52 protein-coding genes and 3 pseudogenes (2 of these 55 cut by a window edge) are annotated in these 57,671 nt (G+C 58.7%); 20 read left to right on the top strand and 35 right to left on the bottom strand.

Features of this window, described 5'->3' with window-relative positions; all coding sequences use genetic code 11:
• The 4 genes from CAF87_RS05440 to CAF87_RS05425 form a co-directional block, all read left to right on the top strand.
• On the top strand, window positions 1–422 hold the 3' end of the coding sequence (locus CAF87_RS05440) for an FAD-binding oxidoreductase (protein WP_085730911.1). Its footprint begins 733 nt before the window's first position; only the last 422 of its 1,155 coding nucleotides appear in the window; the start codon falls outside the window, past its left edge; the stop codon is at window positions 420–422.
• On the top strand, window positions 419–1,576 hold the full coding sequence (gene argE, locus CAF87_RS05435; protein WP_085730912.1) for an acetylornithine deacetylase: 1,158 nt from the start codon (window positions 419–421) through the stop codon (window positions 1,574–1,576). Before CAF87_RS05440 ends, argE begins: the two co-directional genes overlap by 4 nt.
• Window positions 1,577–1,699: 123 nt before the next feature.
• Window positions 1,700–3,157: an NAD-dependent succinate-semialdehyde dehydrogenase gene (locus CAF87_RS05430; protein ID WP_085730913.1), complete on the top strand. Its 1,458-nt coding sequence runs from the start codon at window positions 1,700–1,702 to the stop codon at window positions 3,155–3,157.
• Window positions 3,158–3,184: 27 nt separating this feature from the next.
• Window positions 3,185–4,264, top strand: a complete 1,080-nt coding sequence (locus tag CAF87_RS05425; RefSeq protein WP_085730914.1) for a tartrate dehydrogenase — start codon at window positions 3,185–3,187, stop codon at window positions 4,262–4,264.
• Window positions 4,265–4,318: 54 nt separating this feature from the next.
• On the opposite strand, the gene CAF87_RS05420 is transcribed toward CAF87_RS05425, so the two are convergent.
• Complete coding sequence (locus CAF87_RS05420) at window positions 4,319–5,245, bottom strand: glyoxylate/hydroxypyruvate reductase A (RefSeq protein ID WP_085730915.1); 927 nt, start codon at window positions 5,243–5,245, stop codon at window positions 4,319–4,321.
• Window positions 5,246–5,531: 286 nt separating this feature from the next.
• On the opposite strand from CAF87_RS05420, the gene gabT reads away from it, so the two are divergent.
• The 3 genes from gabT (at window position 5,532) to CAF87_RS05405 (ending at window position 8,111) form a co-directional block, all read left to right on the top strand.
• A complete protein-coding gene (gabT, locus tag CAF87_RS05415) occupies window positions 5,532–6,824 on the top strand; it encodes a 4-aminobutyrate--2-oxoglutarate transaminase (RefSeq protein WP_085730916.1) in 1,293 nt (430 codons plus the stop codon).
• A 96-nt stretch (window positions 6,825–6,920) separates the two neighbouring features.
• A complete protein-coding gene (locus CAF87_RS05410; protein ID WP_085730917.1) occupies window positions 6,921–7,577 on the top strand; it encodes a 2-haloalkanoic acid dehalogenase in 657 nt (218 codons plus the stop codon).
• A gap of 45 nt (window positions 7,578–7,622) precedes the next feature.
• Window positions 7,623–8,111, top strand: a complete 489-nt coding sequence (locus CAF87_RS05405; RefSeq protein WP_027616181.1) for an Lrp/AsnC family transcriptional regulator — start codon at window positions 7,623–7,625, stop codon at window positions 8,109–8,111.
• A gap of 58 nt (window positions 8,112–8,169) precedes the next feature.
• On the opposite strand, the gene CAF87_RS05400 is transcribed toward CAF87_RS05405, so the two are convergent.
• From CAF87_RS05400 to CAF87_RS05380, 5 genes are all read right to left on the bottom strand, one after another.
• The gene (locus CAF87_RS05400) at window positions 8,170–9,633 is read right to left on the bottom strand and encodes an aldehyde dehydrogenase family protein (protein ID WP_085730918.1); all 1,464 of its coding nucleotides are present in this window, start codon (window positions 9,631–9,633) and stop codon (window positions 8,170–8,172) included.
• 435 nt (window positions 9,634–10,068) lie between these two features.
• Window positions 10,069–11,367, bottom strand: a complete 1,299-nt coding sequence (locus tag CAF87_RS05395) for an MFS transporter (protein WP_085730919.1) — start codon at window positions 11,365–11,367, stop codon at window positions 10,069–10,071.
• A 47-nt stretch (window positions 11,368–11,414) separates the two neighbouring features.
• Entirely contained in the window at window positions 11,415–12,572 is a 1,158-nt protein-coding gene (gene tcuB / locus CAF87_RS05390) for a tricarballylate utilization 4Fe-4S protein TcuB (protein ID WP_085730920.1), read from the bottom strand.
• A complete protein-coding gene (tcuA, locus tag CAF87_RS05385; RefSeq protein WP_085730921.1) occupies window positions 12,559–14,010 on the bottom strand; it encodes an FAD-dependent tricarballylate dehydrogenase TcuA in 1,452 nt (483 codons plus the stop codon). The genes tcuB and tcuA overlap by 14 nt, the downstream gene beginning before the upstream one ends.
• Window positions 14,011–14,184: 174 nt before the next feature.
• The gene (locus tag CAF87_RS05380) at window positions 14,185–15,120 is read right to left on the bottom strand and encodes a LysR substrate-binding domain-containing protein (RefSeq protein ID WP_085730922.1); all 936 of its coding nucleotides are present in this window, start codon (window positions 15,118–15,120) and stop codon (window positions 14,185–14,187) included.
• A 474-nt stretch (window positions 15,121–15,594) separates the two neighbouring features.
• Between CAF87_RS05380 and CAF87_RS05375 the strand changes: the two genes are divergently transcribed.
• From CAF87_RS05375 to CAF87_RS05345, 7 genes are all read left to right on the top strand, one after another.
• On the top strand, window positions 15,595–16,263 hold the full coding sequence (locus CAF87_RS05375) for a GntR family transcriptional regulator (protein ID WP_085730923.1): 669 nt from the start codon (window positions 15,595–15,597) through the stop codon (window positions 16,261–16,263).
• A 79-nt stretch (window positions 16,264–16,342) separates the two neighbouring features.
• Window positions 16,343–17,149 (top strand): ABC transporter substrate-binding protein, encoded by an 807-nt coding sequence (locus tag CAF87_RS05370; protein ID WP_085730924.1) that lies wholly within the window; start codon window positions 16,343–16,345, stop codon window positions 17,147–17,149.
• 11 nt (window positions 17,150–17,160) lie between these two features.
• Window positions 17,161–17,937 (top strand): amino acid ABC transporter permease, encoded by a 777-nt coding sequence (locus CAF87_RS05365; RefSeq protein WP_085730925.1) that lies wholly within the window; start codon window positions 17,161–17,163, stop codon window positions 17,935–17,937.
• A gap of 2 nt (window positions 17,938–17,939) precedes the next feature.
• On the top strand, window positions 17,940–18,719 hold the full coding sequence (locus CAF87_RS05360) for an amino acid ABC transporter ATP-binding protein (protein WP_085730926.1): 780 nt from the start codon (window positions 17,940–17,942) through the stop codon (window positions 18,717–18,719).
• Between the two features lie 20 nt (window positions 18,720–18,739).
• Entirely contained in the window at window positions 18,740–19,831 is a 1,092-nt protein-coding gene (locus CAF87_RS05355; RefSeq protein WP_085730927.1) for a polyamine ABC transporter substrate-binding protein, read from the top strand.
• A 25-nt stretch (window positions 19,832–19,856) separates the two neighbouring features.
• Window positions 19,857–21,467 carry a gamma-glutamyltransferase family protein gene (locus CAF87_RS05350; RefSeq protein WP_085730928.1) on the top strand — a complete coding sequence of 537 codons (1,611 nt, stop codon included), beginning with the start codon at window positions 19,857–19,859 and terminating at the stop codon, window positions 21,465–21,467.
• 124 nt (window positions 21,468–21,591) lie between these two features.
• A complete protein-coding gene (locus CAF87_RS05345; RefSeq protein ID WP_085730929.1) occupies window positions 21,592–22,092 on the top strand; it encodes a cupin domain-containing protein in 501 nt (166 codons plus the stop codon).
• Window positions 22,093–22,790: 698 nt separating this feature from the next.
• Here the strand turns inward: CAF87_RS05345 and CAF87_RS05335 are convergent.
• The 14 genes and pseudogenes from CAF87_RS05335 to CAF87_RS05270 form a co-directional block, all read right to left on the bottom strand.
• A pseudogene (locus CAF87_RS05335) lies at window positions 22,791–23,099 on the bottom strand (peptide-methionine (S)-S-oxide reductase MsrA); the annotation flags it as partial.
• Window positions 23,092–24,018 (bottom strand): homocysteine S-methyltransferase family protein, encoded by a 927-nt coding sequence (locus tag CAF87_RS05330; protein ID WP_085730930.1) that lies wholly within the window; start codon window positions 24,016–24,018, stop codon window positions 23,092–23,094. The gene CAF87_RS05330 and the pseudogene CAF87_RS05335, both read right to left, overlap by 8 nt.
• Complete coding sequence (locus CAF87_RS05325; protein ID WP_256575998.1) at window positions 24,015–24,992, bottom strand: glycine betaine ABC transporter substrate-binding protein; 978 nt, start codon at window positions 24,990–24,992, stop codon at window positions 24,015–24,017. Before CAF87_RS05325 ends, CAF87_RS05330 begins: the two co-directional genes overlap by 4 nt.
• 87 nt (window positions 24,993–25,079) lie before the next feature.
• Window positions 25,080–27,134, bottom strand: coding sequence for an ATP-binding cassette domain-containing protein (locus tag CAF87_RS05320; RefSeq protein WP_085731261.1), 2,055 nt, complete (start codon window positions 27,132–27,134; stop codon window positions 25,080–25,082).
• Window positions 27,135–27,610: 476 nt separating this feature from the next.
• Complete coding sequence (gene metC, locus CAF87_RS05315; RefSeq protein ID WP_085730932.1) at window positions 27,611–30,379, bottom strand: cystathionine beta-lyase; 2,769 nt, start codon at window positions 30,377–30,379, stop codon at window positions 27,611–27,613.
• A gap of 21 nt (window positions 30,380–30,400) precedes the next feature.
• Window positions 30,401–31,057, bottom strand: a complete 657-nt coding sequence (locus CAF87_RS05310; protein ID WP_085730933.1) for a glutathione S-transferase family protein — start codon at window positions 31,055–31,057, stop codon at window positions 30,401–30,403.
• The gene (locus CAF87_RS05305) at window positions 31,054–31,650 is read right to left on the bottom strand and encodes a cysteine dioxygenase family protein (protein ID WP_085730934.1); all 597 of its coding nucleotides are present in this window, start codon (window positions 31,648–31,650) and stop codon (window positions 31,054–31,056) included. Before CAF87_RS05305 ends, CAF87_RS05310 begins: the two co-directional genes overlap by 4 nt.
• Window positions 31,651–31,666: 16 nt before the next feature.
• On the bottom strand, window positions 31,667–32,503 hold the full coding sequence (locus tag CAF87_RS05300) for an amino acid ABC transporter ATP-binding protein (RefSeq protein ID WP_085730935.1): 837 nt from the start codon (window positions 32,501–32,503) through the stop codon (window positions 31,667–31,669).
• A complete protein-coding gene (locus CAF87_RS05295; RefSeq protein WP_085730936.1) occupies window positions 32,490–33,278 on the bottom strand; it encodes an amino acid ABC transporter permease in 789 nt (262 codons plus the stop codon). Before CAF87_RS05295 ends, CAF87_RS05300 begins: the two co-directional genes overlap by 14 nt.
• Window positions 33,268–34,002, bottom strand: coding sequence for an amino acid ABC transporter permease (locus tag CAF87_RS05290; protein WP_085730937.1), 735 nt, complete (start codon window positions 34,000–34,002; stop codon window positions 33,268–33,270). The genes CAF87_RS05295 and CAF87_RS05290 overlap by 11 nt, the downstream gene beginning before the upstream one ends.
• Window positions 33,999–35,210, bottom strand: coding sequence for an aminotransferase class I/II-fold pyridoxal phosphate-dependent enzyme (locus CAF87_RS05285; RefSeq protein ID WP_085730938.1), 1,212 nt, complete (start codon window positions 35,208–35,210; stop codon window positions 33,999–34,001). The genes CAF87_RS05290 and CAF87_RS05285 overlap by 4 nt, the downstream gene beginning before the upstream one ends.
• Window positions 35,207–36,631 carry an FAD-binding oxidoreductase gene (locus tag CAF87_RS05280; protein ID WP_085730939.1) on the bottom strand — a complete coding sequence of 475 codons (1,425 nt, stop codon included), beginning with the start codon at window positions 36,629–36,631 and terminating at the stop codon, window positions 35,207–35,209. The genes CAF87_RS05285 and CAF87_RS05280 overlap by 4 nt, the downstream gene beginning before the upstream one ends.
• Window positions 36,628–37,479: a transporter substrate-binding domain-containing protein gene (locus tag CAF87_RS05275; RefSeq protein WP_085730940.1), complete on the bottom strand. Its 852-nt coding sequence runs from the start codon at window positions 37,477–37,479 to the stop codon at window positions 36,628–36,630. The genes CAF87_RS05280 and CAF87_RS05275 overlap by 4 nt, the downstream gene beginning before the upstream one ends.
• A 65-nt stretch (window positions 37,480–37,544) precedes the next feature.
• The gene (locus tag CAF87_RS05270) at window positions 37,545–38,387 is read right to left on the bottom strand and encodes a transporter substrate-binding domain-containing protein (protein ID WP_085731262.1); all 843 of its coding nucleotides are present in this window, start codon (window positions 38,385–38,387) and stop codon (window positions 37,545–37,547) included.
• Window positions 38,388–38,630: 243 nt separating this feature from the next.
• Here CAF87_RS05270 and CAF87_RS05265 point away from each other — a divergent pair, with 243 nt between their 5' ends.
• Window positions 38,631–39,482: a LysR substrate-binding domain-containing protein gene (locus CAF87_RS05265; RefSeq protein ID WP_085730941.1), complete on the top strand. Its 852-nt coding sequence runs from the start codon at window positions 38,631–38,633 to the stop codon at window positions 39,480–39,482.
• A 45-nt stretch (window positions 39,483–39,527) separates the two neighbouring features.
• On the opposite strand, the gene CAF87_RS05260 is transcribed toward CAF87_RS05265, so the two are convergent.
• The 3 genes from CAF87_RS05260 to CAF87_RS05250 are packed head-to-tail and all read right to left on the bottom strand — an operon-like array spanning window position 39,528 to window position 42,611.
• A complete protein-coding gene (locus CAF87_RS05260) occupies window positions 39,528–40,910 on the bottom strand; it encodes an LLM class flavin-dependent oxidoreductase (RefSeq protein ID WP_085730942.1) in 1,383 nt (460 codons plus the stop codon).
• A gap of 37 nt (window positions 40,911–40,947) precedes the next feature.
• Entirely contained in the window at window positions 40,948–41,793 is an 846-nt protein-coding gene (locus tag CAF87_RS05255) for an amino acid ABC transporter permease (protein WP_085730943.1), read from the bottom strand.
• Window positions 41,790–42,611, bottom strand: a complete 822-nt coding sequence (locus CAF87_RS05250; protein WP_085730944.1) for an ABC transporter substrate-binding protein — start codon at window positions 42,609–42,611, stop codon at window positions 41,790–41,792. The genes CAF87_RS05255 and CAF87_RS05250 overlap by 4 nt, the downstream gene beginning before the upstream one ends.
• Window positions 42,612–42,853: 242 nt before the next feature.
• On the opposite strand from CAF87_RS05250, the gene CAF87_RS05245 reads away from it, so the two are divergent.
• The 5 genes and pseudogenes from CAF87_RS05245 (at window position 42,854) to CAF87_RS05225 (ending at window position 46,574) form a co-directional block, all read left to right on the top strand.
• Complete coding sequence (locus tag CAF87_RS05245) at window positions 42,854–43,798, top strand: chromate resistance protein ChrB domain-containing protein (RefSeq protein ID WP_085730945.1); 945 nt, start codon at window positions 42,854–42,856, stop codon at window positions 43,796–43,798.
• Between the two features lie 4 nt (window positions 43,799–43,802).
• Window positions 43,803–45,149: a chromate efflux transporter gene (gene chrA / locus CAF87_RS05240; RefSeq protein ID WP_139831704.1), complete on the top strand. Its 1,347-nt coding sequence runs from the start codon at window positions 43,803–43,805 to the stop codon at window positions 45,147–45,149.
• A gap of 33 nt (window positions 45,150–45,182) precedes the next feature.
• Window positions 45,183–45,476 (top strand): annotated as a pseudogene (locus CAF87_RS05235) (winged helix-turn-helix transcriptional regulator); the annotation flags it as partial.
• 181 nt (window positions 45,477–45,657) lie between these two features.
• Window positions 45,658–46,149, top strand: coding sequence for a phosphate-starvation-inducible PsiE family protein (locus CAF87_RS05230; protein WP_085731263.1), 492 nt, complete (start codon window positions 45,658–45,660; stop codon window positions 46,147–46,149).
• 122 nt (window positions 46,150–46,271) lie between these two features.
• Window positions 46,272–46,574: a putative quinol monooxygenase gene (locus CAF87_RS05225; RefSeq protein WP_085730948.1), complete on the top strand. Its 303-nt coding sequence runs from the start codon at window positions 46,272–46,274 to the stop codon at window positions 46,572–46,574.
• A gap of 167 nt (window positions 46,575–46,741) precedes the next feature.
• Here CAF87_RS05225 and CAF87_RS05220 read toward each other — a convergent pair whose 3' ends face one another.
• The 12 genes and pseudogenes from CAF87_RS05220 to CAF87_RS05165 all read right to left on the bottom strand — a co-directional run.
• On the bottom strand, window positions 46,742–47,278 hold the full coding sequence (locus tag CAF87_RS05220) for a hypothetical protein (protein ID WP_085731264.1): 537 nt from the start codon (window positions 47,276–47,278) through the stop codon (window positions 46,742–46,744).
• Between the two features lie 202 nt (window positions 47,279–47,480).
• Window positions 47,481–47,708 (bottom strand): PLD nuclease N-terminal domain-containing protein, encoded by a 228-nt coding sequence (locus tag CAF87_RS05215; RefSeq protein ID WP_085731265.1) that lies wholly within the window; start codon window positions 47,706–47,708, stop codon window positions 47,481–47,483.
• 303 nt (window positions 47,709–48,011) lie between these two features.
• Entirely contained in the window at window positions 48,012–48,233 is a 222-nt protein-coding gene (locus CAF87_RS05210) for a hypothetical protein (protein WP_085730949.1), read from the bottom strand.
• 126 nt (window positions 48,234–48,359) lie between these two features.
• On the bottom strand, window positions 48,360–48,560 hold the full coding sequence (locus tag CAF87_RS05205; RefSeq protein ID WP_085730950.1) for a hypothetical protein: 201 nt from the start codon (window positions 48,558–48,560) through the stop codon (window positions 48,360–48,362).
• Window positions 48,561–48,683: 123 nt separating this feature from the next.
• Window positions 48,684–49,145 (bottom strand): cytochrome d ubiquinol oxidase subunit II, encoded by a 462-nt coding sequence (locus CAF87_RS05200; RefSeq protein WP_256575979.1) that lies wholly within the window; start codon window positions 49,143–49,145, stop codon window positions 48,684–48,686.
• Window positions 49,123–50,273 (bottom strand): annotated as a pseudogene (locus CAF87_RS05195) (cytochrome ubiquinol oxidase subunit I). The gene CAF87_RS05200 and the pseudogene CAF87_RS05195 overlap by 23 nt, the downstream one beginning before the upstream one ends.
• Before the next feature lie 42 nt (window positions 50,274–50,315).
• Window positions 50,316–52,106, bottom strand: coding sequence for a thiamine pyrophosphate-requiring protein (locus tag CAF87_RS05190; RefSeq protein WP_085730952.1), 1,791 nt, complete (start codon window positions 52,104–52,106; stop codon window positions 50,316–50,318).
• Window positions 52,107–52,214: 108 nt separating this feature from the next.
• The gene (locus CAF87_RS05185; protein ID WP_085730953.1) at window positions 52,215–53,153 is read right to left on the bottom strand and encodes a class I SAM-dependent methyltransferase; all 939 of its coding nucleotides are present in this window, start codon (window positions 53,151–53,153) and stop codon (window positions 52,215–52,217) included.
• A gap of 16 nt (window positions 53,154–53,169) precedes the next feature.
• A complete protein-coding gene (locus tag CAF87_RS05180; RefSeq protein WP_085730955.1) occupies window positions 53,170–54,540 on the bottom strand; it encodes an iron-containing redox enzyme family protein in 1,371 nt (456 codons plus the stop codon).
• Between the two features lie 170 nt (window positions 54,541–54,710).
• Window positions 54,711–55,187, bottom strand: a complete 477-nt coding sequence (locus CAF87_RS05175; protein ID WP_085730956.1) for a hemerythrin domain-containing protein — start codon at window positions 55,185–55,187, stop codon at window positions 54,711–54,713.
• A 193-nt stretch (window positions 55,188–55,380) separates the two neighbouring features.
• On the bottom strand, window positions 55,381–56,703 hold the full coding sequence (gene fahA, locus CAF87_RS05170) for a fumarylacetoacetase (RefSeq protein ID WP_139831705.1): 1,323 nt from the start codon (window positions 56,701–56,703) through the stop codon (window positions 55,381–55,383).
• Window positions 56,704–56,760: 57 nt separating this feature from the next.
• On the bottom strand, window positions 56,761–57,671 hold the 3' portion of the coding sequence (locus CAF87_RS05165) for an MFS transporter (RefSeq protein WP_085730958.1). Its footprint extends 331 nt past the window's final position; 911 of the gene's 1,242 nt are visible here — the last part of the coding sequence; its start codon lies beyond the right edge, outside the window; its stop codon occupies window positions 56,761–56,763.

Here is a 57,671-nt window from a genome sequence, read left to right as displayed (position 1 = left end):
AAATCCCTGAAGAAGTGATTTATTTTCGACAGATTCCGCGCGGCAACATCATCATTGGCGGCGGCTATCGCAGCAAACCGGACATGCTCAATCGCCGCGCTCATGTCGAGCCGCGCAGCATCCTCAACCAGATCCGGCAAATGCGCCGACTGCTGCCAGGTGTCGACAATCTGAATATCATTCGGGTCTGGAGCGGCATCGAAAGTTATCTGCCGGATTCGCTGCCGATCATGGGGCCGAGCGGTACGGTCGATGGCCTGTATTACGCGTTCGGCTTCTGTGGCCATGGCTTCCAGTTGGGGCCGGGCGTCGGTGACGTCATGGCTGAGTTGATCAGCACCGGCAGCACCTCCACGTTGATTGAACCCTTTTCCATACGCCGGTTCGCCCCTTTGGCCGAACAACGGAGCAAAGCCTCATGAAACCCCGTGTACTGGAGATTCTCAAACGATTGATTGCGTTCGATACCGTGTCGTCGGAATCGAATATGGCGTTGATCGAGTACGTTCGCGACTTGCTGCTGAGCAAGGGCATCGAGTCGCTGATCGTCAAGGACGAAAGCGGCAAGAAGGCCAATCTGTTTGCCAGCACCGGCCCGAAAGACCAGCCGGGCATTCTGCTGTCCGGCCACACCGACGTGGTGCCAGCAGCGGGGCAAGCGTGGACTGTTCCACCGTTTCAGGTGACGGAGCAGAACGGGCGGATTTACGGGCGCGGCAGTTGCGACATGAAAGGCTTTATCGCGCTGGCCATCGACGCAATGCTTGACGCTGCTGAACATTCCCTCAGCCGTCCGCTGCAACTGGCGCTGTCACACGACGAGGAAATCGGCTGCGTTGGCGTGCGCCGTTTGCTCGATGTGCTGCATCTGGCGCCGGTGCGGCCGTTCCTGTGCCTGATCGGCGAACCGACCAACATGCAGTTTGTGCTGGGACACAAGGGCAAGGGCTCGTACCGCACCTATTGTCGAGGGCTGGAGGCGCATTCTTCGCTGGCACCGCGCTCGGTCAACGCGATCCACGTGGCCTGCGATTTTATTGCAGCGTTGCGTGAAGCCCAGCGCCAATTGCAGGAGCAGGGCGCCCGGGATGCCGATTACGACGTGCCTTACACCACCGTGCACGTTGGCCAGATCGGCGGAGGCCGGGCGTTGAATATTGTGCCGAATCTGTGCACGGTGGATTTTGAAGTGCGCAATTTGCCGGCGGATGATCTGGAACAGATTCTCGCGCAGATGCAGGAGCGTGCCGAGGTGATTGTGCGCGAGGCACAGAAGCTCTCGAGCGTGGCGGCCATCGAGATTGAAACGGTCAACGTCTATCCTGGACTGGACACCCACCCGAGCGTCGAAGCGGTACGGTTCCTGAAAAATTTCGCGGCGCCGGATACCACGACGTCCAAGGTTTCGTTCGGTACGGAAGGCGGATTGTTCAAGCAGCGTCTGGATGTGCCGGTGGTTGTCTGCGGACCAGGTTCGATCGAGCAGGCGCACAAGCCCGACGAGTTTATCGAGATCAGCCAGATGGAGGCGGGGGAGCGCTTTCTGGAGGGCTTGCTCGGTTCGCTGAAACGATAGAAAGCAGCAGTTCTGCTGTTCCACCGCCAATTTCAGCAGCCGACACTGTCCGTCAAGCGCTTTCAGCATCCTCATCCGCCGAGTCTCCCTAGACTGGAATCTGTCTCGGATCAGGACTCGACCATGCTCAAGAATCGTTTGAAAGACCCCGGTCTTCTCGCAGAACTCGCTTATGTGAACGGCCAGTGGATTGGCGCCGATGACCGCGCGACCCTGGATGTCGTCGACCCGGCCAGCGGCGAATTGATCGGCCGTGTACCCGCCATGCAAGGCGTGGAAACCCGTCGCGCCATCGACGCCGCCGAACAGGCCTGGCCTGCCTGGCGGGCACGACCGGCTGCCGAACGGGCGGCTCTGCTGGAGCGTTGGTATCAGGCGATGATCGACAACCTCGACGATCTGGCGCTGATCATGACCTGCGAACAGGGCAAGCCGCTGAATGAAGCCAAAGGTGAAATCCGCTACGGCGCGGGTTTCGTCAAATGGTTTGCCGAAGAGGCACGGCGGATTTACGGCGAAACCATGCCGGCGCCCAGCGGCGACCGCCGACTGTTGACCCTCAAGCAACCGGTGGGTGTCTGTGCGGCGATCACGCCCTGGAATTTCCCCAACGCAATGATTACCCGCAAGTGTGCACCTGCCCTGGCGGCGGGTTGCCCGATCATCGTCAAACCGTCGGATCTGACGCCGCTGTCGGCGCTCGCGTTAGCCGTGTTGGCTGAGCGCGTCGGCATTCCGGCCGGGGTGTTCAATGTGCTGACCGGTATGCCCGCCGGGATTGGCGAAGAGCTGACTGGCAACCCGACGGTACGCAAGATTTCCTTCACCGGTTCCACTGCCGTGGGCCGCTTGCTGATGCGCCAGAGTGCCGAACACATCAAGCGATTGAGCCTGGAGCTCGGCGGCAACGCACCGTTCATTGTGTTTGATGATGCTGATCTTGAGCAGGCGGTCACCGGGATCATGCTGAGCAAGTTTCGCAACGCCGGGCAGACCTGCGTCTGCGCCAACCGGATTCTGGTGCAGGACGGCATTTACCAGCGTTTTGCCCAGCGTCTGGTCGAGGAGGTCGGCAAACTGAAGGTCGGCAATGGCCTGCAGGACAACGTGACCATCGGCCCGCTGATCAACAAGGCAGCTGTAAACAAGGTGGCCCGTCACATCGATGATGCCTTGAGCCAGGGCGCGCAGCTGCTCTGCGGCGGCGTTCCGCAGGGCGACAGTCAATTTGTGCAACCGACGGTGCTTGGCGATGCCCATGCCGGCATGCTCCTGGCCAACGAAGAAACCTTCGGCCCGGTCGCACCGCTGATGCGGTTCACCGATGAAGCCGAAGCCTTGACGCTGGCCAATGCCACACCGTTTGGCCTTGGTGCTTATTACTTCACTCAAGACTTGCGTCGCTCATGGCGTTTCGGCGAAGCGCTGGAATTCGGCATGGTCGGCCTCAACACCGGAATCATCTCCATGGAAGTCGCGCCGTTCGGCGGCATCAAACAATCGGGCCTGGGCCGTGAAGGCAGCAAATACGGACTTGACGAATACCTTGAAGTCAAAGCCTTCCACATCGGCGGCTTGTAACTTCTAAACAACGGGGAGCCACAACTGATGAGCAAGGTCTTCAAGATCGCCGCGATTGCCGGCGACGGGATTGGCAAGGAAGTGCTGCCCGAGGGGCTGCGGGTTCTGGAGCAGGCCGCGAAGAAATGGCAACTGGATTTGAGCATTGAGGTGCTCGACTGGGCGCATTGCGATTATTACCTGGAACACGGACAGATGATGCCCGAGGACTGGTTCGAACAGCTCAAGGGCTTCGACGCGATTTACTTCGGCGCCGTGGGCTGGCCGGAGAAAGTGCCGGACCATATTTCACTGTGGGGGTCGCTGCTGAAATTTCGCCGCGACTTCGACCAGTACGTGAATATCCGTCCGGTACGCTTGTTCCCCGGGGTGCCATGCCCGTTGGCCGGGCGCGAACCGGGGGATATCGATTTCGTGGTGATTCGCGAGAACACCGAAGGTGAATATTCATCGGTCGGCGGCAAGATGTTCGAAGGCACCGAGCATGAGTTTGTGCTGCAGGAATCGGTCTTCACCCGCCGGGGTGTCGACCGGATTCTCAAGTTTGCCTTCGATCTGGCCCAGACCCGGCCACGCAAGCGCCTGACCGCAGCAACCAAGTCCAACGGCATTTCGATCAGCATGCCGTACTGGGACGAGCGCACCGCGCTGATGGCCGCGCAGTACCCGGAAGTGACGTGGGACAAGCAGCACATCGATATCTTGTGTGCGCGGTTCGTTCTGCAACCGGATCGGTTCGATGTGGTGGTGGCGTCGAACCTGTTCGGCGATATCCTCTCCGATCTGGGGCCGGCGTGTGCCGGAACTATTGGTATTGCGCCGTCGGCCAACCTTGATCCGCAGCGACGCTTTCCGTCGCTGTTCGAGCCGGTCCATGGTTCGGCGCCGGACATCTATGGGCAGAACATCGCCAACCCGATTGCGATGATCTGGTCCGGGGCGCTGATGCTCGATTTCCTGGGCAGCGGTGACGAGCGTTATCGTGCAGCACACGACGGGATCCTGCAGGCGATCGAGCGGGTGATCGCCGAGGGCCCGATCACCCCGGATCTGGGTGGGAAGGGCTCGACCCAGGATGTCGGCAGGGCCATCGCCGAACTCCTCTGAAACATCGTCATCCTCTGCATGAGTGAGCCTGCTCGCTCATGCAGAGGGTCTGAGTCAGTAGCCCTTGTTGCGATCGATCTGACCGTTCATGGGCTCGCCGCGTTCGAAGCGGCGGATGTTTTCCAGCAAGACAGCAAATGCACTATCCGGCTGGGTCATCGCCGCGATATGCGGCGTCAGCAGAATCTGCGGGTGGCTCCAGAAAGGATGATCCGCCGGCGCCGGTTCGTTCTGCACCACATCCAGCACCGCGCCGCTGAGTTGCCCGCTGTCCAGCGCGTCGAGCAAGTCTTCTTCCACCAGATGCCCACCGCGCCCCATGTTGATCAGTGCCGCGCCATGAGGCAATTGGCGAAACAACTCCCGGTCGAGAATGCCACGGGTCTGCTCGGTCAGCGGCAATACGCACATCACAATGTCGCACTGGCTCAGAAACGCCGGCAGTTGCTCGCGACCGGCAAAGCACTCGACGCCGGCAATCCGATGCGCACTACGCGCCCACCCCTTGAGGGCAAAACCCAGAGGCTGCAAGGTGGCGAGAATCTGCTGCGCCTGAGTTCCGAGGCCCATCACCCCCACCCGACGCTGATGCGCCGGCTGCAGCAGGTGCGCCTGCCAACAGCGCGCCATCTGCTGTTGGCGATAGCGCAACATATCCCGGTGCAAGCTGAGCACGGCAAAACTGGCGTACTCGCACATGCCTTGGGTGATCCCGGGATCGAGCAGGCGCACCACCGGAAGACTCGGCGGGATACGGCTCAGATCCAGTTGATCGACTCCGGCCGACAATGCAAACAACACCTGCAGATTTGGCAGCAACGCCTGCAAATCTTCCGGCGCCTGCCACGCCGCCAGATACTTGATGTCTGCGGGATCGCCGATATCCGGCCAGGCGCGCCATTCGATGTCCGGGGCATGTTCGGCGAACAGTGCTTTCCACTGTTCGCCGCGCACGGGGTCAGCTTTGTAGAGCAGGGCCATGGTCAATTCCTGAGGAGGTTGAAGGTGCTCCCATGATCGCCCAACCCCAGAGCAGGATCTGTCGAAAGCAGCGCTGCGAACACTGCGCGTCACGTCATATACGCACGCGCCCGGCAGATTCGGCGGCCTGAAGGAATCTGCCGTTTGGCAGGGTGAAAACAGTCGATCCGGATTTCTCAGGGGGCAAGTTCGGCGTAGTTCGTTCCGCACAAGTCTTAATCTTAAGACCCTGTGTAACCACCTCCTGCATTCACTCCGGGCCGCCGGACTCACGAAGGGAAATGCCATGAACAGCCAAGTCGACCAAACGCCTCATTTACTCCGTCAGCGTGATCAGTTCGTGCCACGCGGGCTGGTCACCGCTCATCCGCTGGTGATTGATCGCGCCCAGGGGGCGGAGTTGTGGGACGTGGACGGTCAGCGTTATCTGGACTTCGTCGGCGGCATTGGCGTGCTGAACATCGGCCATAACCATCCCAAAGTGGTTGCAGCGGTGCAGGCCCAATTGCAAAAAGTCTCGCACGCCTGCTTTCAGGTGGTGGCCTACAAGCCGTATCTGGATCTGGCCCAGCGTTTGTGCGAAATGATAGGTGGCGAGGAACACTACAAAGCAGCGTTCTTCACCTCCGGTGCCGAAGCCGTGGAGAACGCGGTGAAAATCGCCCGCGCTCACACCAACCGCTCTGCGGTGATCTCCTTCCGCGGCGGTTTCCATGGACGCACCTTGCTCGGCACCACTTTGACCGGCATGAGCCAGCCCTACAAACAGAACTTCGGGCCATTCGCGCCGGAGGTGTTTCACACCCCATATCCAAATGCCTATCGCGGCGTCACCAGTGAGATGGCGCTCAAGGCGCTGGACGAGTTGCTCGCCACTCAGGTTGCGCCGGAGCGGGTTGCGGCGATCATCATTGAACCCGTACAGGGCGACGGTGGCTTCCTTGCGGCGCCGGCACAATTCCTCCAGGCATTGCGCGAGTTGACCCACAAGCACGGCATCGTGCTGATCCTCGATGAAATACAGACTGGATTCGGTCGCACCGGCAAGTGGTTCGGTTTCCAACACGCCGGCATCCAGCCTGACCTGGTCACCGTAGCCAAGAGTCTGGCCGGCGGGCTGCCGTTGTCGGGTGTGGTCGGCAAAGCCGACATCATGGATTCGCCATTGCCCGGTGGCCTCGGCGGCACCTACGGCGGCAACGCACTTTCCTGCGCAGCGGCCCTGGCGGTGATCGACGCCTATGAAGAAGAGGCACTGCTCGAACGTGGCGATGCATTGGGTAAGCGCCTGCGTGAGGGCTTGTTGCAGTTGCAGCGCCGTCATCCGCAAATCGGTGACGTACGCGGCACCGGATTCATGCTGGCCATCGAGCTGGTCAAGAACGATGAAGCGCGCTCCCCGGACGCAGATCTGAACCAGCGTGTGATCGATGAAGCGCGCAAAGGTGGCTTGCTGGTGATCAAGTGCGGCGTCTATCGCAACGTCTTGCGGTTCCTCGCGCCACTGGTGACGACCGAAGCGCAGATCGATGAAGCGTTGCAGATTCTGCAGGCTGCGTTGGCACGGGTATTGAACTGATGTCCGCCGGGTTCAGCGGCGCGGTCGCTGACCAGCGTCGCTGAACCTTTTTGGCGCACGGATTGATGAAACGCATCATCGGAGGCTGTGTACACCATGGGGCTGACTGATTATCGAGCACTGCTCATCGATTGCGACGAAGTCCTGGTTGACCGTGATTCGGGGGTCTGGACAGCGCTGCAGCCGTTGCTCGACAGCCGGGGCGGGCGCCCGGACAAGGAACAGGTGCTGGGCGAGTTTCGCGAGGTGGTGCAGGCGCTCTATCCCCGCTTTGCCGAATTGGGCTTCAGTGGATTGCTGTGTTTTGCCCATCGCCAACTGGCCGAGCGCTGGAGCTTGAAAGCCAGTTGGGAGGAGGGCATGAGTTTCGCGCGTTCCGCTGCCAACTGGTCATTGTTCGAAGACGCGCCGGGAGCGATGCTGTACTTGCGCAAGTTTTATCGCCTGCTGGTCGTGGGCGACCGGGATGCCGAGGATCGCGCCGTGTTGTGCGAGCATCTGGGGATCGTGGCCGATGACTTTATTTCGCTGGCCAGCGATCCGCTGCGGGACGAGGACTGGTTGAATGCCAACGAGCTGAGGCCGGAGCACATTCTGCGCGTGACCCGACCTGTCGCCCGCGGTCCGGCACTTACCGATGTGTGTCTGATCGGTCGTGAACGGGTGAAACAACCGACCCCATGCGCTGCGGATTATTGCATCAACAGCATGGCTGACCTGGTCGCACAGCATCAGATGTGTTTACGGCGCTGATTTTGCTAGTAGATTGTCCTACAAATGGCAGTCAAGAGGTTCGCAATGGAAGGTTTAGTCAAACTGGACCGCATCGACATCAGTATCCTGGTTGAGTTGCAGAAGGACGGGCGCATGACCAATGTGAGTCTGGCCGATGCCGTGGGATTGTCGGCCAGCCCCTGCCTGCAACGGGTCAAACGGCTGGAATCGGCCGGGTACATTTCCAGCTACAAGGCACACCTGAACCTGGCGAAGATCACCGAATCGGTAACGGTCTTCACCGAAATCACCCTGAGTGACCACAAGCGCGAAGACTTCGCCAAATTCGAGTCGAATATCCGACTGGTGGATGAAGTGCTCGAGTGCCATTTGATCAGTGGTGGCTACGATTATCTGGTGCGTTTCATGACGCGCAGTATTCAGCACTATCAGGAAGTGATTGAAAGCCTGCTGGATAAAAACATCGGCATTTCCAAGTACTTCAGCTACATCGTCATCAAATCCCCGGTGCTCAAGGACGGTGTGCCGTTGCGCAAGTTGTTGCGGCACTGAAGCTCCATACATCCATCAGGCGCAAACAGGGGGGCAGCTGGCTGTCCCCCATTATTTGCTAGCCACCAAAGCCAACGATGGCTTTGGTTTCCAGATACTCCTCAAAGCCGTAGACACCAAATTCACGACCATTGCCGGATCGTTTGTAGCCACCGAACGGTGCCATGGGATTCCAGGCAGGGTGGTTGAGCAGCACTTGTCCAGCGCGGATGCGTGAGGCAACGGCACGTGCATGATCAAGGTTGCGGGATTGAACGTGGGCGCTCAGTCCGTACACCGTGTCGTTGGCGATCGCGACAGCCTCATCGAGCGTTTCATAGGCAATGATGCACAGCACCGGCCCGAAGATTTCCTCCTGGGCAATGCGCATGCTCGAATCAACCTCGGAAAATACAGTCGCTCGGGCATAGAAGCCCGTTTCATGACCAGGCACGCGGCCTGGTCCGCCGCAGACGAGTTTGGCCCCTTCACTCAGGCCCGATTCGATCATGGCTTGCACGCGCTTGAACTGGGCCTCATTGGCTATCGGACCGAGTACCGTCTCTTCCGATTGTGGATCTCCCACGATGATCGCGTTGGCGGTTGCGGCGGCCAGTGCCTCGACTTCCGCCAGCCGTTCCCTTGGCACGATCATTCTGGTCGGGGCGCTGCAGGATTGCCCGACGTTGCGAAACGCCGTCATCACACCCAGTGGCACGACTTTGGCGAAATCGGCATCGGGCAACAGCACATTGGGTGACTTGCCGCCCAGTTCCTGGGTGACGCGTTTCACTGTAGGGGCGGCCGCTTGTGCGACCAGTGCACCTGCACGGTTTGAACCGGTGATCGAAATCATATCGATATCCGGGTGTGCAGCCATGGCGCCGCCGACGTCAGGGCCTGTGCCATTTACCAGATTGAAGACACCCGGTGGCAGGCCGGCGTCATGCACCAGTTGGGCGAAAAGAAGGGCGCTGAGCGGTGACAGTTCGCTAGGTTTCAGTACCACTGTGCATCCGGCCGCAATAGCCGGAGCCACCTTGGCGGTGATTTGATAAAGCGGCCAGTTCCAGGGGGTAATGAGACCGCAGACGCCGATGGGTTCGCGTTCAATCGCGGTGCCGTCTTCAACCGACTGGAAGCGATAGGTGGACAGCAGATCACGGGCAATCCGAACGTGTTCGGCCGCCAACGGCACTTGCATCGCTCGGGCGAAACCGATGGCAGCGCCCATTTCCAGAGATAACGCCTGCGCAAGGGACTCTTTTCGCTCAAGGATCAGGTCGTAAATCTTTCCAAGAAAGACCGCACGTGCTTCGGCGGAGGTCGCAGACCAGCCAGGAAACGCCGCACGTGCTGCAGCGACTGCCCGATCAACGTCCTCGGCCGACCCACTGGCGACCTCTGCAACATCGCTTTCAGTCGCCGGATTGACCACGGGCAAACTGGCAGGTGTGGCCGGCGAAGTCCAGCCACCATTGATATAAAACCGCTGAGATGTTTGCGGATCCACGGGGTAGATATTCGAAGAGTGTGTTGTCATCCAATGAGCTCCTTGGAGTACTGATGAGGGGGCTGCTGACAGCAGCGACAGAGGGAGGTCAGAGCAACACCGTGGCATCGGTACATGCCTGGGACCCTGCGGTCTGGATAAACTAGCAAAAGCGCCCAGTCGAAATATGCCGTTCTTAAAGTCGGCAAGGGATAATCTGCTGTATCTCAGGAGCTGACGTGATTCGACGCGGCGTCGCGGTATATCAGAATCTGAACGAGGGTGATCTCGAACTTGTTTTCGTGATGTTCCGCCTCTGATGTCGCAAAGCGGCTCGGAAAAACCGGTTCATTTCAGACCATATCCTGGTGTTCTGCGCTGTCTCGTCGTTGGGTTCGGTTGCTGCCGATCGAACAGCGGCCGCGCACAGCAACAGCGCAATTTATTCAGCGCAACGTCCTGAGATCCACCGAGTCCTCTCTTTCATCAAACGTTGACTGGCACTGCTTTTTGCCTGCGATACAGGATCGTCGTCGCTGTGAACCCACACAACGCAGCAAACATTAGCCAGTAGGCGGGCGACGCCTTGTCACCTGTTGCCTGCACCAGGATTGTTGATACGGCGGGTGTAAAACCGCCAAACACAGCCGTTGCCAAACTGAATGCCAGTGAAAATCCTACAACTCGTACGTTCTGAGGCATTACCTCAGTCAGTGCTGCAACCATCGCGCCGTTGTAAATGCCAAAGAAAAAAGAGAAGTACAGCAGCACCGCGAGCAATCGCTCGAAACTTGCTGCTGCGGCCAGCCAGTGCATGGCGGGATACGCAGTAAAGATGCACAGCAAGCTGACTGCCAGCAGCAAGGGACGACGGCCGATACGGTCGGAAAGTGTGCCTCCGATGGGCAGCCAGATGAAATTGCTGAGGCCGACGAAGAGCGTGACCACCAGGCTGTCAGTGGTGCTCAGATTGAGTACGGAGCGGCCGAACGTCGGTGTGTAGACGGTAATGAGATAGAACGTGGTAGTGGTCATCGACGCCAGCAGTCCGCCCGCCAGTACCGTGCGCCAATTGTCCCGCATCGAGCGAAAGACTTCGCTGGCATTTGGGTGATGGCTGCGCGCCTTGAATGCATCGGTTTCCTGTAGCGAGCGGCGAATGATGAAGATGAACGGGATAATCAGGCAACCAATGAAGAATGGGATACGCCAGCCCCAGGCTGCAACGTCGGCGGCCTCCATAGACGCGTTAATCGTATAGCCCAACGCAGCCGCAAGAATGATCGCCACTTGTTGGCTGGCCGACTGCCAACTGGTATAGAAACCCCGGCGTCCGGGCGTGGCGATTTCAGCCAGGTACACGGAAACACCACCCATTTCTGCACCTGCGGAGAATCCCTGCAACAGTCGCCCGAGCAACACCAATATCGGCGCTGCGATGCCTATGCTGGCGTAGCCCGGAACCAAGGCGATCAAGACCGTGCCCGCGGCCATGATCGACAGCGTCACGATCAGCCCCTTTCGCCGGCCAACCTTGTCGATGTATGCGCCCAGCACGATAGCGCCCAGCGGCCGCATCAGAAATCCCGAGCCGAATACGGCGAAGGTCATCATTAACGAGGCGAACTCGCTGGTGGCAGGAAAGAAGGTCTGCGAGATGTAAGTGGCATAGAAGCCGAACAGAAAAAAATCGAACTGTTCGAGAAAATTGCCGCTGGTGACCCGCAGGATGGCGCCCAGTTTCGACCCCTTGGATCGGGTGTCTTGAGTTGTTGTTTTCATCATGGCTACCGTGGTGATCAATATTGTTTTTGGAATGAATGGATCGCCGATCAGTCGCTACCTGCGTTGATCGGGTTGGGTTGGCGTTTTTCGATGGAGTACTTGAGCAGCGCGGCGCTGCGGAAGATGCCATGGGCGAATTTGCTGTAGGGCATGGTCAGGAAAAACGCCATGACCAGGCCGAGATGGATTGCCAGCAACAGGCCCAAGGCTGCGGTTTCACGGAACGCCAGGAGTGCCAGGCCGCTGGCGCTGACCAGGAACAGCAGCGCGATAAAGCCACGATCCATGGGTTTCTGATTGTCGTCGCCGTGCTCAGGGTTGCGACGCAGGTTCAACCACAACAGGCCTGCGGGGCCTATCAGCAGACCGACTCCACCTGCGATGCCCAGCATCACCGGCAAGCTCAGGACGGGGTAGGGCGCCGACCAGTCCAGAAGGAAATGGTAGAGCGTGGCGACCCCTGTGGCTGCGAAACACAGCATGAAGCCGTAGAAGGTGAAGTGGTGGAAGCGCCGCCGCCACAAGGTGAATCGATCATCAGCGTTATTGCAGCCTTCACCATGGCCACCGTCCAGAAATTTGAGCCGGGCGACGTTGGCCGTGGCTTCCAGTGCAGCGGCGGTTTTTTCCTGCACGGGCGCGTCGGCCGGTGAAACATTGCGCCAGAAGCGCCGCGCGCCAAGGGTTAACGCGAGTACCGCGAATCCGAAAACTGCACCGAACATTACGGCCAGAGTGTTGTGCGGGAAGATCCCGTAGAAATTTCCCCTGGGCATCGCCGTGAACAGGTTGCCCATCACCATCAACGTGAGGCAGAGGAACAATGCCAACCCCGCGCCGGACGCCAGCGCGAGCGTCAGCCCGTTGTGCCGGTACAACTTGCCCATCATTTGCGGCCAGGCGTACTCGGCATAAGTGTCGAGGCGGACTTTGGCCATGGCCTTGGGCACATTGATTTCGAATTCGTGAGGGGCAGCGTACTGACAGGCATGCAGGCATGCGCCGCAGTTATGGCAAAGGTTCGCCAGGTAATGGATATCCGCCTGAGAAAACTCCAGACGTCGTGTCATGGCCGGAAATACAGCGCAGAAGCCCTCGCAGTAACGGCAGGCATTGCAAACGGTCATTTGTCGCTGAACTTCGCTTTCATCAAGGTTGAGTACGGGAATCAAATTACCCGGTGCCTTGGGATCAAACAGCTGCATGTTGGGGCTCCGTGATAAAAGGGGTCGGTAAGCCGGCCGCAGCCGCGGCTTGCACACCGGCGATGCGACCGAAGGCGGTGCCAATGGCCATGCCGATGCCGGCGGTATAACCCTTGCCCAGTACGTTGCCCGCCATCATTTCTCCTGCGACAAACAGGTTGGGACTCGCCTCACCCTTGAAGTGAACGGCTGCGGTTTCGTCGGTCGCCAGCCCCAGATAAGTGAACGTCACGCCTGGCTTGAGTGGGTAGGCGCAGAAGGGGGGCTTTACCAAGGGGCGGGCCCAATGAGTCTTGGCGGGGTTCAAACCTTCGGTGCGACAATCGTCCAGTGCGGTGTGATCAAACGTACCGACACGGCAGGCCGCGTTGTAGTGCTCGATGGTTTTGACGAATTGTTCAACAGGAAGCTTCAACCGCCGGGCCAGTTCCTGTAGCGAATCGGCTTTGGTGCCTGGAAACACCGGAGGCATGAAGCGGCCGACGGCTTGCTGGTCGATGATCGAGTAGGCCTGTTGTCCGGGCTGACCGGCCACCAGACGGCCCCAGATCGCATAGCGCTTGGGCCAGAAGTCTTCGCCTTCGTCGTAGAAGCGTTCGCCGTCGCGATTGACGACCACGCCCAGTGATACGCAATCGATGCGAGTGCAGATACCCCCGTCATACAGCGGGGCTCGGGCGTCGATGGCGACCATATGCGCCTGGGTCGGGTCGCCGATAAAGTCGGCCCCCAGGCTCTGCATGCGCCGCAGCAGTACACCGGTATTGAAGCGCGTCCCGCGAATCAGAAAATTGTCGGAAGGCCATTCTCCGCGCTCGTTCTGACCCCAGGCTTCGCGGAGCCATTCGCGGTTGGATTCGAATCCGCCCGCAGCCAGAACGCAGGCCTTGGCCTGAATGCGCTCGGCGGGGAAATGCTGGCCATCGACCTTACGCTCACCGAGGTGCGCTGCAACAAACGCGTGGCCCTTCAGTTCGATGTCAGTGACTTGAGCGTCATAGCGGATCTTGACGCCCAGCCGCTCGGCGCTGCGAAAGTACGCATTGACCAACGCTTTGCCGCCACCCATGAAAAACGCATTGGTGCGCGCGACATGCAGGGCACCCGACAGCGAAGGTTGAAAATGCACACCATGGGAGCGCATCCAGTCACGGCAGTTCGATGAAGCGCGGATGACAAGCCGTGCAAGCTTTTCATTGGTCATCCCGCCCGTCACTTTCAGCAGATCCTGCCAATATTCCTCTTCGGGATAGGCATCGACCAACACATCCTGCGGTGCGTCGTGCATACAGCGCAGGTTGCGGGTGTGTTGCGAATTGCCGCCGCGCCAGATTTTCGGTGCACCTTCCAGCAACATGACGCTGGCGCCGGCCTCTCGGGCCATCAACGCTGCACACAGGGCGGCGTTACCACCGCCGATCACTAATACATCGATCATCATTACTCCTCAATCGCAAGGAGGCATGAACGAAGTGCTCCTCGCGAGTGGAGAGAAGGTAGAGCGGTGAGCTTATTGTCGAAAGGCGCGAAATGAGTCGGGGCGTTTAGTTTTCGTAAAGACTTTGGTGCGGATCCCGCGAGTGTCGGATAACTCGGGGAGGGCGCGAGTGGATCATGACGCGACGTCCTCAATCCACGACGCCCCCGGCCATTGTCGATCAACGACCAACTGCCGGGCGACATCGGTGATCACCCGTCGCGCCGCGAGTGCTGCGGGGGACAGCTCGTCATCAGGTAATGTCGCCAGCAGGTTTCGTCGACCGACGTGAACATCGGAAATTTCCACCACTGAAAGCCCCGACTCACCTTTGAGCGCCGCTGCCGCGCCGGGCTGGATGGTGGCCGCATGACCTGCGCGTACAGCATTCATCAACACGGCCAGACCATCGACCTCCATGATGATGTTGGGCGCCACGCCCGAACGCTCGAACGCAACCGTCAGCGTAGAACGCAAACCGTGTTGCGCGGTCGGCATCACCAGTGGAAGGTGCCCCAGGTCCGCCAGTTGCACGCGGGTTCCCTGTGGTGCGTCGGGCAGGTGCGGTGAACTGATGACAAACAGCTTTTCGTCGAGCAGCGGTGTCACGCTCCAGCGTTTGCCACCTTCGAGTTGAAACACAATGGCCAGGTCTATCTGGCGGGCATTGAGCTGGGTCGCCAGATGCCCGGACAGCATCTCGACCAGGTGCAATTGGATATCCGGGTAACGCTCCCGCATCGCGTTGATCAATGGTAGGGCAAGTACCGTGGCAGTCGTGGGTGCCATTCCAACGGTGACATACCCGCTCATCCGCCCGCGGTGAGCGGCCGTGATCGCGTTTTCGGCCTGTCGCAGGCACAACTGGGCGTGGTGCAGGAACGCCGTGCCGGAGCTGGTTGGTGTGACGCCGGTCGTGGTGCGATTAAGCAGGCGAGTTGAGAGCTCGCTTTCAAGCTTCGCGATCTGTTGGCTGAGGGCTGACACGCCGACATCCAGCTCAAGCGCTGCACGTCCCAAGCTGCCGTGTTCGATGATTTTTACGAAATAGCGCAGCTGTCTTAATTCCAAGCGTTACCGCTCCACGTCCGGTTGAAGGGTCAGGGTGCTGTCAGGTCTTTGCTGTGGCAGCACTGCCTTTATCAGCCTGAGAGGTTATGCCTTGGCAGTCAAACATCGTGTGGGTTCGGTTAAGTGGAACACTCGATTCCCGACAATGCTTGTGAGTGCCGAGGGCGGGGTTTGAGGTACTGCGTGAGAATGACTGTCTCGATGACGCACTACGCCAAGGACGCGCTCATCGATGGATTCCCCATCTTGGTTCAGTGTTACTCAGCTACCGTTCTGCACCATTTCTGGTCTCGCATTGGGCCATTAGGTAGCAGATTCCGAAGGTTGTTCCGGCAAATCTGATAGCTGGGAATTTCGAATTTCTCCCTTAATTCATTTGAATCAAACGCTTGGGGAGGCGAGGTGAGTTTTGGCATGCATTATGCTTTTTTGTATCCGTGGATAATTGGATACAAAAAGACAAAAGGTGCCGCCATGCAATTCGCTCCTGCTTACGACCAGCGTCAACCGATGACCGCCGAGGAGGAGGCTTACAACTTTCTTCTGGAGGGCATCTGCGGGGGGCGTTATCGCAAAGGTGACCGGCTGATTGCCGAGGACATTGCCACTGAAATCGGCATGAGCCGCATGCCTGTACGCGAAGCCTTTCGACGTCTCGATGCTCAGGGGCTGGTGACGCTAAGGCCTAATCGCGGTGCGATTGTCAGCGGTCTGGATGTCGAGGAAATGCACGAAGTCTTCGAGATGCGCAGCGCGCTGGAAGGGCTGGCGATTCGTGTAGCGGTGCCGAAGATCGGTGAACGTCAGTTGACGGCCCTGGAACGGCTGCTCGATGAAATGGATGACTACCGTGACGAGAGTGCGGCTTGGGTCAGCCGTCATCGCAAGTTCCATGAGTACCTGTGCAGCCTCAGCGGACGACCTCGTCTGGTGAAACAGATCAGCGCTCTTTATTCGCTGATCGAAGCCCCCATGCGTCTTTGGCTGCAACACGGAGAGAAGCCGCTGAGTGCACGTGAGGAACACGTGGTGATCCTCGACGCGATTCGTGCCGGTGATGCCGCCAAGGCAGAAGCGGTGGTGCGCGAGCACATCGAAGGCACGGTCCCCGAGCTGATCAAGTTTCTGCAATCGGAAAGATAACCACAGAGCGGGCAATGAACCCGCCGATGTTTTGACTTTGAGAACTGCCCCGTTACTAACCGAACTGGAGTGTCTGGTCATGCATACGTCTCGCCTGTTATTGGCTGCAATTTCCCTGGGGCTCTGTACGCAGTGGGCGGTTGCCGCACCCACCGTGCCGGAGCGTTTGCTCAAGGTCGACAAACTCACCTATTGCTCGGGCATGGATTCGCCGCCTCTGGTTTCCTTCGATGAAGCGCAAAAGCCAAAGGGCCTGACTGTCGATCTGGGCCTGGAAGTTGCCAAACGTCTGGGGGACAAGAAGGTCGAGTGGCGGGTGATTCCGTTTTCCGGATTGCTGCCGGCCTTGCTGGCCAAACAGTGCGACATGATCGTCGACCAGTTGTTCGACAAGCCCGAGCGCCGCGAGGTGATCGACATCGTCAACTACATGTATTCCAGCCAGGCGGTGGTGGTGCCCAAGGGCAATCCGAAAGGGCTCAAGGCGCTGCCGGATCTCAGCGGGCACAAGATCGCGGTACTCAACGGTTCGACCATCAAGACCTTGCTCGACACCGAAAATGAAAGCCTGACCAAGGCCGGCAAGCCGCCGATGAAACTGGTGGTCTACAACACCGACACCGATGCATTCCAGGCGCTGCGGATCAGTCAGGTCGACGCTTACGGCACCACAGTGGAAACCGCAGGGTATTACGCCGCGATGGCGCCGGACCTGTTCGAGGAGGGCGTTCCAGCCTTCAGCCGGATCCTCACAGGCCTCGGCATTCGCAAGGACGATCCGCAACTGAGTGCCGCCGTACAGCAAGTGATCACCGACATGCGCAGCGATGGCAGCTACAAACAGCTCCTGAGTAAATGGCACGTCTCCAGCGACACGCTTGATTGAGGTAGGCGTTGATGAATTTCAATTGGGATGTGTTCTGGCAGTATCTGTTGCAGCCCAGCGGGGTCTACCTCACCGGACTCTGGCTGACATGCCTGATCAGTGTGCTGGCCATGTTATTGGGTTGTGTTTTGGGATTGGCGGCGGCGTTGCTGCGACTATCGAAGAATCCTTTGCTGCATCTGCCCGTGCGCTTTTATGTGTGGCTGATGCGCGGGACGCCCTTGCTGGTGCAGATCGTCTTTCTCTACACGGCGCTGGCGGCGGGCGGGATTTTCCGCTTCGAAGACATTGAACTGTTCGGACTGATGATTCCCGGCAATATCCAGGCCGCGATTATTGCGCTGGGCCTCAACGAAGGCGCGTACATGGCCGAGATCATCCGCGCCGGTATCGGTGCCGTCGACAAGGGGCAATACGAGGCGGGGCGTTCCCTGGGCATGACCTTCGCCAAACTGATGCGGCGTATCGTTTTGCCGCAGGCGTTTCGGGTCATCGTGCCGCCGCTGGGTAACGAGTTCAACGTGATGCTCAAGAATACGACGCTGGTCAGTGTGATCGGTGTGCAGGAGCTGCTGCTCAGTACGCAGATGGTCACCTCGGCAACCTTCCGGGTGTTCGAGTTGTACCTCGTGGTGGCGATCTATTTCCTGTTGCTCACCACGTTGTGGGGCTTCTTCCAGCGCTGGCTGGAAACACGTTTCGGCCAGTCGGACCGACCGTCGTCGCCGCCGCCGGCATCCAGCCGGATGTTCGGTCGCAGCACGCTGAAACTGCTGAGGGGACGTTAATCATGGCGCATCAAAGTGACGAACTGATCATCGAAGCGCTGAACATTCACAAGTCGTTCGGCAACCTCGAGATTCTCAAGGGCATTTCCCTGCAAGTGCGGCGCGGTGAAGTGGTGGTGCTGATCGGCGCCTCGGGCTCCGGTAAGACCACGTTTATCCGCTGCATCAATTTGCTGGAAGACATTCAGTCCGGGGAGATCCGGGTCAATGGACAGTCCATGGGCTATCGCACGAAGGCCGATGGCAGCCTGGTACGGGATTCGGAACGCAACATTGCCCGTCAGCGGCGGGACATCGGCATGGTGTTCCAACGCTTCAATCTGTTCCCGCACATGACCGCACTGGAAAACATTATCGAAGCACCGATTCAGGTGTTGGGTGTGCCGCGCAAAGCGGCGGAGGAACAAGCGCGGACGTTGCTCAAGCGTGTCGGGCTGGCGGAGAAGGCCAACCATTACCCGTCGATGCTTTCCGGTGGTCAACAGCAGCGGGTGGCGATTGCCCGGGCTTTGGCCATGAAACCCCAGGCGATGCTGTTCGACGAACCCACCAGTGCCCTGGACCCGGAAACCGTCGGTGAGGTCTTGCAAGTGATGAAGGAACTGGCGGAGGAGGGCATGACGATGGTGGTGGTCACCCATGAAATGGGTTTTGCCCGAGAGGTCGCCGACCGTGTGGTGGTACTCGATCAGGGTGAACTGATCGAGCAGGGATCGCCGGAGCAGATTTTCAGCCATCCCTCTCATCCCCGTACCCAAGCCTTTCTCAGCCGCGTGTTGTGAGATTCACAAGGATATTGACGATGCGTTTATCGAGCGTGTTTGCAGCCCTGTGTTGCGCTGCCGTTGTGCCCATGATCCAGGCTGCCGACCCGGTGGTGAAGGTTTACAACTGGTCCGACTACATCGGCCCCGACACCCTGAAGAACTTCGAAAAAGACAGCGCCATCAAGGTGCAGTACGACATCTTCGACACCAATGAAATGCTCGAGGCCAAGTTGCTTTCCGGGCACTCGGGGTATGACGTGGTGGTGCCTTCCAGCCAGTTTCTGTCGAAACAAATCCGCGCCGGTGCCTATCAGCCGCTCCAGCGTGAGTTGCTGGATAACTGGAAGCACCTCGATCCGCGCTTGATGCAGCGTCTGGAGGCGGCCGATCCGGGCAATCGATATGCCGTGCCTTATATGTGGGGCACCGTGGGCATCGGCTACAACGAGGAGAAAGTGCGAGCGGTGCTGGGCAAGGACGTGCCGCTGGATTCCTGGGCCATGGTGTTCGATCCGCAGAACCTTTCCAGGCTCAAAAGCTGCGGCGTAGCCTTTCTCGATGCGCCGGTAAAGATCATCCCTCAAGCCATGCTTTATCTCGGGTTGGACCCCAACAGCGTCAAGCCGGACGACTACAAGCAGGCGTCGAAGCTGCTGATGACCTTGCGGCCGTCGGTGACTTACTTCAACTCATCGAAGTACACCGCGGATCTGGCCAATGGCGATATCTGTGTGGCGATCGGTTACTCCGGCGACGTGATGCAGGCTCAGACCCGGGCCCGCGAGGCCGGGAAAAACATCGATATCCGCTACGTCATTCCCAAGGAAGGCGTGAACCTGTGGTTCGACATGCTGGCGATTCCCAAGGATGCCAGCAACGTGGCCAACGCTCATGCGGTGATCAACTATTTGCTGCGACCCGAGGTGATTGCGTCGGTCAGTGACTACGTCGGGTATGCGAACCCGAACAAGGACGCCACGCCCTTGATGGACCCCAAGGTCAGCGGCAACCCGGGGATCTACCCGAACGACGAAGTGATCAGTCACACCTTTGTCTCCGCAGACTTGCCGGAAAACATCCAGCGTCTGATGACCCGCGAATGGAACCGGATCAAATCCGGTCAATGAATCCTTGTTTTGAAGAGCCTTTGCCATGCTGAATTTTTCTGCTCACGAATATCCGTATCCGTCGCAACGCCAAAGCGTGTTTGCCCGTCGTGGCATGGTGGCGGCGTCCCAGCCGCTGGCCGCTCAGGCCGGTATCGAGATGATGCAAAAGGGTGGCAATGCAATCGACGCCGCGATCGCCACCGCAGCGGCGCTGACCGTGGTCGAGCCTACGGGTTGCGGTCTTGGCGGTGATGCTTTTGCTCTGGTCTGGTTCAAGGATCAGTTGCATGGACTCAATGCTAATGGTCATGCGCCGGCTGCTTTGAGCATCGAAGCCGTCAAGGAGGCCGGTCATGAACAAATGCCGTTGTATGGCTGGACGCCGGTAACGGTGCCCGGTTGTCCGTCGGCCTGGGCGGAGCTTTCTCAACGCTTTGGGGTGTTGCCGTTTGCTGATTTGCTGCAACCGGCGATCAGCCTGGCGCGGGATGGTTTTCCACTGTCGCCTGTGGTTGCCCATCAGTGGCTGGTTGCTCTGGACGAGTTCAGTCCCCATCGCGACGCGGTGCTGGACGCCTGGTTCAATACCTTCCTGATTGAGGGGCGGGCGCCGAGGGCAGGGGAGCTGTTTCGCAATCCGGCGCAAGCGCGGACGCTTGAAGAGTTGGCTGAGAGCCGCTGTGAGAGTTTGTATCGTGGCGCTTTGGCCCAACGGCTGGATGCTCATTCGCGGGCTACTGGCGGGTATCTGCGAGCTACGGATCTGGAACATTACCGTGCGCAGTGGGTGGAGCCGATCCACGTCAATTATCGTGGTGTGGATGTCTGGGAAATCCCGCCAAGCGGTCAGGGTCTGGTTGCACTGATGGCGCTGAAGATCCTTGAGGGTTTCGACTTCGATCATCGCGACAGTCAACAGACCTGGCATCGTCAATTGGAGGCGATGAAGCTGGCCTACAGTGATGGCTTGCACTACATCACTGATCCACTGCACATGCGTGTGGCGGTGGCCGATCTGTTGAGTGATGACTACAGCGCTCGGCGTCGTGGCCAGATCAACGAGAAGGCTCAGCCACCCAAGCCTGGTGATCCTCATGCCAGCGGCACGGTGTATCTGGCGACGGCCGATGGCCAGGGCAATATGGTTTCGTTCATCCAGAGCAATTACCACGGCTTTGGTTCGGGTGTGGTGCTGCCAGACAGCGGCATTGCACTGCAGAACCGGGGGCAGGAGTTCAGTCTTGATCCGGACCATGCCAACTGCCTGGCGCCGGGCAAGAAGACGTTTCATACGATTATTCCGGGGTTCCTGACCAAGGATGGCAAGGCGCTAGGGCCGTTTGGCGTGATGGGCGGGTACATGCAGCCTCAGGGGCATGTGCAGATGGTCATGAATCTGGTGGATTTCGGATTGAATCCGCAGTCGGCGCTGGACGCTCCGCGATGGCAATGGTTGGGGGGGATGAAGGTGGGGATCGAGCAGGGAGCTTCTAGGGATCTGGCCAATGCCTTGATGCGCCTGGGGCATGAAGTGCGGATTGCCTGTGATCTGACGGATTATGGACGGGGGCAAATTATTCTTCGCGATCCGGTCAGCGGCGTGTTGTGTGGCGGGACTGAGCCGAGGGCGGATTCGCATATTGCGGCTTGGTAAGGCTGAGAGTTTAAATGTAGCGAACTTCTTCGATTGTGGCGGTATTTTAGATTAACTACACTAAATGAGCCTTTAGTTGAGCTATACGAAAATCCGCTGCTTATTCAATGGAGAAGGTCATCAAATGAACGCCAAAGACGTCATTGCCGCCCTTGAGCTTGAAGCTCATGTCGAGGGCGGCTATTTCCGCAGGACATTTCAGGCAAATCATCGAGATATGCTCGAAACCCGGGCCGGCCCACGTTATTTGATGACGTCCATTTATTACCTGTTGACTGAGGAATCACCAATTGGCCAGTTCCATTTCAACCAGTCGGACATCCTGCATTATTTCCATCTGGGCGACGCCATCGAGTACAGCCTTATTCATGCTGACGGTTCGTTGCAGACGCTAGTGATGGGCAGCGACATTCTGGCAGGACAACATTTGCAAATGCACGTACCGGGCGGAATCTGGAAAGCCTCCAGGCTACTCAATGGCGAAAACGGATTTGGCTTGATCAGCGAAGCGGTTTCACCGGGATTTGATTTCGCGGATATGGAAATGGGGAATCGGCGGAAGCTCACAATGCAGTATCCACAGCATAGAGAGCTGATAGAAAAGCTGACGCGTCACGAGGATTGAGAGCCGTACATTTGAAATAGAGAGATCGCCGCGCATCAAAGGCAAGGTGTGTTGGAGAGTCACGGTGGAGATTGAAATCGGGTGTGCAACCGGACGGATCTCGTAATATTTTGTTACGTGTAATGTATATTATGTTAAACCGGATGCTATGTTAGAAATGTTCATGAGGCTCATAAGACACTGATTCGACAAACCCGCTTCTGGCATCCATTCTCTCAACGGGCCATGTTCTCCTGTTCATGGCGAGCCCTTGACTGAGGTGTCTGCCGATAAAGCTGATCCAGTGCCGGTTCACTTCAGGTCAGCGTGTACCGCTGCTGGTGAAAGTTGGTGATGCCGCGCCGTTGCCCGTACTCATTCCATTCATCTACGTCCAACTAAAACTCAGGCACCGTGCTTACAACACGGCGGCGCATCTGCGTGCGATCCAAGCTTCTATACCTATACCTATACCTATGCCCAATGCCTAGACTTGGATATCGATGAGGCCATCTTGGCCTGCCACTTTGAGGCGATTCTGGCTTCACTGGTCGGTTATGCCATCTGGCTTCAAAGCGGCCGTCAGGCCGATAATCTGGTCACCCGAATCGGCAAAGCTGAAACGGCACCTTTTCTGCAGATTGATCCGCGTACCCGTGACCAATACTTGCAACTGCTGAAGCAGTACCTGTCCTGGTGTGTTACCCGTACATCCCGCGCTGCTCCGCACTGTTGAAAAACAGTGCGGAACGGTATTTCGCCCCGACATCCGCGCCCTGTCCGTCGACTGACGTGGGATCATGCAGTGTCCAGAAGTGCTCGACGAGGCGGCTGTAAGAAATGAGTCGGGGGTCGAAGTCGACTTGCACGACTTCGATCAGAGTGGCGTCGCCCAGGTCTGACCGCGCGAACCCGACACGGGTGTCGAGCACACCCGGCAATACCCGGAATGAGGCTTCCGCCCCCCAGAAACAGCCGGCACCAAATGTCGCCTGCTCTGACAGAACGTCGCCTGGAAAATCAATCATGCGCGGCCTCCTCACCATTTTGATACTGCAAGTGCAAATGCAACTGGGCGATATGCTCCGGGCCGATCCCACAGCATCCGCCGACTATGCTGGCCCCTGCGGCAACCCATGATTTTGACCAGTCCAGGTAGGACTCGGGGCCCAGATCACGACGAATGTCCAACAAATCGCTATTGGCCTCGGCTTTGGCACTGACAGGGGGGAAAGCATTGGCATAAACCCCCAGTTCGACAGGATGATCCAGGTTTTCAATCACAGCGCGTGCCTCAATCAAAGCCGCGGCCATCACTTCCGGCTGGCTGCAATTGAAGAGCACCGCTTCAGCTCCCAGTTCGGCCGCTACGCGAACCGCATCGGCAACTGCCTCGTTTGAGCGTAATCGCGGCACCCGTCCCTCTTCGTCCAACAGCGTGAATGACACCCAAAGTGGCGCGTGATCCGTTCCGAGGGCTTCAACCACCGCTCGGACTTCAGCAATGGAGCTTTGCGTTTCGGCCAGCCACACATCGACGTGCGTTCGCAATCCGGCAATCAGTTCGCGGTGGATCGCCACCGAACGCTGATGATCGAACAGATCCGGCCGGTACGACCCCAACGCCGGCGGCAACGAACCGGCCACGGTGACCGTTTCGGTACTTTCTCCGGCGGCCTGGCGCGCCAGCCGTCCAGCGCGCTCAGCCAGCGCTCTTCCCTGCTCGGCAAATCGCTCGTCGCCAATATGAAATGGCACTACCGCATAGCTGTTAGTGGTGATGATCCGTGCTCCGGCTGTCACGAACGCTTGATGTGCCTGCAGCACATACTCTGGCGCTTCGATCAGCGCGAGGGCCGACCATTCCGGTTGACGGAACGGCGCGCCGATTCGCTTCAACTCGCGCCCCATGCCACCATCGAGTACACGTACGTTCGCTTTGGTCATTGGGCTGAACTCACTTGAGGCACCTGCGATACAAACCACTGGTCAACAGTAGAAGGGTTGGCTTGGACCCAAGCCTTGGCGGCGACGTCTGCTGGCTGTTTCTCCTTTTCGATCTTCTGGATCAGTCCGTTCAACTGTGCCGGGTCGATGGCGAAATTGTGCAGAAACTCGGCAATTTTCGGCGCGCGTTTTTGCAGTGCGGTGGAAGCCAGGACGTACACCTTGGCATCCGGGAAGGCGCAGGTGATGTGACTCTTGTTCAGCCAGTCGGGATCGACAGTCGGGCTGATAAATTTCCAGCAGCCATCCGCCTTGTAGAGAGGATCTTCTTTTTTGTTGTCCTGAGCGTAGCCATCGAACGCGGGCTCTTCCAGACGACGCAGATCATAGGCCGAGAAAATCCAGTCAGGGGTGTAGGCGTAAAACACCACGCCGCGTTGCGCCTTGTAAGCCGAGGCCAGTTTGGCGTAGGTCACCGAGGCTTCCGTCGACACGGATTCGAATTTATCGGCGAAGCCGTAATCCTTGGCCTTGATCTGGCCGATATACGTCGACTCCCAGCCCGCCGGCCCCACCAGCAGTTCGGCCTTGCCGCCGCCCAATGGCTCGAAGAGCTTGGCCACTTCCGGTTTTTTCAGGTCGTAAATCGATTTGACGCCGTATTTGTCCTGTAGATAACCAGGAATGTAGAAGCCTTGTTCGCCGGTATAAGGATGAACATTGGGTACCAGTGAGCGGGTACCTCCCGTGACGTACTTGGCCCACGCCGCTGACTGATTGGGCAGCCAGATGTCAGTCAGCACATCCACAGAACCGTCGCCCTTGGCCGCCGCACTGAAAAGCACCGGCACGTCCCCGGCCAGATACGACACATCACCGTCCAGCCGGGTTTTGATCACCTCACCCAGAATGTGTTGAATGGCGATGGCCCCCGTCCAGTTCTGCTCGCCAATGACAATTTTTTCCTTGGCCATCACGCTGGCCGGCACGATCAAGGACGCCAGCACTGCAGCCGCACTCAGATTACGCAATAGATGTTTTGCCACGATAAGTCTCACTGTTCAGTTATGCAGATGGTCTTGCTTGCGCAAGCTCGATTGAATGATTCGATCGGGAATCAATGCACAAAGCACGATCGCCACGCCGGCCAGCACGCCCTCGCCGCCCTTGATATTGCGCAACGCCGTCATGACGTCGTAACCCAACCCTCCAGCGCCGATCAGGGCAGCAACCACAACCATCGACAGGCTCATGACAATGGTCTGATTGATCCCCAGCAACAGGGATCGGCGCGCGAGCGGCAGTTGCACCTTGATCAGTGTCTGCCAAGGGTTTGCTCCGTGAGCGATTGCCGCTTCCACGGCATCTTTCGGGACTTCCTGAATGCCCAGGGACGTCAGACGAATCATCGGTGCCAGGGCGAAAATCACCGTCGCAATGACCGCCGGCGTCTTGCCCACCGAGAAGAACGCCACAGCGGGAATCAGGTAGACAAAGGTCGGCAGGGTCTGCATGACATCCAGCAAAGGCGTGAGCAGCCTGCGGGCAAACGGCCGCTTCGCCAGCAGAATGCCGGTGGGTACGCCGATCACCAGTGCGATCAATACCGAAGAACCAACCAGCGCCAGGGTTGCAATCGTCCGCTCCCAAAACCCGAACAGGCCGATATACAACAACGCTGCGCTGCTGGTGAGCGCCAGGGCCAGGCCCGCCGAGCGCCAGGCCAGCAATACCAGCGCCAGCGCGCAAACCGGCCAGGGGAGCCAACCGAGCAGCGTTTCGATCCCTTCAATGACCGTGCGAACAGCAACGATCACGCCGACAAAAGCGCTTTCGAAGGTCACCTGTGACCAACCGATAAAGTCATCCACGCTCTGGGCGGTCAGTAACAGCGCCTGGCGGCTGGCCGGAAACTGCAAAAGTGCCTGGGAGGTGTCGGGCGTCAACACCCGCCAGATGACCAATACCTGACTCACCAGCAGCACCGCCAGCGGCAACGCCCAACCCGAAACGGCGCGCCGCACCGGTTGACGGCTCAGCGAATACGCGGTGAAACGACTGGCCGCCAACACGGCCAGTCCCACCACGACCGATATCCAGGATGCGCTCGCAATGCCTTGCACCGCAGTGGCCAAGGCCGCGAGTTCTGCGGCGAACCCGAGCCAGAACAACCCGCCTCGGCCCCGCGCCGCCAGCGCTGCCGGCCCGAGCAACAGGGCTTGCCAGCCACTCAAGCTCGGCTGGAGCGGTTGCTCCTTCGGTACCGCTTCGAGAACATGACGTACCGCGTTACCGGCATCGTGCGCTACAGGTGCCGCTGGAAGGCAATCGCGGAAAAAGTCCGCGACTTCAGCGTCAGCCGGCGTCTCAAGCAATTGTTTCGGGGTGCCCGACTGCACCAGGCGCCCTCCGCGTAATACCGCTATCCGGTCAGCGAGACGTACCGCTTCGACGGGATCGTGGGTGACCAGCAAGGTGGTGATCCCGCGCTCGCGTACCAGGGCCAGAAAGTGGCTTTGCAGGTCTCGCCGGATGGTCGGGTCCAGTGCGCTGAACGGCTCGTCCATCAGCAGAATATCCGGATCAGTCACCAATGCCCGCGCGAGGCCGACCCGTTGCTGCATACCGCCGGATAACTCATGGGGATAATGTTCGCCCCATCCTTCCAGCCCCATCGCCTGCAACTGTCGGGTAGCTGCTGCATGCCGGACGGCCTCGGATTCACCGCGTAACTCCAGAGGCAACGCAACGTTGTCCAGCACCGTGCGATGGGGCAAAAGGCCAAAATGCTGGAACACCATGCCGATTCGCCGCGAGCGCAAATCCCGTAACGCTCTGTGGCTCAATTCGCTGATAGCCTGACCTTCAATCAAGACCTCGCCGCTGGTGGGTTCGATCAAGCGATTGATATGACGAAGCAAGGTGGATTTGCCGCTTCCGGACGTTCCCATCAGGCACAGCACTTCACCGCGCCGGGCCTTCAAGCTGACATTGTTCACAGCCGGCAACGGCGACCCGCCTTTGCGCAGATAGGCTTTGGTGACGCCTCGCAGTTCGAGGACAACATCGCCCTCCTCGGCTCTATCGTCGATGGGTGGGGCCAATCGTTCAGGCAAGTCGACCTGAACCGTTGCCAAAGTGGTTTGAATAAGTGTCACGAGGGCTCCGGGCAACGAACCGCTGACGACCTGATGGTGGCCGATCAAGGGTTGAAAAAAATGGACAGGGAGCTTTAGGCAATGACCTCGAAGAAGGTTGGCCTGAAGCGAAAAAAACGCTGCAAGCGAGGCGCCTCACGTTTTTCTTGCTAAAAGCTAAACGATCTTAAAAAGATTAAATAAATATCTTTTTGGAATTAGCTTAGGCTTTCCCGCCCGGTTTCCGGCTGTACTTTTCATAGCGATTTGGCTATGCCGCGTGCCGACGGCTGGACGTGCTGCAGAGCTGCCACCATCCCGTATCGCAAGCTCAAAGCCTTGCCGGTCAACGCGTGATCGACTCATCGACGGGCTGGCGTCTGGCAGCAGACTCAGCCCAGTTTTGATGGAGTGTTCCGCGCCCTTGCAGGCGCTAACTCAGAACCACCTGAACTTCAAACGGCACGGCCTTGACCCCTCTCCAAAGCCGCAAACCCGCGCTGCAGATCTTCAATCAAGTCGGCGACGTCCTCCAGGCCGACGTGCAAGCGCAACACCGGATTCAATAAGCGATCCGCCGCACTGTCGCGATCCCTGGTATCGGCCACGGTTATCAGGCTTTCAAAACCACCCCAGGAAGCCCCCAATCCGAACAGCTGCAGCGCATCGATGAAGCGCTCCACGTACGCGGCGTCCGTTTCACGCAGTTCGAAGGACAGCAGACCATTGCTCCCAGTGAAATCCCGGCGCCACAGGGCATGGCCGGGATGATCGTGCAGGGCCGGATGGAATACCTGCTTCACCTGCGGGTGTGTCTTTAACCAGTGGGCGACTTCCAGAGCCTGACGCTCATGCACTTGCAGTCGTGACGCCAGCGTTCGAGCGCCACGCAGTACCAGATAGGCGTCGTCAGGGCTGACGGTCGCTCCAAAGCTGTCGCTCATGGCCGCGAGTGCAGGCCACACATCCTCGGTTGTGCAGACACTGCCCATGACCACGTCACTGTGGCCGCTCAGGTATTTGGTCAGTGCCATGATCGAGATATCTGCGCCGAGCGCCAGTGGACGGTACAGGTAACCGGAGCCCCAGGTATTGTCGACAGCCAGCAGGATGCCTCGCGGTTTGCACAAGGCAGCCATGGCCGGCAAGTCGCACAGTTCATACAACAACGAGCCAGGCACTTCGGTGTAGACCATTCGGGTATTGGCTTGCAGCCGGGCCTCCAGGTCACGGCCATCGGCAGCGAAATAGCTGACTTCAATGCCGAAGGGCTGAAGAAACTCCCGTGCCAGGCGTCGTACTGGCGCGTATACCGCGTGGGTGATCAGCACATGGTCGCCGGGGCGCAGGTAAGCGAGAAACGTCTGTGCGATCGCTGCCAGTCCGGTACCGTACAAGCGCGTGCGATACCCTCCCTCCAGCTCGCTGACCAGGTCTTCGAGGGCGAACGCCGTCGGATTGCCGCGCGCGCCATAACTCAGCACCCGCTCGCTATCACGACGAGCACGGGCGTCACGCATTTGCGCCAGGTTGTCGAATAACACCGTGCTCAAGCGAGTCACCGGCACATTGACTGGGCGGCCACCGGCCCCCAGGGCCAATGCCGAATGCACCAGACGCGTATGCACGTGCGCCCCCTGACGTGCCTGCACCTGCAATGGTTTGAGACTGGCGATTTCGTCGGCGTTCATCTGCGCAAGCAAACCGATTTCCCATTTCAGGTATTGACGCGCTGCGTCCTTGTTGCCGGAGTGACGGTCATGGGTAAAGAAAAGAAAATCAATGCATTGCTCATCAGAGAGCGCGTCCGGGCTTTCCTGCACGGCAAAACCGGCCGCACGCCAGGCCTCAAGGCCGCCGCCCAGCAACCGCACTTGCGCGCGCTGAGCCTCGGGCAGTTCCAGTGCGGCGAGCACAGCCAGTTGTGCAACCTCGGCCAACAGCACCAATGGTCGCCGCTCACCCGCCACGTGTTGCGCGAGCAAGGAGCGAATTGACCAGCGCGCCCCGGGAATGTGGCCCTTGCGATAAGTCATGCTCGGTCGCAGATCGATCAGCGCGACGGCATCATCCTTCAGTGCATCGGAAAGCGCCTGCGCCGTGATCAGGGGCAATGCCTCGTGGGTGATCACACCGCTTTCCGGTAGCGACAGCGTGCTGCTCACACCACCTGCCAGCACATAGGCTTCATGCCCCGCCTGACGCAGCCAGCTCGCGACAATCCGGGCGCGGACACCATCGCTGTCGATCAGCACCAGTCGTGCCTGGCGCACGCCGATATACAGATCGGTCGATTGAACCAACTGACCGCCTGGCGCGTGTTGCGCGCCCGGCAGACTGCCGGCGGCAAACTCTTCGGCGGTGCGCACATCACACAAAAACAGACTGCGACCGGCGTCGCCGGCCCATTGCTCGACCTGTGCAGCCGTCACTGTCTCTACGCCGGCGCTTTCGGCCAGTCGGGTAGCCGCCAGGCGCTGTGTGGTCAATGGCGCTGCGGTCACCGCCTCGGCATAACGCCGGGTGCTGCCGTGCTCAAGCTCGAAGTCCTCCAGATACCAGCCTTGTGTGCCGTTTTCCAAGGCATACACCTGGTTCTTCAATCCGAGGTTGATCAGGGTCTGCGCACCGATAATGCTGCGAGTACGACCGGCGCAATTGATCACGATCGGCGTGTCTTCGTCAGGCACAAGGTCATGGATGCGATACCCCAGTTCGCCATTGGGGCAGCACACGGAACCGGGAATGGTCATTTTGTAGTATTCATCGAACGGTCTGCCGTCGAGCAGCACCAGAGGCTCGCCTCGGGTTTGCCATTCGGCCAGTTGTTGTGCGGTGACATGGGGCGTGTGATTGACCTCTTCGACCAATTCGCCAAACGCCTTGGATGGCACATGCACGCCGGCAAACAACTGATGACCGGCTGCCTGCCAGGCATCGGCACCGCCCTCCAGAATATGCACGCGCTCATACCCCAACGCCTGAAGACGCTGCGCGGCACGCGCGGCAACATCGCCGCCATTCTGGTCATGAATCACCAGTCGAACTTGAGGGTTGGGCGCCAGTCGCCGAACCTCCAGTTCCAGCCGGCTATAGGGCAGATTGACGGCAAAGAACAGATGGGCTTCGCCATACTGGCCATGTTCACGCACGTCGAACAGGGCAATTTCCTGCCCGTCGAACAGCCACTGCTGCAATTGCGCTGGGGTTACGGTCTGACTCATGGGGTTGCGCTCGAAAGAAAATTATTGAAGCGCCAGAGCGCGTTCACTGGACGCCACATCGCGGCCCTTGGCATACGCACGTTGAATGCCCGGGCGGGCCTTGAGGCGTTCGCGCCAGGCCCGTATGTGCGGAAAATCCTGCAGTTGCTGCCCTTGTCGAAGTGGCTGAATCCACGGGAATATCGCCATGTCGGCGATGGAATAATCGCCGGCCACGTACGGCACCTCAGACAATCGCCGCTCCAGCACGCCATACAAACGCGTTGCCTCGCCAGCCAGCAGATCCAAGGCAAACGCCTGCGGTTGCGGCGCCTTCTCCTTGAACAGCTGCAACTGACTCAGGTATGGCGTGACGTGTCCCACTTGCCAGAACAGCCATTCCTGCACCTTCTGGCGCTCGGCAGTGCCCGCCGCCGGCAGAAATCGCCCCGCCTTGTCGGCCAGATAATTGAGGATGGCACCGGACTCGAACAGGCTCAGCGGTTCACTCAAGCCGTGAGGTGCATGATCGACAATCGCCGGAATCCGCCCGTTGGCGCTGATGCGCTGAAACGCCGCCTGCTTCTGTTCACCCTCACGGATGTTGACTGGCAGCACGCGGTATTCCAGCCCCAGTTCTTCCAGCAGAATGCCAATTTTCAAGCCATTGCCGGTCGGCCAGTAATACAGGTCGATCATGCGTAGGCCTTGATCGACGGCGCCATTTGCGAGGCGTTGTAGTTGAGAATGCGCCCGTTGGCCTCTACGCCGTAACGCCCGTTGAGGGACTCCAGCGGCAAGCCGTACAGATGGAAATGCAGGGTCGGTTGATCACCATCGACACGAATCCCGTGCAAGTCTTCACCGAGGAACGAAATCGACGTTCCGGGCTGCACGACGACTTCCCGCTGCAGGTGCAAGGTGGTGAAACCGGGCTCGCGGCCCTCGTCGCTGCGGGCGTAGACGTAGTTGATTTCCTGGCCTTCGATGGCGCTGATGATCGCCCAGGTTTCGTGGTTGTGGGGAATGGTGCTTTTGCCCGGCAGCAGCGAGTTCAGGTACAGCGTTGGTGTGTCGCCGTCGTCATTGAGACGGTAGCGGAACGCGGTGCTGCCCTGCCCCGGCACCGGCGCAGGGAATTCATCGAAGTTGAACAAGTCGCGGCGCTCGGCGAGCGCTTCCAGCAAGGTGACGATTTCGCCCAGCGCAGCGCGGTCGACGCCCCGTTGATGGATGACGCGGACTTTCTTGAGGAAGTCCTCGATGACGTCGGCACGGTTCACGGTACTCATAAACATCTCCTCGGGGTCAGACGGACAGGCTGTAGCGGCTGAGGTTGGTCAACAGATAAGGATCATTGGCAAGCGCCGGGCGCCGGCCCGGATCGCCCAGGGCGTGGCGCAAGAAGGTCTGGGTCCGTTCACTGACGGGGTGCTGGAAAATCTGCGCGGCGCTGCCGTGCTCGACGATGACCCCGTTCTCGGTGAAATAGACGACATCGCTGATTTCCTCGGCAAAGCGCATCTCGTGGGTCACCAGCACACAGGTCATGCCTTCCTCAGTCAGTTCTCGAATCACCGTCAGCACTTCGCCGACCGTTTCCGGATCAAGGGCCGAGGTCACTTCATCGAACAGGATCAATTCCGGACGCATCGCCAGGGCTCGGGCAATCGCCACGCGCTGTTGCTGGCCACCGGACAGTTGGCCGGGATAGGCATCGGTCTTGTGCTCCAAACGCACTTTGGCCAGCAAGGCGCGCGCATCTTTCTCGGCGTCGACCCGATTGCGCCCCAACACCTTGCGTGGCGCCACCACCAGGTTTTCCAGCACCGACAGATGCGGGAACAGGTTGTACTGCTGGAACACGAACCCCACGCGCTTGCGCAGTTCGATGCGCTGCGCTTCCTGCTTCAGGGTGTGGACGTCGGTGGAGCCGACACGGATGCTGCCGCGCTGGGGCTGCAACAACCCGGTGATGCAGCGCAGGATGGTCGACTTGCCGGAACCCGACGGGCCGATGATCGACACCGCTTGGCCGCGATGCACCTCCAGATCGATGCCCTTGAGTACCGGGTTGCCACTGAACGACAGGTGCAAATCCCGCAGGTGGACCAGCGGCTCGCCGACGGTTTCAATAGAAGGCATAACGTCGCTCCAGGCGTCGGGTGAGTCGGGAAATCGGGTAGCAATAGGCGAAGAACAGCGCGAGCAGGCTGAGGTAGATCAGCACGGTAAAACCGGTCATGTTCACGGTGTTGCTGGCGATCTGCGCGGTGTCGATCACGTCATGCACGCCCACCAGCGAAGCCAGTGCCGTGCCCATGGTGATCACCGCGTACAGGTTCATCCACGGCGGCAGCATGCGTTTGAAACACTGCGGCAGGATGATCGAACGAAAGATCTGCCCTCGGGTGAAGGCCAGCGAACGGGCCGCTTCCCACTGGGTGGCCGGGATCGACGCCACAGCGCCGCGAAAGATTTCCGCGACGTTGGCGCTGGCCGGCAGCGCAAGGCCGAGGGTGACCTTGACCCAGTCCGGAAACGACACGTATGTACCGGCGATACGGACTTCGAACGGAAACACGTAGGTGGTGAAATAGATCAGCACCAGCCACGGCGCATTGCGAAACACCTGCACCCAGATCTGTGCCGGCAGACGCAGCAGACGCAGCGGCGACAAGGCCAGTGCGCCCACCAGCAGCCCCAGCAGCGACCCCAGCCCGATGGCCACCAGGCTGATCAGAATGTTCTGCGCGAAGCCCGCCGCCAGTGCCGGCGACCATTTCAGCAAGGCCTTGAGCACCGGGCTCTGCGCGCCGAAATACAGCAGCGCCAGAGCGACGCCTACCAGTATCAACAGCTTGCCGAGGTGCCGGCGCGGCTGGGTCGTCGTTGCAGTGACGGACGATTCAATGGCCATAACCGGGCATCCTCAGGCGCGCTTCGAGGTAGCGCCCCACGCAATTGACGATAAAACTCAGCAGGCCGAAAAAGCTCAGGATCAGGATCATCAGCTCCAGCACGTTGTCGCTCTGGGTCCAGATCATGATCGCGGCGTAGGTGATGTCGCCCACGGCGATGGCCGACGCAACGGCTGTCATCTTCACCAGGTCGATCAGGTTGTTGATCAGCGACGGCAGCGCAAAACGCAGGGCCAGCGGCAGCTGCACATTCCACAGCAACTGCCGACTGCTGAAGGCCAGCGAACTGGCCGCTTCCAATGTCACCGTCGGCACCGCCTCGATGCCGGCGCGCAAGGCTTCGGCATGGAACGCGCCCTTGTGCAGGGAGATCACGATTACCACCCAGGCAAACGGCGTCAGCGGATTGCCCGCACCCACCGCCTGGGTCAGCAACATGTTCAACACCAGGAAGGCGCAATACAGCTGCACCAGCGTCGGCGTGTTGCGGGTGACTTCGACAAAAATTCGCGCCGGTGTCGCCAGCCACGGTTTGCCTGACGTGAGCATAGCTGCCAGTCCGACCCCGGCCAGCAAACTGCCAACGATGGTGAACGCGCACAGCAGCACGGTAGTCAGCGCACCTTGCCCGAGAGATCCACGCTGGTAGGCATCCAGCAGAAAGCTGTAGTTCAGCCCCAGCCCCGCCGTCCAGTGAACGAAAAGCTCCAGCCAGTGAGTCATGGCTCGCTCCGCAGCTGGGCGCAGGCATTAGCGATTCGTCTTCCCGCTTCGACGACGCTGTCGGTGGCCGTGGCGATGGACAGGCGAAACCACGGCGACAGGCCATAGGCACTGCCCGCCACACCCGCAACGCCCTCCTCCAGCAGATAGTCGACGACATCGGCGTCGCTGATCAGCCGTTGCCCATCAGGGCGATAGCGTCCGATCAACCCGGCGCAGCGGACAAACACGAAGAAGCCGCCCTGCGGTTCCAGCACCTGCAGACCGTCGACCGGGCGCAGCGCGTCGAGCAACAGATCCCGGCGCAACTGATAGGCCTCGACCTGCGGCGGCAGGAACCCCAGGCCACCATCCAGCGCCGCCAGTGCAGCGGCCTGGCCCACGGACGACGCGCCGGACGTGGATTGCGATTGCACCACTGTCATGGCCGTTGTCAGATCCTGCGGCCCGGCGCCGAAGCCGACGCGCCAGCCGGTCATGGCGTAGGTTTTCGAAACGCCACCGACCAGCAGGCAACGATCTTGCAGATCCGGCGCAACGTTGAGCAGATTCAGCGCTGTTCGGTCATCGAAACGAATGTGTTCGTAAAGCTCATCCAGCAGGATCAGCACCTGCGGATGCCGCCTCAACACTTCGGCAATCGCTTGCAATTCAGGCTCGGTGTAAACCGCACCGCTGGGATTGCCTGGCCCGTTGAGAATCAGCCAGCGGGTACGCTCGCCGATGTGTTGTTCGAGCTGCACAGCCGTCAGTTTGCAGCCCTGCTCCAGCGGGCATTCGATGAACACCGGCTCGCCACCGTTGAACCGCACGCTGTCCGGAAACGACGGCCAGTACGGAGTTGGCACCAGCACTTGATCGCCGTCGTCGAGGGTGGCGGCGAAGGCATTGAAGATGATCTGCTTGGCGCCGTTGGCAATCACGATCGACGGCAGCGGATAGCTCAGGCGGTTTTCCCGTTCGAGCTTGCGTTGCACCGCCAGGCGCAGGGCTTTGACGCCGGGCGTCGGGGTGTATTTGGTGGCGCCGGCGGCAATCGCGGCGCAAGCGGCCTGCTTGATGTGTTCTGGCGTGTCGAAATCCGGCTCGCCAGTGGTCAGGTCGAGAATGTCGCGACCGCTGTCACGCAGCTCGATGGCGCGGGATTTGGCTGCCGCGTTGGCTGACAGCGAGACGCGCTGCACGCGTTTGGAGAGACGGAGCGTCATGAGCCTTGCACCTCGATGACCTTGCCCGGATTGAGCAGGTTTTTCGGGTCCAGCGCCTGCTTGATCCGACGCATCAGATCCAGCTCCACCGCGCTTTTGTAACGCCTCAGCAGGTCGCGCTTGCGCTGGCCGATTCCGTGCTCCGCGCTGATCGAGCCGCCATGGGCGTGGGCGCTGTCGTGCACAAGCAGACTCACCGCGGCGTAATGGGCCATGTGTTCATCAACGGTCGAATGCAGCGGATGAGCGACGTTGTAATGCAGGTTGCCATCGCCCAGATGGCCGAAGGTGAAGTGCCGCACACCGGGAAACTCTGCCTGCAACAACGCATCGGTGTGGGCGACGAAATCCACGACTTTCGAAATGGGTACCGAGATGTCGTGTTTCATGTTGCGCCCGGCGCGTTTCTGCGCCTCGCTCATATTCTCCCGCAATAGCCACAGGGCCTGACTCTGGGCCAGGCTTTCGGCAATCAGGGCATTGGCCAGCAGGCCGTGTTCGAAGGCCTCGCCCAGCACGCTTTCAAAGGCTTCGCGGACCTGCGCTTCGCCGCGATTGTCGGAGAGTTCGAGCAGCGCGAACCAAGGCTGTACAGCACCGAGAAAAGGTTGCGGCGCTTCGGGAAACTGCTCGCGCAACAACGCCAGGCAATCGGCGTTGAGCAACTCGAATGCGGTGAGCCCGGCGCCGAATCCGGCGCGGGCATGGGAGAGAAATTCCACTGCTTGCGCCAGCGAATCGAACGCAAGAAAAGCTGTCGCTTGTGCCTCGGGCAGCGGGAACAGTTTCAGGGTCGCGGCGGTGATGATGCCGAGGGTGCCTTCGCTGCCGATGTACAAATCGCGCAAGTCGTAGCCGGTATTGTCCTTGCGCAATCCACGCAGCCCATGCCAGATCTCGCCTTCAGCCGTCACCACCTCCAGCCCGAGGGTCAGCTCACGGGTGTTGCCGTAACGCAGGACAGCCGTGCCGCCGGCGTTGGTGCCCAGGTTGCCGCCGATCGTGCAACTGCCCTCGGCGCCCAGACTCAGGGGGAACAACCGCCCTGCTTCCTGCGCGGCCTGTTGCACGTGTTGCAAAATGCAGCCGGCCTCGACAGTCAGGGTGTCGTTGTCGGTGTCCACCGCGCGCACTCGATTCAAGCGATCGAGTAACAGCAACACGGCGCGCCCGCTGGCATCCGGCGTCGCAGCCCCCATCAGGCCGGTGTTGCCGCCCTGGACCACGATCGGTGCGTCGGCCGCAACACAGGCCCGCACCACCGCCGCAACCTCTTCGGTATTGCCCGGGTGCACTGCCGCGATCACCGAGCCCACGTAGCGGCCCTGCTTGTCGGTCAGGAACGCCGTCGCTTCTTCGTTGCGCTGCACGTGACGGTCGCCGAGCAGTTGCTGCAACTGCGCAAACAAAACCTCACTCATGGCTGCGCCGCCAGCGGTTGAGCATTGCGATATTGCTCGTGCAAGTCGCGCAAGGCCTGGGACGGCGCCATGCCGGTGCGGTCGCCCAATGCAATCAGCCAGCCGCTGCGGTGCCAGTCGCGCACGATGGCATCGAGTTTCGCCTGAGTGTCGTGCTCGCCCTTGCGCAGCCAGATCACCGAGTTGGATGGAATCAGATCATTGGGCAGCGGGATTTCGTAACCGGCCCATTCGGCGTCGCCGAGCAAGGCGTGCATGGTCGGGCTGACGTGCACCGCCGCCACACAGCCGTTGCCGCGCAGCGACAGCAACGATTCGGACTGGCTGCGGAATGCCTTGATCTGCGCTCCGTAGGTTTCCTGCAACGGTTTGATGAAGTTACTGCCCTGGGACACGCACACCGGTTTGTCTTTCAGGTCGGCCCACTGCGTGATGCCTGCGCCTTTGCGGATCAGCGCCGCCCCGCCCACTTCCTCGTAGGGCGTCGGCACGTAGTCGAGAATCTCCGCTCGCTCATCGGTGAACTGCATGTTGGCGATCAGAATGTCGACCTTGCCCTGCTGCAGAAACTGCACCCGGTTCGGCGCCAGCACCGACACCGTTTTTGCTTCCACACCCAAAGCCTTGGCCACGCCCTTGGCCAGTTCGACGTTGTAGCCCAGATGCTCGCCGGTCTTGGGATCAATCGTGCCGAACGGCGGGCCACTGAGGATGACCCCGACGCTGATTTCGTGGCGTTGCCGGATCTTGTCCAGCGTGGCATCCGCCCGGACAGCACTGGCGCCCAAGGCAACCAATGCGCCGAGGCAAAACGTGGTCAGGGCTTTAGCGGAAAAATGACGTTTCATGCACGGCTACCTTGGACAACCGTCGTGCGACACGACGGTCGGGTGAGAACGCTGAGGGAGGGATATCAGGCCCCGTTGGCTTGAAACTGCTTTTGCAGTTCAACCAGCGCCGGTGACGCGGGGGTGATGTGATTGCGGGTCTGGGCGTCGATCAGCCAGCCGCTGCGATGCAGGCCTCTGATGATCGGATCGAGCCGGGCCTGGGTGTCGCTTTCGCCGCGCCGGGTCCAGACCACCGACGGGGCCGGATTGAGTTCCGGGGTGATAGTCCGATAGCCCTGCCATTCGGCACTGTCGGCAATCAGCGGATTGACCAGTGTGGCGTCATGCACCGCTGCCACGCAGTTGTTGCCGCGCAGCGCGAGCAAGGATTCGGAGGAACTTTTGAAAGCCTTCAGTTCGACGCCCAGTTCAGTCAGCGGCTTGATGTAGCTGCTGCCCTGGGAAGTGCAGACCGGTTGGCCCTTGAGGTCTTCCCAGCGAGTGATCTTGCTGTCCTTGAGTACCGCCGCAGTGCCGCCGACGCGGTAGAACGGCGTCGGCACGAAACCCAGGATTTCGCCGCGCTCGGCGGTCCATTCCATGTTCGCGATCAGCAGATCGACCTTGCCCTGTTGAAGGAACTGTACGCGGTTGGCCGGTAGCACCGGTACCAGTTGAACCTCGGCGCCCAACTGACGACCAATTTCCTGAGCCAACTCTATGTTGAGACCGCGTGGCTTTTGCGTGGCTGGATCGATGCCACCAAATGGTCCGCCCGACAGCAGCACGCCGACCGCCAGCACGTGGCGTTGCTCGATCTTGTCCAACGTCGCGTCAGCGAGGGCAGCGGTGCTGGAGGCCATCGAAAGGAAGGCGCCCACCACCAAGGGCAAAAATCGTGTTGAAGACGCGCGATCAAACAGCATGGATTTCCCCTCGTAAATGATCGGCAACCCCCGATCCTGTGAGTGGGCATCCTGCTTACAGCACTGAGATAACGGAAATACAAATATCTAATATCGTTATAACTCTGGTGCTCCCACTTCTTTAATAAATGCGCATAGTCCATGTTTTATTGGGATGCCAGAGCGCATGGCGAAATTGCTTTCCATTAACACATAAAGATATGTAATGTTTACGTTCGATCCCCTGATATAAAAAGCGGCTCCATGACGACCCTCGATCTCGAATTACTGCGCACTTTCATTGCCGTAGTCGATCACCACAGCTTCGCCGAGGCCGGCATGCAACTGGCCCGCACACAATCGTCCGTCACTCAGCACATGCAGCGTCTGGAGCACCAGGTCGGCGTCAGGTTGTTCGAAAAACGCGGGCGGCAAAAGCTGCTTACGGAAGCCGGACAGCAGTTGCTGCGCCATGCCCGGCAGATGCTTTCGCTCAACGATGACGCCTTGAATTCATTGCGTGAAAGCAGCCTGAGCGGCGTACTGCGTATCGGCTCACCTCATGACATCGCGGACACCATCCTGCCGCCGATCCTCAGCCACATCGCCCGCTCGGCGCCGCGACTGCGATTGGAAATCGACGTCGGGCGCAGCCCGTTCCTGATGGATGATCTGCATCGGGGAAAAGTCGACATGGTGATATCCACCCGCAATGACGCCAGTCTCGAAGGCTTCGCCCTGCGCACATCGCCAGTGTGGTGGATCTGCTCGGCGCAATACATCCACACCCCGGGTGAACCGCTGCCACTGATTCTGGTGGATGAACCGAGCATCTACCGACGCTATGCACTGGAAGCACTGGAGCGCGCTAACATTCCCTGGCGTCAGGCCTATCTGGCGTCAAACCTGATTGGCATCAAGGCAGCGACCCGAGCAGGCCTGGGCGTCACTGCCAGAAGCATGGAGATGTTAGGCCCGGATATGCGAGTACTGGGTGAAAGCGATGGCTTGCCTCGCCTGCCGGACGTCACCTACTACCTATGGATCCGTTCCAATACGATAAATCCGCTGGTGCGCCGGGCCTATGAGTTGATTCGCAGCAGCCTTGGGCATTGAATGTCGAAATGCATGCGGTGCTCGCGGCGAATCATCCCTTACCCGTCAAAAAGCGTTGTCGAAACGGAACGAGGCTCCATAGGCTGACGCCGGCAAGTGACTTGAACCGTCGGCCCGCAACCGCGAACGGAAAGTGCCGCTTTGCGGTTGAGTCCGATACAGGCCACGCTTTTGCAATTCGGGAATGACCAGTTCGACGAAGTCCTCAAGGCTGCCCGGGCTGATCAGCGGATTGAGCATATAGCCACTGGTGCCGGAAATCCGCGCATGTTCCTCGATGCGCTCGGCCACCTGCTGAGGGGTGCCCACCAGAATCAGATCGCTGCCTCGGGTAACCTTCGCAAACCGTTGTTTGACGTCGCCGGCAGTCAACGGTTTACCGCTGCCGTCGGGACGCATCACGTACGAGGTCATGCCTTCGGTGTGAGTGGACAGTGCGTCGCTGTCAGCGTAACGACTGATATCAATGCCCGTGTCACCCGCGTAACTGACCAGTTGGGCCTGCAAGTGATAGTTGCTTTGCAGTTCGTCATATTTGCGCTGCGCCTCGATTTCCGTTTTGGCCGTGACGATACGCAGCACGGTCAGTGACTTCACATCGTCACGTTGGCGGCCAAGTGTCTGGGCTTTGGCCCATATTTCCTCCAGCCCCTGACGAATCTCCTGAGGGTTGGACTTGGCAATGAAGATCAGCTCGGCATGCTTTGCCGCAAACTCGCGCCCGCGTCCCGACCAGCCGGCCTGAATCAACAAGGGCGTGCGTTGTGGTGATGGCGAGGTCAAGTGAGGCCCGGCCACCCGGTAATATTCACCTACATGGTTGATGGGCCGCACACGATCCCCGCGAGCGTACAACTGATGCGACCTGTCCGCGACCACGGCATCGTCGGCCCAGCTCCCCTCCCAGAGCTTGTAGACCACCTCCATGAACTCTTCGGCGCGCTCGTAGCGCTCATCATGCTTGATCATCTGTGCCAGGCCGAAGTTGCGGGCGGCACTGGACAGGTAGGAGGTGACGATGTTCCAGCCAACGCGGCCATTCGTGAGGTGATCCAGGGTGCTGAAGCGCCGGGCGTGGGTAAACGGATGTTCGTAGCTGGTGGTGACAGTGACGCCAAAGGCCAGGTTCTGCGTGACCGCCGCCAATGCCGGAATGATCATCAACGGATCGTTTGCCGGTGCTTCCACCGCCCATTTCAGGGCCGCATCGGCGTTGCCGCCGAACACATCATAGAAGCCCAGCACATCACCAAAAAACAGCATATCGAGATGCGCCTGATCCGCGATGCGGGCCAGGTTCGACCAGTAGCCCAGTGAGTTCATGGTCAGGCGCTCATCGGCCGGGTGCGTCCACAGGCTGGGCGCGCCGCCACAGCCCACACTGGCTTGCTCATAGAGTGCAAACAAAAGAGGTTTTGGATCGGACATCGTGGTTCCTGTCAATGAAGTCGTTGAACGCGGCGGATCACCGCTGATTCCTGAAGCCTTTGCCGTAATGACGCTCAAGGCGGTGCTGTATCAATTCGAGCCCGATGGACAGAAGCCAATAGATGATGGCTGCCGTGGTGAGCATTTCGATGTAGCGATAAGAAGAGCGGCCGTAGGACTGCGCCAGAAACATCACTTCCCAGACGCCCATCACCGAGATCAGCGATGAATCCTTGAGCATTGAAATGAACTGGCTGGTCGTCGGAGGAATGATCGTGCGCATGGCTTGCGGCAGGACGATGTGCAGAAACGTCGACATGGGCCTGAGCCCCAACGCCATTGCCGCTTCACGCTGACCAGGTGCTACGGCCAGAATGCCGGCGCGAAAGATCTCGCTGAGGTAGGCCCCATAATTGAGCGAGAGCGCAATGATGCCGGCACTGATGGCTCCGGGCACCACGCCCAACTGCGGCAAACCCAGGTAGAGCAGCAGGATTTGAATCAACAGCGGCGTACCGCGAAAGAACGATGCGTAAAAACTCGCGACACCGAAAGCCACGGCGCTACGCGACAGGCGGGCCAGCGCCGTCATGAAACCAAGGAACAGTGACAACCAGATCGAGCAGAAACACAGAAACAAAGTCAGTGCAGCCCCCTGCAGGAATCCGTTGGGCCCCAGATGCAGGCCCACCAGATTCGGCCACTTTTCCAGAATGATCGAGAACTTCAGATCAAAGCGCATGAAGAACATGACGCACAGGGCGAACAGTGCCGCCCACGTCAGATAAAGACGCGTGCGAAAGCCAAAGAACTGGCTAAAGCGGCGCGACGTGCCTTGGGACGCGACAGTCGCCTTGGCTGGATGTGGGTTGAGGGCTGTCATTGGCTGATATCGGCACCGATCCACTTCTGGGAAATCTTGCTCAGCGTACCGTCAGCCTTGAGTTGCGAAATGATCTCGGTGACCTTCGCATTCCATTGAGAATCGCCTTTTTCAATCGCTACGACGTTCGGTTCGGCGTAGAGCGTGTCACCGGCTATCTTGAAGCGCGGATCCTGAGCAATGCGTTCGCGTGCGGTGATCAGGTTGGTGACCATGGCATCCAGACGCACGCCGGTACCCAGCGCCAGATCCTGAAAAGCGACGGTTTCATTGTCGTAGGGCGCGACCTGGACCTTATCGAACGGATAGCTCAAAGGCTTGTCCTCGGCGCCCTCGATCACTAGATCCTTGTTCAAGTAGGCTTCATAAGTCGACGCACTGATCACCCCGACTTTTTTGCCCGACAGGTCTTTGCCCGAAGTGATGTCCTTATCCTTGGCATTGACCACGATCACCGCAGGTGACTGGTAATACTCGACCGGGAAATCGAACACTTCGGCGCGCGCTTTACTTGGGGTCATCGAGCAGACGCAGATGTCATAACGGCCATTCCAATGGCCGGCCGCGATCACATCCCACGACGGCGTCTCCAATTTAAGTTTGACGCCAAGACGCTGGGCAACCGCCTTGGCCACATCCACGTCGAACCCGTCCAGCTGATTTTGCTCATTGAGAAAGGAGAACGGTGGATAGCTTTCCATCAAGACGCCGGTCAGCTCGCCTTTGTTCGTCACACGATCCAGGATGGGGCCTGCAAAAGCGGCAGAGCAGCTGGCGGCGAATGCCAGACCCAAGGACAGCAATGGCAAGGTTTTCAAGTGCGGAAGCTCCAATCAGTTATATGGTCTGGTTAGATTAAAACGCACTATAAAAAACGTTTGAACTTGTTTTGTGGAATAAGAAACTTGCTTCAAGCTATATGGCATCTCAGGGTATCGATGAATGTCAGCGTCCGCGTTCCCGTTGGCGTCGCCATCTCCCTTGATGAAAACAGACGCTTTGCAAATACTCATGTCACGGATAATGTAATACTCACTACAAAATAAATGTCTTTCTCTACATGAATAATTGGCTGGCTCTAATACTCGGTTTGCCCACTGCCAACGCTACCGAACGCATGCGGGCGTGGCGTGCCTTGAAAGCATCGGGTGCAGCGGTGTTGCGCGATGGAGCCTATCTCTTGCCCGACATCGGCACCTGTCGTGAAACGCTGGACGCTGTCGAACGCGACATTCTGGCCATCAATGGCACCGCATTTATCCTGCCCGTCGTCGACCCTGGCGGTGAGCGTTTTGTCCATTTGTTCGATCGTAGCGATGACTACGACAAGCTGCGCGCTGAAATCGAAGCGTGCGCGGGACAGCTCAATACTGAAAGCGTCTCGGCCATTACGAAACAGGTTCGCAAGCTGCGTAAAACTTACGAGCAGTTGACCCATATCGATTACTTCCCAGGCAATCCGAGGCAGCAGACGGACCAAGCCTTGCGGGGGCTTGAAGTTGCCATCAGCCGAGCCCTGTCCCCGGACGAGCCACACAGCAGCAGCCAGCCTGTCACGGTGCTTAATCGTGATGATTACCGGGGACGTGTCTGGGCAACCCGCAAACGTCCGCGGGTTGATCGCCTGGCTTGCGCCTGGCTTATCCGCCGTTTCATTGACCCTGACGCCCGGATCCTCTGGCTGAAAACGCCGCAGGATTGTCCGGCCGATGCCTTGGGGTTCGATTTTGATAACGCGGCTTTCAGCCATGTCGGCAACCGCGTGAGCTTTGAAGTTTTGCAAGCCAGTTTTGAACTCCAGGACTGCGGCCTGAACCGCATTGCGGCGCTGGTGCATTACCTCGATGTTGGTGGTGTTCAACCTGAAGAGGCTGCCGGTATCGAGCGCGTGCTCACGGGGCTGCGCGAAACTATCCTCAATGACGACCACCTTCTGGCTGCTGCGAGTGCCGTCTTCGATGGCCTGCTCGCCGGGTTTGTGAACGATGACCAATCCAACGAGTAAAGTGATGGCACCCACAATTGAAAACCAATTGCCGAGGCCGCAAACCGTCAGTCTGCGTGAGGCGTTCTGGTTTTGGCTGAAGCTCGGCTTTATCAGCTTCGGTGGGCCAGCCGGGCAAATTTCGATCATGCACCAGGAGTTGGTAGAGCGGCGGCGCTGGATCTCCGAACGCCGCTTCCTGCATGCGCTCAACTACTGCATGCTGCTGCCCGGGCCTGAAGCCCAGCAGTTGGCGACTTACATTGGCTGGCTGATGCATCGAACCTGGGGGGGCGTGATCGCGGGGGCACTGTTCGTGCTGCCCTCCTTGTTCATTCTGATCGCTCTGTCCTGGATGTATATCGCATTCGGCGAAGTGCCCGTGGTGGCCGGGCTCTTCTATGGGATCAAGCCCGCCGTGACGGCTATTGTGGTGCAAGCGGCCCATCGGATCGGATCTCGGGCGCTGAAAAATAACTGGCTGTGGGCGATAGCGGCGGCGTCATTCACTGCGATTTTCGCGTTCAACGTTCCGTTCCCCTTGATCGTGCTGGGGGCGGCATTGATCGGTTATGCCGGCGGCCGCCTGGCACCCGAGAAATTCAGGACCGGAGGCCATCGCGCCGACAAGAAATCCTTTGGCCCGGCTCTGATCGACGACGACACCCCTCCCCCGGAACACGCCCGTTTCAGCTGGATGAAACTGACAGCGCTGGTACTCATCGGCGTCGGGTTGTGGGTACTACCGATGGGCGTGTTGACCGCCGTTTTTGGCTGGGAAGGCACCTTCACCCAAATGGGCTGGTTTTTTACCAAGGCGGCGTTGCTGACCTTTGGTGGAGCCTATGCGGTATTACCCTATGTATATCAGGGCGCGGTCGGTCACTATGGCTGGCTGACACCCACACAGATGATCGACGGCCTGGCGCTGGGGGAAACCACGCCCGGGCCGTTGATCATGGTGGTGGCCTTCGTGGGGTTTGTCGGGGCCTATGTCTCACAGGTATTCGGGGCCGATCAGGTCTTCCTGGCCGGGGCTGTGGCCGCCACCGTAGTGACATGGTTCACGTTCCTCCCCTCGTTCCTGTTCATCCTCGCAGGCGGTCCATTGGTGGAATCCACCCACAATGAACTCAAGTTCACTGCGCCACTGACGGCCATTACCGCTGCCGTGGTTGGCGTGATCCTCAACCTGGCTTGCTTCTTTGGTTATCACGTCCTTTGGCCAAAAGGCTTCAGCGCCAGTCTCGACTGGCCTTCAGCGCTGATTGCGATATCCGCCGCCATTGCCTTGTTTCGCTTCAAGCGGGGCGTTATCCAGGTGTTGCTGGGCTGCGCGCTCGTGGGCCTGGCAGTGCATCTGCTGCGGTAGTGCTCTTTGACACTGGGAGCATCGATCAGCAGGTCGATGCCCCATGCCCGCAAAGTGTTTTCAGCAACGGCTCTCGTGGTCACGCGATTGGAGCGTGATGGCCTGCTGGCCCGGCACGAGTCCGGTGAAATTCCGCCTCGTGTCGAGTACGAACTGACGCCACTGGGCATGGGACTGTTGATCCGCATGTCTCCCATGCGGACCTGGGTAGTCGAACACGTCGAAGACTTCCGCAAGACGCGGCGAACTTTCGATAGCCGGGGCGGCAAAAAGCCTTCGTGGCAAATCCCCACCGCCATTCCAGCAGATTCAGACGCCTCTCAATAATCGCCTGCACCATTATCTTCAGGCTGCCGTCCCTACCCTCCGGCATGTCAACACCTTCTGGATGCAACCGGTACCGGTATAGATGATACTGAGGGCTCACGAGATGGCGACAACCGCCACCCTCTTGAACATTGCAGGATCGTGGCGCGGGCTACAGGGCCATGAGCCGGAGGATTCGTCCATGACCAAGCGCGTGCTATCAGAACCAGATTCCTCTTTTAAGCGTTTCCGGGTGCAGTGGGCACTGATGAATGCTTATGAGAAGTTCGAGCAGATAATCGTTTTCGCCCTGAGCCTTATCATCGCCAGTGTAATCCTCATGTCGATGCTCCAGCTCTGTCGGCATTTGTTCCCCATGTTGATATCGGGAACAATCGATCCGCTCGAGCATGATGTGTTTCAGTCGATTTTTGGCTCGATCTTCACTGTCCTGATTGCGTTGGAGTTCAAGCATTCAATCGTTCGCCCGGCGTTACGACGTAACAGCATCGTCCAGGTGAAAACGGTTCTGCTGATCGCTCTGTTGGCCCTCAGTCGCAAATTCGTGATTCTGGATTCAATGACCACACCCGCCCTGACTATTGCCGCGCTGGGTTTCGCTACACTCGTGCTTGGCATCGTGTGCTGGCTTCTCGGCAAGCAGGTTGCCGATTCAAAGGTAGATGGAGACTAAGTAGATACGCGCTTGACTGTGATGCCCAGGCTGGAGCCTGGGCATCAAAATGGCGAATTCGCGTTGGGCTTGTTGGAAAACATGGCGCATGATGAGGTAGTCCTTAAGGCAGGAGACACGTCATGGTCAAAGTAGCGTTGTTCGTTCGCCTGGAAGCAAAACCCGGGAAAGAGAAGGAGGTAGAGAGCTTTCTCTTGGGCGGCCTTTCAATAGTGGAGGAGGAGCCAGCCACAACAGCTTGGTTCGCTATCCGCTTGGGGCCTTCCACTTTTGGCATATTTGACGCCTTCCCGGATGAAGCAGGCCGGCAGGCTCATCTTTCGGGCAAGGTCGCAGCGGCGCTTATGGCGAGGGCTGCCGAGCTGTTTGCCGAACCACCTGCCATCGAGAAAATTGACGTTCTTGCGGCTAAACTACCTGGCTAAGGATGCCCGACAATGCGCTCCAACCCACTTCCTTGGTGCTGCTTTGCAGCGTCAGGGAAGCGCCTGACGCAAGGTGGTACGTCAATGCTGCCGCCCACTGTCGCCATTCTCGCACTGCTCGCTTTTGTAATCGCACTGGCAGCGCTTTGCACACCTTCTGAGGATTATCAGGCACCTGGATTGGAGACCTGGATATAGATTGCCCAACCGGCAAGCAATACCCAGAATGCTGCAAATATCCACGGAGTACGTACTGAAAAAAGCAGTGCCTGACGGTATCCCTTATGGCTGGATTCACGCTCGCAAAACAAAGGCGACTCATCATAGGCCAGCCCCATCACCGGTTCACTCCTCAGCAGCTCGCTTTGCTTGTAATACCAATGATCGATGATGTCATACGCTGCGCGAATGCCGGGCCAGGCATTCAATGAACTGAGAATGCCCAGAAGCGCCAGGAACGGAGGCACCACTAGCGTAAACAACTTGCCCCACTCCGGATTGACGTTGGCCATGCAAGAGGCGAAGGCGATCACTAAAAAAGATTGCGCAGTCAGGTACGCGTTTGTTCGGTTGGACAAGATGGCGGTCTCGTACTGGATTTCTCGACGGTAGAAGTCCAGCCGCTCCTTGGGAGAACCAAACATCTTCGCATCGCGCGCAGTGAGCTCAGTGTCGCTCACTTGAGAGGTCAAAATTCTAGGCAAACCGGATTCGTCCTGCTGTGATGACTGGGTTAATTCCAAATGAAAAAAACGATGACGGCGACACATGTCGTGCACTGGGTTGATCCCAATCAGTTCCATTACAATGGATCAACCTGCCAGTAAAACTGGCCGTGCATGGAAACTGACTCACCTCAAAGGTTGATTTCAAAAACCTTCAACAATATCGACCAACGGGCGCTACTTATCCTTTGCTGTGTTCGGGCGACGATGGCCCTTCTTTGATTCCACGAGGCCCTGCAACACCCCAAACGATTAACCCGACAACCGGAAAGACGATAAGCCCAATAGCCCAGGCTGCTTTGGCCCCTACCGTCTTGTCGCTGCGAAACACGCTGACGATAGCCCACAGGTCAACCAGCAAAATGATCACCGCGACGGCAATCGCGAAATAGCTGAGCGCTTGCGACATGATTAACCCCTCCTCTGACTGATAACGCTTAGGCTCCACGCCGCCAGAGGTGTTCAAGTAATCTTGCAAATCGACACCGGCGAGTCAGCCCTCCTGGCCGATAACGGAAATCTTGCCATTGCCCAGCAAAGCTTGCTGGGGCGCCTCCCCATCAGCCCCAGTAGCACCAGTGAAACCAACACGTACCAGCCAACGGCTTTTGTCACAGGTAATGAACAGTGTCGTCGGCGATAGACATAAGCTGAATGACCTCAACGACAGTCGTCACCGTCGAGCAGGTCGAATTTGAAGTCATGAGGCAAATTAGTTTTCGCCGTCAATCTGATCTCTGGCGTAGTCAAAAACGGCACTTGCGTCTCGAACCAGTTGCCTCCACTCCTTGGCGGTGACAAGTCCTGTTTCTTCCATGTCGTCGGCCATCCTCAGAAGCTCGTCATACTGATCTTCAACAGACATTTGGGGTTCGGGATTTCTGGCCAGTTGCAACCACTGAGTCATTGCTTTTTTCTTTTTATCCGCGAACATCGCAGCTGTCCTGTTTTACCGTTGTTTACAGTGGACGAAGAGCACTTTCTCCTTGTTCCGATAGAGCGACTAGCGGCTATCCGCCATTTGACTTTTGCATGTGCACCTGGCGCTTCCGAACATCCATCATTTACCCTGCTCGGGCGCCTTGTCCTTTTGTATTTGCAAGGACGCCTTGCTTTTGTCGCCATCCTTGTTCGGCGCGTCATTTGAGCCTTCGAAGCAGCCCTGCAATAAAAACACCGAGCACAGTCCGATACAGACACAGATTCTTTTCATGATCCTCTCCCGAGCAATGATTCTTTGCCGCCAGCGTTCCGCCGGCATAAAGGTCTCTTCAGGTTCGGAAGGATTCACCCAAAGGGAGTTCACTTTGCTTTGTGTGTTCCGGATCAGCGGAACGGCGTCGGCAGCGATCGACAGATTGATAATCGAGCGGTCGTTACGCTCTCAACGTTGAGGCGGAGTACCGATCTTGCCACTGAAAACACGGAAACCGTAGGTGTTGTAGATCAAGGTGATCGGTACCAGTACTGTGAAGCCTGCCAGCATGAACACTTGGCTATTGGGGCTCGACGTCGCCACTTGCAGCGTCAGGTCAGGAGGAATGATCAACGGGTAAAGCGCCGCCAGCACCAGGCCAAACGCCAGGACAAAAACGCCCAACGCCGCGAACAGCGGCATGCAATCGAAGCGGCTCCGAAACCCCAGCGCAAAACCCGCAAACAATCCGCAAAGAATCGACAACGCAGGCAAACCAATCCACGGCGATGTCAGGCGTCGGGCATATTGCGCATGCAATGTCGTCGTCCAGACCACCAGAACGATCAGCAACCCTGCAGTCACCAACGCCAGCACCCGGGCCTGAAGCGCAGAGCGTTGCTGCAGCTCATCGACAGTGCGCCAATACAACCAGCACGCTCCGAGCCACGTATAACCAATCACTGAGCATGGCCAGGAAACCTGCCGGGGTCATGAGGATGCACATCCATAACCAACGGCGCGAGGTGAAAAGCCGCTTGCGCCTGCGCAGTACCAGACTGACCAGCCCCTGCCCCAGCATCAGTATTCCCAGGCCGACCATGAGCCGGAACGCGAAAAACACCGGCACGACCGGAGGGATATCCTGCGGTGCGAACTCGTCAAGCGCAGCGATGGTGCCGCTCAGGTCGTGGCGCAGGTATAACGAGCCGATACGCGGGATGGCCAGCTCCCAGTGATTGCGCCGCTCACTCATGTCGGGCCAGGCGAAAATACGCAGCGGCTCCCCCGCTCCCTCGGCTGGCCGCGTCCAGGACCCTTCAATAGCCGCTACTTTTTGTGGCTGTACCCGCACATGCAGATCCCCGACGACGATTTGTACAGGCGTCAGCAGGACAAGCACCCACAACGTCATGGAAAACTGCACCCTTGCGCGGGAATTTTGCGCGTTCTTGAGCAACTGCCAGGCACTGGCGCCCGCCACAAATGTCGCCGTGCCAAGCAATGCGGCAAGCGTCATGTGCGCCAAACGATAGGGAAACGAAGGATTGAAGATGATCGCCCACCAGTCCTCGGCGATGAACCGTCCATCCGCGCCCGTCGAAAAACCTGCCGGGGTGTGCATCCAGGAATTGGCTGAGAGGATCCAGAAGGCGCTGATCAGCGATCCGCAGGCCACCGCGCAAGTCGCAAAAAATGCAGGCGCGGGCCGACCTTCTTCAAGCCGAACAACATGATGCCGAGGAAACCCGCCTCGAGAAAAAACGCGGCGAGCACTTCGTAAAACATCAATGGCCCTAGGATATCTGCGGCCTTGACCGACAGACGCGACCAGTTAAGGCCGAACTGATACTCCAGAATCAGTCCGGAGGCCGTGCCTACCGCTATGGTCAAGGCAAACACCTTCAGCCAGTAGCGGTAGATATCCAGATAGAGGGGGCGTCCACTCCTGAGCCACAACGCCTCAAGCACCATCAGGAAATTCGCCAGCCCTATAGTGAAAGCCGCCAGCACGATATGAAAACCGATGGTGATCGCGAACTGGATTCGAGCGGCCATGAGCGCGGACTCGAGAGCGTCCATGAACAGAACTCGACCTCGCTATTTGGATTTGCCGGGCAATACCGCTCCCAGGACCTGTTTGGCCGTTTGCACGATGACGCCCGCTTCGTCGGGGTCGCCCTTGAGCAAAGTGGTAGCGAATTTCTTCGCTTGTTCCAGCTTGATATGGGGTGGCAACGGCGGCACATTCGGGTCGGTCTTGAACTCGATGACGACCGGTACGTCCGAAGCCAGCGCCTGTTCCCAGGCAGCGGCCACATCTTCCTCGCGATCAACGAAGATGCCTTTGAGGCCGATGGAAATGGCGAACAGGTGGTAAGGCACATCCGGAATACTCTGCGAGGCTACGAATTTCGGATCGCCCTCCATCACACGCTGTTCCCAGGTGACCTGATTCAAATCCTCATTGTTGAACACGGCGCAGATCCACTTCGGGCTATCCCACTGTCGCCAGTATTTGGCGACCGTTATCAGTTCAGCCATGTTGTTCATCTGCATGGCACCATCGCCCACCAAGGCAATCACCGGGCGTTGCGGGAAGGCGAACTTTGCCGCGATCGCGTAAGGCACGGCGGCGCCCATGGACGCCAGACCACCGGAAAGCGAGCACTTCATGCCCTTGCGGATTTTCAGGTCACGGGCGAACCAGTTGGCGCAAGAGCCGGAGTCGCTGGTGATGATGGCTTGCTCGGGCAAGCGCGGTGACAACTCATACACAACCCGTTGCGGGTTGACCGGGTCTGCTTTGGCCATGGCGCGCTTCTCAAGAGTTTTATCCCACGTCACCCGCCAGCCTTCGATCTTTTTACGCCACTTGCGCAGCGGCTTGTGTTCGAGCAACGGCGCCAGTGCCGCCAGGGTCTCGGCCGCATCGCCGGTCAGGTTCACTTCCATCGGGTAGCGCAGGCTGAGCATGTCTGGCTGCAAGTCGATCTGGACACCGCGCGCCTGCCCTTCTTTCGGCAGGAATTCGGCGTAAGGAAAGCCCGATCCGATCATCAGCAAGGTGTCGCATTCAGACATCAGTTTGTAGCTCGGTTCTGTGCCGAGCAGACCGATACAACCCGTGACCCAAGGCAACTCGTCCGGCAACACGGCTTTACCGAGCAGCGCCTTCGCTACCCCGGCACCCAGTTTTTCGGCAATCGCGAACACTTGATCGCTGGCGTGCAGCGCACCGGCGCCCACCAGAATCGCAACCTTCTCCCCCGTATTCAGTACATCGGCGGCACGTTGCAGATCCGCGTCGTAAGGCAGCACCTTCGGCTTGCTGTAACCAATCCCCGAATGCGCGGTGCCGTGAGCCCGCGCCGGCGCTTTGTACTCGATATCCTGCAAGTCGTTCGGCAGTATCAGCGCCGTCACCCGCCGCTCGCCAACCGCTGTACGTACTGCGCGGTCCAGCAAGTGCCGAACCTGGGAAGCCGCCGAGGCCTGTTGCACAAATGCCCCGGCGACATCCTTGAACATCGAGACCAGATCGAGTTCTTGTTGATAATGGCTGCCCAGTGCCGTGCGCGCCTGTTGCCCGACAATCGCCAGCACCGGCATGTGGTCCAGCCGGGCGTCGTACAGTCCGGTGATCAAGTGGGAAGCACCGGGGCCGGATGTGGCGATGCACACCCCCAGTTCGCCGGTGAATTTGGCATGGGCGGACGCCATGAACGCCGCCATTTCTTCGTGCCGTGCCTGAACGAATTCGATCTTGCCGCCCGCCCGGCTCAACGCACCGAAGACGCCGTTGATACCGTCGCCCGGATAACCAAAAATTCGCGTCACGCCCCATTGGCTGAGACGCTCGATCAAAAAATCACCCACTGTCACCGTCATGTCCAACCTCAATTTTTTCATTGCGTATGACATCCCGGTGCGCCGACATTTACAGCGCATACGGGAGATGTAAAGGTCTGGACAGCCCGGCGGACAGCGAAGTTTCGATTAGTTTCGAGTCACCGTCAGCAGCGTCACGGCGATACGCTCGACCTGTTCGTAGCCAGGTTTGAGCAGTTCTTCACCAAAGACATCCGGATCGAGCTCTGCATAAGTCCAACTGAAATCATTGCCGGGCAACGATTCGATCATGGCCAGAAAAGGGTCAGCGCCGCGCACCATGGCGACGCCGGTGTACAGCAGCAACGTTCCACCAGGACTCAAACGCGGCAACGCCTCACGCACGATGCGCACTGATAAGGCTTCACCCAGCACCCCGCCGCCGTGCCGATAGGCGCGTTGTTGTTGGTCGTTCATGTACGGAGGATTGGCTACCACCAGGTCAAACTGCCCTTCGACACTGGCGAGCAAATCACTATGGTAAATGGCGATATTGTCCGTGCCGGCCAACTCGGCGTTGACGGCCGTCAACCGTAACGCACGCGGATTGATATCCACTGCAACTGTCTGAGCCTGCGGCTGTGCCCTGGCAATCAGCACCGCGCCGACGCCGGCGCCACAGCCGATGTCCACCGCACGCTTGACGGGTACCGTTCGCTGTTGCAGGTGTGCCTCGATCGCATGGGCAAATCGATAAGTGTCCGGCCCAAAAAACACCGCGTCATTTTGCGTAGTCGGAAAAGACGAGTGAACGAACAACAGGTCGTTCAGCGATGACCAGCGAACGGTGCTTCGCCACTGCCCGTCTTGCTGCTCGAGAATGCCCGCGCGTTCCAGTGCCTGAAATTGCTCGGTCCCGAAAAGCCGTTGATCGAACGGCATCGACCACCCGAAAACATCGCGCTGATCCTTGGCCATAAGCCTGTCCGCCCGTTGCATGACCCGCTCATGCGTCAACGGTGTCGGGGTGATGAATCGGTAACCGTTCTGGCGCAAGCGCACGCCCAGCTCGATCAATTCACGGTCGACTCGCTGTTGTATCGACATGAAGCCTCCTGAAAAGTCAGCGTATGAGTTTGCGCAGTTCAATGAAGCGGCGGGTGGCAAACAGTCCTGCCGGACGCCAATGGTGTTGCGGCGCGAGCCATGGGATCAGGGTTTTCATCTGTTCGGCCGGTGACTGCGCTTGCAGAGACTTCTGCAAGGCCTCGGTCTCGCTATCGCTGGCCTCTTCAACTCGATCACCCACAGACTTGAGTGGCACCCGTGCGCGTTTTCCAAGGTCCTGCCAGCCGTCGGCGATCCAGTCGTGCATCAGTTGTTTTTCGTAAGGACTGAACACACCGAACATCACCGCGTGGCTACCGTCGATCAGTTGCCAGAAACGGCTTTCGGCTGGATCCTCACCCCGCTTGATCCAGCCTTTGTGGATCAACGCATCCAGAAAGGCGTCCATCTGCCCAGGTGTCGCCAGCCATTGATTGATGGTGCGGTTTTCGATTCGGCAGTAGTCCGAATGCATATGGCGCCCGAACACGGCTTTGCGTTCCAGCATCGTCAGCACCTCGTGCTGCAAGTCGAAACCCTGAATGACGGCTGTCGAACCTGACCCAAGATCGTTCAAGCGATAGCCCTGGGTCACGCGTCTGTAGAATGCAGCCCGCTGCTGCCCCGGCGGCAACAGATCGTGCAGCGCCCGCACCGCACGGTGTGCATGCCCGGTGCTGGCGTTATCGATGGTCACATGCAGGCGGAAGTAATGCGGGTCGATGCCCAGCTCACGCAGTTCGTAAGCGCTGATCAGCAGATGCAGCGGCAGTTGCTCATAGCCAAGGTTGTACCCGATGACCTCAGGCAGCATCGAATCGGTGCAACGGCCCAGCGCCAGTTGTAGCGCGCCTTGCAGAAAATATTCATCACCCAGGTCAGACAGGTCGTCGCAGGTATGCCCGGCCAGCAGTTGACGGTAGATCCGCACATGATTTTGGCTTGGTACGCCATCACCCAGTTCTTCGAGATAGATCTCCAGCAAGTGATCGAAGCGGACGTCCTGCCAGTGTTGCAGCACCCCCGCCAACCAAGCGCCATCGACCAGTTTCGTCGGGCCGACATGCTTCAAAAAATACAGCGCATGGGATGTGCTCTGGAAGTATTGGCGCCCTGCCCCGGCCTGACGTGATGCCAGATAGCTTGCGTACTGTTCAGCAACGGCGGCGCAACGGTTTTGCGACCATGCGAAAAGTTGCTCCGGATCTTCGGGCAACTCATTGGCAATGTTGTGGGTACTCGCTAAATGTCGCTTGAGAAACGCGGAGGCAATGGCATCGGCCTCGGGTTCCTCCTTGAGCAGGCGTTCATAGACCTCGCGATTTGGTCGGGTCAACCCCTCGCGGGGCGCTACTCGTGTTTCGCTCAGGCACTCTATTGATGTCATGAAGCTCTCCCGTAAGAACCGTAGATGGGTCATAGACAGAAGAGGAAATGCGTGAGGGAAAATTCCTTTTATTTTCGCAGTAACGAGCGCGGCTTGAGATGACATTCCTTGAAAATCAAAAGCCCGGCATGAGCCAGGCTTTTGATTGCTTTGCAGATCCGACTATGGACTCAGGCCGCCATATTCGACCCGCTGAGACTTTTCTTGAGAGAAGCCTTCATCACTTCCATTTCCTTACCCAGCTCTTCGAGCTTTGCCTTGCCCAGAAGCTTTCTGGCCTGGGGAAACATCTCGGTTTCCTCTTCTTCGATATGGTGTTCCAGAAGTTCTTTGACCACTTTCACACGGCCGGCGAATTCGGGTGTGGAGGGATCAGTGGATTTCAGGTCAGGCAATACCAGTGAATCAACGGTGCGATGTTCCTCCTTCGCCTCGTAGTACATCTCATCCTGCTCTTTACCCCCTGCTTCCTTGAAAGCCGGATACAGAATCTGCTCTTCGAGCTGAGTATGGATCGTAATTTCAAGCTCCAGCTTGTCCAGCAAATCGGCGCGTTTTTTTAACGCGCGATCCGTGGAATCACTGAGTTGGTTAAGGATGCCTTTTACTTTTTCGTGGTCTGTTTTGAGAAGGTCGATGGCGTTCATTTAAGGCCTCTTTCACGGATGGTTGTTCGCCGATCTTCATCGGCAATCCTCGCAATATTCCACTTAGGCCTCGCATATTGTGTGCCAGTCACTCGCCTCTAAAATGACCTTGAAAATCAAATTGTTAAGTAGAGTGATGGCCAAATAAAGGCATGCACTCTGCATGAGTAGGGGGTTGAGGTTCTTGCAAAATTCATTCGGTGCAGGTGGTATCACGGTGACGTTCCCATGCTGGCAGTACGACGGCCCGGCATTCACCGAAACCGATCGAGCCAACCCCGTCACGTTCGCAGCGCGCCTTGAGGATGATCTCGTCACCGTCCTCCAGGAAGATGCGCGTCTCACCGTTCGGCAATGTAATCGGATATTTGCCTCCCTCGGTCATTTCAAGCAACGAACCCAGCGACTCCGGTGTTGGCCCTGACAGCGTTCCCGTGCCGAAAAAATCACCAGGATTGAGCTGGCAACCGTTCACCGTGTGATGTGCAACCAACTGTGCGAATGTGAAGTACATGTTCAGTGTATTGCTGAGGCTAAGGCGGAACGGGGTAGCGCCCTCCTCTCGCATTCGAGCGGTGAGGATCAATACTTCGAGCTGGATATCGAAGGCACCGCTGTTCTGGTCTTCCACGTCATACAAATATGGTAACGGGTCAGGGTCGCCCGCCGGTCTCAAAGGCTGGGCACAGCGGAATGGCTCCAACGCTTCAGCCATTACGACCCAGGGTGAAATGGTCGAAGCGAAGCTTTTCGACAGGAACGGGCCCAGTGGCTGATATTCCCAAGCCTGGATATCACGTGCCGACCAGTCATTGAGCAGGCACAGTCCGGCGATGTGCTCGCGTGCATCACGAATATCGATGGGCTCGCCCAGCTCATTTCCGGACCCGATCCAGAGTCCGACTTCAAGCTCGTAGTCCAGGCGCCGGCTAGGCGAGTAGATCGGCAGCTCGTTGTCGGGAAGTTTGATCTGCCCGCAGGGGCGAACGAACGCCTGGCCAGAGGCAATGATTGTCGAGGCGCGACCGTGGTAACCGATGGGTACGTGTTTATAGTTGGGCATCAACGGGCTGTCGGGTCGAAACAGCTTGCCGACGTTCTCGGCATGATGGATGCCAACGTAGAAGTCGGTGTAGTCCTGAATACAGGCCGGCACATGCAACTGGCAGTTGGCGGCCGGCACCAACAGGGCCTCTGCCAGCCGCTGTTGAACCTGAATGTCCTGGGCGTCCTCACGAAGCAGTGTGGTCAGACGATCGCGCAATGCTTTGCGGTCTTGTCTTGGGCGCGCGAAAAAACCGTTTAGAGAACCGCCCACTGCCGCCGTGGCAACCTCTTCGGCTACACCGGTGAACAAGCCTGCCTGTAGCGCAACCTGAAGGTCATAGATCCGGTCACCGATCGCGACACCCGTACGGCGTTCACCTCCAGCAACACTGAATACACCGAATGGCAGGTTGGCAAGTGAAAAATCAGGATGGCCGTTAGCCGAAGATACCCAGCTATTCATGTGCATCGTTCTCCATAAACAATCTTGCTTGAAAATGGGCGAAGCCGCCCTTCTCCATCCAGATCATGAGTTCAACCGGCGCGCTCGCAAGCGCCCGCCAATGCTGACCATCAGATAGAGCAGTAAAATCCCTCCGGCAATACCCAGCGTGGCCGGCGCTCCAAAATGCGCGGCGACCAGGCCTGCCAACATCCCGCCTACCGCTTCGAATCCGAAGCGCATGGCGATGTAGAAAGCGACAACTCGCCCCCGAAGCACGCCTGGCGCCCCGCTCTGCAGTTGCATGTTCGTACTGACGTTGCTCAGCGTGATGCCGAAACCCAGCAGGACCAAGCCTGTCAGTGCCATAGGAAGGTTCGCAGCGAGGAACACGCCCAGCAACGCGAAGCCGCACACAAGCGCGCCGCCGTCCATGAAGTATCGCAACCGTGACAGCGTTCCATTGAAGGCTAAAACCAGGGTAGCTACGAAGGCACCGGCGCCGGCGGCTCCCCATAACCAGCCGAGAATCCTTGCATCACCGGCATAAACAGTCTTGGCAAGAATGGGTAAAAGCGAGGCGTAGCAAGATGCCAAAAGGTTCACCATGATCACGCTGATCATCAGTTGCCGGACGCTCACCGTACGCCAGAGGTACGCCAGCCCTTCGCGGAAAACCTGAGAGGTCGAACCGCTCGCTTTGGGTGACACCGTCGCCCTGACGTTGATCAGCCCGAACATCAGGGCCAGATAGGCAAATGCCGTCAGGAGAAAGCAGCTCGCTTCGCTGGTCATCGCGATAAGGGTGCCCGCCAGAGGAGGTCCTGCAAATCTCGCCGCGTTGATCAACATGGCATTGAGCACCAACGCATTGGGCAAATCGGCCGGATCATCAACGAAGCTACCGATCAACGCCTGTCGCAACGGCGTTTCTACAGCATTCAGCAACCCCAGCAGCAATGCCATGCATGCAATGGAGGTTCCATCGTTCCAGC

Source organism: Pseudomonas sp. R38(2017), assembly GCF_002112395.1.
Taxonomy (GTDB): Bacteria; Pseudomonadota; Gammaproteobacteria; order Pseudomonadales; family Pseudomonadaceae; genus Aquipseudomonas.
This window is presented reverse-complemented; position numbering and strand designations above follow the sequence as displayed.

Bases quoted from the DNA above. Each gene is read 5' to 3' on its own strand.
- argE (WP_085730912.1), top strand. From the start codon at position 419: ATGAAACCCCGTGTACTGGAGATTCTCAAACGATTGATTGCGTTCGAT.
- CAF87_RS05430 (WP_085730913.1), top strand. From the start codon at position 1,700: ATGCTCAAGAATCGTTTGAAAGACCCCGGTCTTCTCGCAGAACTCGCT.
- CAF87_RS05425 (WP_085730914.1), top strand. From the start codon at position 3,185: ATGAGCAAGGTCTTCAAGATCGCCGCGATTGCCGGCGACGGGATTGGC.
- CAF87_RS05420 (WP_085730915.1), bottom strand. From the start codon at position 5,245: ATGGCCCTGCTCTACAAAGCTGACCCCGTGCGCGGCGAACAGTGGAAA.
- gabT (WP_085730916.1), top strand. From the start codon at position 5,532: ATGAACAGCCAAGTCGACCAAACGCCTCATTTACTCCGTCAGCGTGAT.
- CAF87_RS05410 (WP_085730917.1), top strand. From the start codon at position 6,921: ATGGGGCTGACTGATTATCGAGCACTGCTCATCGATTGCGACGAAGTC.
- CAF87_RS05405 (WP_027616181.1), top strand. From the start codon at position 7,623: ATGGAAGGTTTAGTCAAACTGGACCGCATCGACATCAGTATCCTGGTT.
- CAF87_RS05400 (WP_085730918.1), bottom strand. From the start codon at position 9,633: ATGACAACACACTCTTCGAATATCTACCCCGTGGATCCGCAAACATCT.
- CAF87_RS05395 (WP_085730919.1), bottom strand. From the start codon at position 11,367: ATGATGAAAACAACAACTCAAGACACCCGATCCAAGGGGTCGAAACTG.
- tcuB (WP_085730920.1), bottom strand. From the start codon at position 12,572: ATGCAGCTGTTTGATCCCAAGGCACCGGGTAATTTGATTCCCGTACTC.
- tcuA (WP_085730921.1), bottom strand. From the start codon at position 14,010: ATGATCGATGTATTAGTGATCGGCGGTGGTAACGCCGCCCTGTGTGCA.
- CAF87_RS05375 (WP_085730923.1), top strand. From the start codon at position 15,595: ATGCAATTCGCTCCTGCTTACGACCAGCGTCAACCGATGACCGCCGAG.
- CAF87_RS05370 (WP_085730924.1), top strand. From the start codon at position 16,343: ATGCATACGTCTCGCCTGTTATTGGCTGCAATTTCCCTGGGGCTCTGT.
- CAF87_RS05365 (WP_085730925.1), top strand. From the start codon at position 17,161: ATGAATTTCAATTGGGATGTGTTCTGGCAGTATCTGTTGCAGCCCAGC.
- CAF87_RS05360 (WP_085730926.1), top strand. From the start codon at position 17,940: ATGGCGCATCAAAGTGACGAACTGATCATCGAAGCGCTGAACATTCAC.
- CAF87_RS05355 (WP_085730927.1), top strand. From the start codon at position 18,740: ATGCGTTTATCGAGCGTGTTTGCAGCCCTGTGTTGCGCTGCCGTTGTG.
- CAF87_RS05350 (WP_085730928.1), top strand. From the start codon at position 19,857: ATGCTGAATTTTTCTGCTCACGAATATCCGTATCCGTCGCAACGCCAA.
- CAF87_RS05345 (WP_085730929.1), top strand. From the start codon at position 21,592: ATGAACGCCAAAGACGTCATTGCCGCCCTTGAGCTTGAAGCTCATGTC.
- CAF87_RS05330 (WP_085730930.1), bottom strand. From the start codon at position 24,018: ATGACCAAAGCGAACGTACGTGTACTCGATGGTGGCATGGGGCGCGAG.
- CAF87_RS05325 (WP_256575998.1), bottom strand. From the start codon at position 24,992: ATGGCCAAGGAAAAAATTGTCATTGGCGAGCAGAACTGGACGGGGGCC.
- metC (WP_085730932.1), bottom strand. From the start codon at position 30,379: ATGAGTCAGACCGTAACCCCAGCGCAATTGCAGCAGTGGCTGTTCGAC.
- CAF87_RS05310 (WP_085730933.1), bottom strand. From the start codon at position 31,057: ATGATCGACCTGTATTACTGGCCGACCGGCAATGGCTTGAAAATTGGC.
- CAF87_RS05305 (WP_085730934.1), bottom strand. From the start codon at position 31,650: ATGAGTACCGTGAACCGTGCCGACGTCATCGAGGACTTCCTCAAGAAA.
- CAF87_RS05300 (WP_085730935.1), bottom strand. From the start codon at position 32,503: ATGCCTTCTATTGAAACCGTCGGCGAGCCGCTGGTCCACCTGCGGGAT.
- CAF87_RS05295 (WP_085730936.1), bottom strand. From the start codon at position 33,278: ATGGCCATTGAATCGTCCGTCACTGCAACGACGACCCAGCCGCGCCGG.
- CAF87_RS05290 (WP_085730937.1), bottom strand. From the start codon at position 34,002: ATGACTCACTGGCTGGAGCTTTTCGTTCACTGGACGGCGGGGCTGGGG.
- CAF87_RS05285 (WP_085730938.1), bottom strand. From the start codon at position 35,210: ATGACGCTCCGTCTCTCCAAACGCGTGCAGCGCGTCTCGCTGTCAGCC.
- CAF87_RS05280 (WP_085730939.1), bottom strand. From the start codon at position 36,631: ATGAGTGAGGTTTTGTTTGCGCAGTTGCAGCAACTGCTCGGCGACCGT.
- CAF87_RS05275 (WP_085730940.1), bottom strand. From the start codon at position 37,479: ATGAAACGTCATTTTTCCGCTAAAGCCCTGACCACGTTTTGCCTCGGC.
- CAF87_RS05270 (WP_085731262.1), bottom strand. From the start codon at position 38,387: ATGCTGTTTGATCGCGCGTCTTCAACACGATTTTTGCCCTTGGTGGTG.
- CAF87_RS05265 (WP_085730941.1), top strand. From the start codon at position 38,631: ATGACGACCCTCGATCTCGAATTACTGCGCACTTTCATTGCCGTAGTC.
- CAF87_RS05260 (WP_085730942.1), bottom strand. From the start codon at position 40,910: ATGTCCGATCCAAAACCTCTTTTGTTTGCACTCTATGAGCAAGCCAGT.
- CAF87_RS05255 (WP_085730943.1), bottom strand. From the start codon at position 41,793: ATGACAGCCCTCAACCCACATCCAGCCAAGGCGACTGTCGCGTCCCAA.
- CAF87_RS05245 (WP_085730945.1), top strand. From the start codon at position 42,854: ATGAATAATTGGCTGGCTCTAATACTCGGTTTGCCCACTGCCAACGCT.
- chrA (WP_139831704.1), top strand. From the start codon at position 43,803: ATGGCACCCACAATTGAAAACCAATTGCCGAGGCCGCAAACCGTCAGT.
- CAF87_RS05230 (WP_085731263.1), top strand. From the start codon at position 45,658: ATGACCAAGCGCGTGCTATCAGAACCAGATTCCTCTTTTAAGCGTTTC.
- CAF87_RS05225 (WP_085730948.1), top strand. From the start codon at position 46,272: ATGGTCAAAGTAGCGTTGTTCGTTCGCCTGGAAGCAAAACCCGGGAAA.
- CAF87_RS05215 (WP_085731265.1), bottom strand. From the start codon at position 47,708: ATGTCGCAAGCGCTCAGCTATTTCGCGATTGCCGTCGCGGTGATCATT.
- CAF87_RS05210 (WP_085730949.1), bottom strand. From the start codon at position 48,233: ATGTTCGCGGATAAAAAGAAAAAAGCAATGACTCAGTGGTTGCAACTG.
- CAF87_RS05205 (WP_085730950.1), bottom strand. From the start codon at position 48,560: ATGCCGGCGGAACGCTGGCGGCAAAGAATCATTGCTCGGGAGAGGATC.
- CAF87_RS05190 (WP_085730952.1), bottom strand. From the start codon at position 52,106: ATGACGGTGACAGTGGGTGATTTTTTGATCGAGCGTCTCAGCCAATGG.
- CAF87_RS05185 (WP_085730953.1), bottom strand. From the start codon at position 53,153: ATGTCGATACAACAGCGAGTCGACCGTGAATTGATCGAGCTGGGCGTG.
- CAF87_RS05180 (WP_085730955.1), bottom strand. From the start codon at position 54,540: ATGACATCAATAGAGTGCCTGAGCGAAACACGAGTAGCGCCCCGCGAG.
- CAF87_RS05175 (WP_085730956.1), bottom strand. From the start codon at position 55,187: ATGAACGCCATCGACCTTCTCAAAACAGACCACGAAAAAGTAAAAGGC.
- fahA (WP_139831705.1), bottom strand. From the start codon at position 56,703: ATGCACATGAATAGCTGGGTATCTTCGGCTAACGGCCATCCTGATTTT.